Source organism: Mesoterricola sediminis, assembly GCF_030295425.1.
Taxonomy (GTDB): domain Bacteria; phylum Acidobacteriota; class Holophagae; order Holophagales; family Holophagaceae; genus Mesoterricola; species Mesoterricola sediminis.
This window is the reverse complement of the sequence record NZ_AP027081.1, coordinates 3,313,559-3,371,229: the sequence shown is the minus strand read 5'-3', so window position 1 is coordinate 3,371,229 and position 57,671 is coordinate 3,313,559. Positions and strand designations below refer to the sequence as shown.

Below are 57,671 nucleotides of genomic sequence, written 5' to 3'. Positions count from 1 at the left end.
GAAGGGCTCCATGCGCGCGAAGAGCATGCGCATGGCCGGATCCACGGTCAGGGCCAGGATGGCGGCGATGGCCATGGCCAGGTTCTTGGAATAGGCCAGGGGCCGGAAGAGCCGTCCCTCCTGGTCCACGAGGGTGAACACCGGCATGAAGGCGATGGCGATCACCAGCAGGCTGAAGAAGACGCTGGGGCCGACCTCCAGGAGGGCCTCGAGGCGGACCTGGTGGAAGTCCCCCTTGCGGCCGCCGGAGATCCAGTGCTCCAGCTTCTTGTAGGCGTTCTCCACCTCCACGATGGCGCCGTCCACGAGCACGCCGATGGAGATGGCGATGCCGGCCAGGGACATGAGGTTGGCGTTCTGGCCCATGAGGAGCATGGGGATGAACGCCAGGGCCACGCTGAGGGGGATGGTTACGATCGGCACGACCGCCGACGGGATGTGCCAGAGGAAGACCAGGATGACGATGGAGACGATGATCATCTCCTCGATGAGCTTGTCCTTCACGGTGGCGATGGCGCGCTCGATGAGGGTGGACCGGTCGTAGACGGGGACGATCTCAACGCCTTCGGGAAGGGAGCTCTTCAGCTCGGCGAGGCGCTCCTTGACCCGGTCGATGACGGCCAGGGCGTTCTCGTTCTGCCGCATGACCACGATGCCGCCCACGGCGTCGCCCTGGCCGTCCAGGTCGGCCAGGCCCCGGCGCATTTCGGGCCCCAGGGAGACGGTGGCGACGTCCCCCAGGCGCACGGGGGTCCCCCCCTCGGCCTTCAGCACGGCGCCTTCCAGGTCCTTGAGGGTCTTGGCGTAGCCCCGCCCCCGGACCATGTACTCCCGGCCGCTGAATTCGACCAGGCGGCCGCCGCCCTCGTTGTTGGCGGCCCGCACGGCGGCGAGGACCCGGTCGATGGTCACCCGGTAGGTGGCCATCTTGTTGGGGTTGAGGCTCACCTGGAACTGGCGGGCCTGGCCCCCCACCGTGGCGACCTCGGCGACCCCGGGGACGCTCTGGAGGGCGTAGCGGACGAACCAGTCCTGGGTGGAGCGCAGTTCGTCGTTGGCGTGGCGCCCGGACTTGTCCACGAGGGCGTACTGGTAGACCCAGCCCACGGAGGTGGCGTCGGGGCCCAGCTCCGTGCGCACGCCCTGGGGCAGGCTCGCGGTGATCTTGCTCAGGTACTCGAGCACGCGGCTGCGGGCCCAGTAGATGTCCGTGCCGTCCTCGAAGATGACGTAGACGTAGCTGAAGCCGAAGTCGCTGAGGCCGCGGACGGCCTTGACCCGGGGGGCGCCCAGGAGGCTGGTGACGATGGGATAGGTGACCTGGTCCTCCACCTGGTCCGGGCTGCGGTCCCACTTGGAGTAGACGATGACCTGGGTGTCGCTCAGGTCCGGCAGGGCGTCCAGGGGGATGGTCCGCATGGACCACACGGCCAGGAGGAGGGTGACGAGGCCCGCCGCCAGGACGAGGAAGCGGTTCTCGGCGGAGAACCGGATGATGCGCTTGATCATGGCCTCCCCCTCACTTTCCCTTGCCGTCGCCCATGTGGGCGAGGGCGGCCTTCAGGCGCGATTCAGAGTCCACGAGGAAGTTGGCCCGGGTCACCACGGTCTCCCCCTTCATCAGGCCGGACAGGATTTCCACGGTGTCGCCCATGGCGGCGCCGGTCTTGACCTCCTTGGGCTCGAACCGGCCCTGGCCCAGGGCCACGAAGACGATGCGGCGGGTGCCGGAGTCCAGGACGGCGTCCGTGGGCACCACGAGCCCGGCGCGGCCCTTGCCCTGGATCACCATCTCCCCGAACATCTCCGGCTTGAGGAGCCCGCCGGGGTTGGGAACCTCCACGCGCACGCGCGTCGTGCGGGTCTTGGGGTCCACCTGGGGGTCCACGAAGGCCACCCGCCCGCGGAAGGTGCGGTCCGGCACGGCGGCCAGGGTGAGTTCGACGGGCATGCCCACCTTGACCCGGGGCAGCTCGGGCTCGTAGACGTCGGCGAGGGCCCAGACCGAGCCCAGGTCGGTGATCTCGAAGGGCGTGTCGGCCGGGGTGAGGCGGTTGCCCTCCACGGCGGTCTTTGCGGTGACGACGCCCGATATGGGGGAGCGGAGGGTGAGGGTCTTGCGCACCTCGCCGGTGCGCTCGAGCTCGGCCAGTTCCGCGGCCGGGACGTCCCAGAGGGTCAGGCGGCGGTGGGCCGCCTCGAGGAGGTCGTTGCCGCTGCCCTGGAGGCTGCCGCCCGCGAGGGCCTTCCGGGTGCGGAGGGCGAGGAGGTACTCCTGCTGGGCGCTGACGAAGTCGGGGCTGTAGAAGGCGAGGAGGGGCTGGCCCTTGGACACGTGCATGCCCACGAAGTCCACGTGGAGCTTCTCCACGTAGCCCTCGACCTTGACGTGGATGTGGCGGATCCGGGTCTCGTCCGCGGAGATGCGGGCCGTGGTCCGGAGTTCGCCGCCCACCGGGCCCTCCTTGACCTCGGCGGTGGTGAGACCGATCAGCTGCTGGCGGGCCGGATCGATGGTGACCGTGGCCATGCCGTCGACGGCGGAGGCGCCGCCGCCCCCGTCCATGGGCACGAGGGCCATGCCGCAGATGGGGCAGTCGCCGGCGTGGTCCTGGATGATCTGGGGGTGCATGGGGCACTGGTAGCTGGTCTTCTTCGGGGCCTCCTGGGGGGCCTCGGCGTGGTGGGCCGGGCGGAGCAGGAGCGTGCCGCCCACGCCGGCGCCGAGGGCCAGCAGCATGAGGAGGGGGGTGCGGAAACGGGAGGGGCTGGACATGGGAGCGCCTTACATGGAGGTCATGGAGGAGGAATCGGAGCCGGCGTCCGCCTTGGACCCGGCGGGCCTGGCGGCCGTTGCCGCGCCCGAGGGGGTGGACCCGCCGCCCATGCCGGACCCGGCGAGGGCCGTGGCGCCCACGGGCGGCGTGGCGGCCAGCGTGAATTCGCGATGGGCGATGGCGACGGCCTGGGCCTGGGCCTGGGCCTGCAGGAGGCCGCTCTGGTCGGCGACCCAGCCGTTGAGGGCCTCGAGCACGGAGAGGAACGGCGCCCGGCCCACCTCGTACTGGGCCAGGGTGGCCCGGAAGCTGGCCTCGCTCTGCACCAGGAGGCCGCCCCGGTAGAGCTTCAGGATGCCCAGGGCCGAGGTCATCTGGGTCGCGCGCTCCTGGACGCGCTGGGTGACCATCGTGCGCACACTGGCCTCCTCCGCGCCCGAGGCCCGCCGGCGAGCCTCCTGCTCCACGACGGCCCGGGCCTGCTTGCGGCCGCTCCACAGGGGCAGGGAGATGGAGATCCCGGCGTTCCACATGGGATCCAGGCCGCCCCGGGGCATGATGCCGGCGGTGACGCCGAAGTCCGGCCGGCGGTCCAGCCTGGCCAGGGCCACGGCCTTGTCCGACTGGAGGGCGCCCAGGTGGGCGGTTTTCACTTCGGGGGTGTGGTCCAGGGCCTCGGGCAGGGCGGCGGCGGGGTCGATGGGGCCGGGATCCGGAAGGGCGGACATGGGGGCGCCGTCCTCCACCGGGGCTTCGGCCGGCTTGGCCCGCAGCCGGTTGAGTCCCGCCAGGGCAGTGCGCTCCTCCGTCTGGAGGCGCAGGCGGGTCTGGTCCAGCCGGGTGCGTTCCAGCTGGGCCCGGAGCAGATCGGCCTGGGCGCCCTGGCCCACCTCGTAGCGGATCCGGGCCGTGGCTTCCGCCTGCTGGAGCAGGAGGGCCTGGTCCTCCAGGAGCCGCAGCTGGCTCCGGGAGAGGAGGAGGGCCAGGTAGGCCCGGCGCACGTCCGCCTCCAGGGTCAGGCGGGTGCGCTGGGTCGCCTCATCGGCAGCCTGGGCGCCGATTCGGGCGATGTCCGTGCGCAGGCCGCGCTTGCCCGGCCAGGGCAGGGGCTGGGTGATCATCACCTGCCAATAGCTCCCTTCCATCTGACCGATCTGGATCTTCTTGAAGCCGTCGTTCTGGATGCCCAGGGAGAGGGAGGGGTCGGGCAGGGCGCCGGCCTGGGGGATCCGCTCCTTTTCGGCCTGGGCCGTGGCGCGCGCGCGCTGGAGATCGGGATTGGCCTCCAGGGCTTCCTGGATCAGGGCCTGGATGCGGGGGTCGTCGGGAAGGGGGGCCTGGGCCCATCCCCCGGTGGGGAGGAGACCGAGGGCCAGGAGGAGCGCGATGCGCATGGGAACTCCAAAAGCTGGCGCGGGGCGGCGCGTGTCGAGTCAGGTCGGCAGGCGGAGCGCGGGCTCAGATCCGGAAGCACCTCAGGCGGGCTTGGCGGTCCTGGGGGGGGCCGGGAGGGGGACCCGTGGCCGGCGTGGCGGGCCGCGCCAGGTTCCGGCCGCGGGCGGCACGGACGGGCGCGGGCCAGGGAAGAGGCTCAGCCTTCCGTTCGGCAAGCCGCCGCTTGGCGGCCGTCTGCACCCGGACGAGGGCCGGGGCGGGGGCATGGAGGGCCGTGACGGGCGTCGGCCCTGGGCAACGGGGGGGGCAGGTGGGCATGCCACAGGGCGAAGGCTCGCCGGCCTCCGTGCCGCAGCAGCAGGTCTGGACGGGCTGGGTTCCGCCCGCACCCATCCCTGGCCCCCCGAAGATGAGGACCAGGAGGGCGAGGCACTGGAGGATTCGCCGGACCATCGAACCCCCAGCATAGGGTCATCCCGGCGCCGGTCCCAAGCGAAATCCTGGAAGCCCCGGCCCTACTGGGCCCGGAGGGCACCCACGAGCACGGGGAGGGGGACGGGGTCCTGGGCTACGTCTGGCAGGTGGCCAGCTTGGCTTAGGGTGAGGGCGATGGGGCCCGGCTGGGCCCCCGGGGTAAGCCGGAGAACCAAACTGACAACCGGCGTCGAGGTGTAGGGGACGGGCGCCGTGGGCGCCTCCTGGCTCAGCACCACCCGCAGGGCCTCGCCCAGGGGGCTGAAGCGCTGGACCGTGGCGCCCCGGTAGGGACAGGCCGGGGCCGGGCCGGCCCCCTCCCAGCTGGCGAGGCCCCCCGGGGCCGAGGCGATGAAGGTGACCCCCATGCCGGTGGCGCCCGGAGGCGGGACGAGGTCGAGGATCAGCCGGCCGGCGGTGCTGCCCGGGTTCCGGACGAGCCGCCACTGGGTGAGGTCGGCGGGGTCCTGGTAGACCAGGGCGGTGGCCGGGGCCGGGGCGGGGGGCTGGCCGCCTCCCGAGGTCCCGCCGGAGGCGCCGGGGGCCTGGCCGCCGCCGCAGGCGGCGAGGGCCGCGAGGAGGAGGGGGAGCGCGAGGGGCTTCATGGTCACCACCCGAGGAGGGAGAGGAGCTCTTGGAGGTCGGAATCGGCGACGAGGCCATCGCCGTCCAGATCCAGGGCGGCGTTGCGCGTGCCCATCCGGCCGGCCATGGCCAGCACGTCCAGACCGGACAGGGAGCCGCCGCCGGCTTCCACCGTGGCGGCGCCGTGGACGTTGACGGTGATGCTGGACGTCTGCCGGGGATCGGCGACGGACGCGGCGGTGACCTGGTAGGTGCCGGGGGCGGCGGCGGTGAAGGTCGCGCGGTTGCCGTCCACCGGCGTGACCGTGCCCCCCGAAGCCGACCAGGTGACGCGGCCGTCCAGGGCGCCGACCACGGAGGCGCTGTAGGTCACGGTGGAGCCGGTGAGCTGGCCGGGCAGGATGGCGCTGGTGGTGATCTCCACGGGACCCACCTGGATGGAGCTCAGCACCGTCCCGCTCCGGCCCAGGGCATCGGTGGCCCGCACGGCGAAGGTGTACGTCCCCGCCACGGCGCAGGTCCCGGTCAGGGTCCCGTCCGCCGCGAGGGTCAGGCCGGGCGGGAGTTCACCGCCGGCCAACCGGAAGGTGGCGGGCACCGTCCCGGCGGGGACCGCGTAGGCCATGGCGCAGGGGCCGCCCAGCTTGATCACCTCGTCCACGGCCTGGGGCGTCACGCCCAGCCCCGCCGCGGCGTCCAGGAAGGCTCCGGCGTCCAGGCTGCCGAGGCCCGTCGCCGCGTCGTACCCGGGCACCGCGGCGAACCCGGCCACCCCGGGCACCGCATTGTCCCCCACGGTGATGTCGTGGAAGACGGCCGGGCCGTTCCCCGCGGCCTGCTGCAGGGCCAGGCCGTACAGCTGCCGGTTGAGGTTCCCGAGGCGCTGTCCGGACCGCTGGACGAGCCGGGCCAGGATCCCGGCGAAGGCGGGGGTGGAGGCCGAGGTGCCCCCCACCAGGTAGAGCGAGCCCCCGGAGCGCACCAGGTAGCCGTCGTGGAGGGCCGCCGTGAAGGAGACGTCCGGGATGGCGCGCCCACTGTCCAGGGGGAAGCCGAGCCCCGCCTGCCACGCGGGCAGGGGCCAGATGAGGGACGTGCCGCCGCCCGTGGCCCAGAGGCCCGCGCCGCCCGCGGCCCCGCTCTCGTTCCAGGCCGCTTCGGGGATGTACCCGAGGGCCGAGGTTCCGTCGGGGTCGTTCGTGGGGCGCCACCACGTGCCCTGCTTGTCCAGGAACTGGGTGCCGCCCACGGCCACGTTGTGGGCGGTGGAGGCGAGCCCGTTGACCCCCGTCCTGCTGCCGCTGGGGTTCGACGCGGGATCGCACCCGGCCACGCCGGCATCCCCGGACGCCACGCACACGGTGATGCCCTGGGCGGCGGCCTGGGCCCAGAGGGTCGCGTAGAAGGAGGCGCCGGAGTACTGCATGGCATCCTCGCAGGCGCCGAAGCTCACGCTGATGACGTCCGACACGTTCTCGTCGACGGCGCGGAGGGCGGAGAGGTCGATGCCGTCGGTGGAGGGGGTGGAGGCGGTGCAGATGAACCGGATGGCGGCGCCGGGGGCCGTCGCGCCGGCCCACTGCATGTCCAGGTTGGCCTCCAGGTCCTCGCCCCAGGAGATGCTGCCCGGATCGGGCCCGTTCAGGACAAGGCTCGTCCCGCCCGGAGGCAGGCCATAGAAGCCCCTGAAGGCGTTCACGTCCTTGAGGCCCGGATTGGTGCGGCCGAGGATCCCGATCGTCGCGCCGGCGCCGTCCCAGGCGGCGGCCCCCGGGGAGCGCAGCCCGTAGATGGTGGCGAAATCGCCCGGCGCCAGGTAGTGGGCGTCGCCGGGCTGCGTGTTGGCGGGGACCGGCCGCGCCCCGATGTTCGCCGCGTTGCGTCCGAAGCCGTTGAGGGAGACCACGCCCCGGACCAGGTCCCGCAGCTCGGGGGGGAAGCTGGGGGCGAGGACGTTGGCCAGGACCTCCCTGCCGTCCGAGGAGAAGCGCTGCATGGGGGCGCCGAAGGCCCGCTGCACATCCGTGACGTCCCCCGAGAACACGATGGCGTGGCCGCCCCGGGAGACGCCCTCCACCAGGAAACCCTGGGCCTGGAGCCAGGCCACGACCCGGGCGCGCTGCGCAAGGGGCGGCGCGAAGGCCTCCGCGAACTGCTCGGGCGTGAGCCAGGCGTGGTACCGGGGGGAGGCGGGGTCCTGCAGGTCCGCCAGGAGGCGGTCCAGGCGCGCCTGCGCCTCGGGGGCGATGGCCAGGGCCAGGATCATGGTGCCCATGGACTGCCCGGGGTCGGCGGCCCCCAGGGGGGACAGGGTCCGCACGGCGGGATGGACCGTGTCGGGGAGGGTGAACCGGGCGTCCCCTCCTGCAACCAAGCATGAGGCCAGACATGAAGAGAGGAGAAGGGTTTGAAAACGCAATGCTCTACTCCTGGCTGTGTCAGCTAGAAGGTAGGCCGAACAACCCGTTTGACAATGAGAATTTTATAGAAGCAAGTATTCGGACTGTATCTATCTCTTTTGTTTTTAAACAAGACTTGTTTGGTCTCTCATGGAAACGATAAATTGTTAGCATGAACGCAGGCCCCAAGGCGCGTGCACCGGGAGGCTCGGCCCGGAGGTGCGATGCCCAGACGTTTTCTGCCCCGTCACCGCCAGGAGGGGTGGCTCAACGTCCTTGAACGACCGGACCGGGAAACCCCAGGATCATGGGCTCTGCACATGCTTTGCGACATCGCGTGGAGGTGGATCGAATCACCGGAACCACCTTGTCCCGTTCCTTCGTGCTGGCGAGGGTGAGTAAAAAACCCGTACACCGAGTGCGCCGAGACTCCGCGTGACTCGGTGTCTCTGCGCACTCGGCGTACGGGTCCTTTACCCGACGTTGCCGGAACCTTTCGTGTGGGCGAAAGGGTTCCGCTTATCACCCACAAGACGCCGCAGGTCCAGTCAGGGTGGCCCTGCAAGGGGCGGGCAGGGCCTCATGAACCACGGAACAACGGGGTCAGCGCTTCCCTTGCGGCTGCGGGAACAGGCCTTCGTAACGGTCCCGCTCGGCCATCACCGTCTCGCGCCCGTCCCCGTGCAGGAGGATCCGCGGCATCCTCGGGTAGGCGTTGGCGTTGCTCGCGATGAAGTGGGACGTGTAGGCGCCGGTGTCCCGCGCCACGAGGAGGTCGCCCCGGACGGGCCTGCGGTGGAAGGCCACGAGGGTGCGGCTCAGGAGGTCCCCGGAAAAGCAGAGGTTGCCCGCGATGAAGGCCTCGAACGGTTCGGGATCCGCGGCGCCGCCGGCCACGGACCAGCGGTTGGGGAGGCCCTCCAGGAGGGCGTCCCCGTGGCCCAGGACGCCCATCTCGGCCGTCACGAAGGCGTGGCCCCCCGCGGTCCGGCGCACGTGGGCCACGCGGCAGAGGGTGGCGCCCGCGTCCTCGACGATGCTGCGGCCCGGTTCGACCAGGAGGCGGGGCCCGCCGAGGGCGGCCAGGGCCTGGCGCGCGCCCAGGGTGCGTCCCCAGGCCCGCACCTCGCCCTGGAGCACGGCCCGCAGCATGGCCTCCTTGGGCCAGGGGGAATGGTAGGCCTCCCCGCGCCAGGCGCCGGGGTCCAGGCGCCCGTCGGGCCCGGGCTGCAGGCCCCCCGTCCCGTCGTTCCAGCAGAACCCGTCCCGGGCGGCGAGGCGCCGGCGGTAGGCCTCCCACCCGGCCGCGTCCAGGTAGTTCACCGGGAAGCCCCCGCCCAGGTTCAGGATCCGGCAGGCCCCGGCCCGCGCCCGGAGATCGGCGCCCAGGTCGATCATGCGGCCGAGGACGGCCAGGTAGGGCTCGGGGGAGGTGATCTGGGAGCCGATGTGGGTGTGGAAGCCCAGGACCCGGAGGGCGGGCCAGGTATCCAGGGCGGCGAGCACCCCGGGGATCTCCCCCAGGGGGATGCCGAACTTGGACCAGGGTCCGGCGGTGAAAATGTCCTCGCCGGTGACGGGGCCCAGCTCAAAGCCGGAGAGGCGGAGCAGCACGCGTGCCGTCCGCCCCTCCGTCGTCGCGGCGGCCTGCAGGAGGGCCAGTTCCTCCACGGAGTCCGCCACGACGAGCATGTCGCGGGCCACCGCCTCGCGGATGAGGGCGTCCTCCTTGCAGTTGCCGTTCAGGTCCAGGGCGCGGGGATCCATCCCCGCCTCCAGGGCGGCCCGCGCCTCGAAGGGCGAGGCCACGTCGGCGCCGGCGCCCTCCTCCCGGACCGCGGCGAGGAGGGCGGGGTGGCACGAGGCCTTCACGGCGTACCGGACGGCGCCGTCGGGGTACAGCTCCCGGAAGACCCCGGAGAAGGCCCGCAGGTTCTCCCGCACCCGGGGCAGCCAGGTCAGGTGGAGCGGGAGGCCGTGGGCTCCCGCCCAGGCCTCCGCGCTCCTGCCGAAGACGTCCGTCACTCGAAGGTCCCCTTGACGAGGACCTTGCGGGCCTTCATCAGCACCCTGCCCCGGGCGACCACGGTGTGGACCGTGAGGTCCTTGGGGTCCAGCAGCACCAGGTCGGCGTCCATGCCCGGCGCCAGGCCCCCCTTGCCGGCGAGGCGGTAGATGCGCGCCGGGTTGGCGGTGATGACCCGCAGGGCCGTGGCCAGGGGGATCCCCTCCTGGAGGACGGCGTCGCGGACCTCGGCATAGAGGCTCGTGACCCGGCCGATGCCGAGCCCCTGCATGCGCCCCGCCGCGTCGAAGTCGGGCAGGCTGCCCTGGCCGTCCGAGGTGAAGGTGACGTGCCCGGGATCCACGCCGGCGTCCAGCATGCGCTTGAGGCCCCGGGAGGGCTTGACCTCCCCGGTCTCCTGGTAGGCGGGGACCGTGGACGTGGTGAAGTCCACCAGGCCGCCCCCCAGGGCGTAGGCGACGCCCTCCTCGAAGAGGTCCGGGTTGCGGTTGATGTGGGTGGGCAGGAACTGGCGCGCGGGGATCTCGGTCTCGGCCAGGGCCCGCCGGAGGTATTCGAGGCCGCGCCGGCCGTCCCCGAGGTGGATGTTGAGGACGCCGGCCTTGCCGGCCAGGATGCCGCCGCGGCGCGTCTCCCCGGCCAGGCGCAGGAAGGCCTCGAACGTGGGCTGGCTGCTGCGGTGGTCGGACAGGGCGATCTCGCCCACGCCCACCACCTTGTCGATGTAGAGCAGGTCCTCCTCGACGCTGCCCGTGAGGGTCCGCGCCGGGATGGCGTAGTGGCCGGTGACGATGAAGGTGCTGATGCCCTCCGCCTCCAGGCCCTGGGCCTTGGCCAGGAGGCCGCCCATGGTCCGGGTGTGCCCGTCGGTGCCCAGGCAGCCCACCACCGTGGTGACGCCGCCTTTGACGGCGTCGCTGAGGACCAGTTCCGGGGTGCGGGTGGCGGGGCCGCCCTCGCCCCCGCCGCCCATGATGTGGACGTGCCCGTCGATGAAGCCGGGCACCGCGAGGAGGTTCCGGGCGTCGATCACCTCGCAGTAGCGGCGGGGGATCCGGATGTCCGGGTGCATGCGGAGGATCTTCCCGCCGCCGGCCAGGATGTCGCAGCGGCCCTGGGCGTCGGGGGAATGGATGTCGGCGTTCTTGATGAGGAGCATGGGGGATCTCCGGTGCCTTCAGGGCAGGCGCCAAACGGGCGTTGTGCCGTCCGGACCGACCAGGGCCCGGTAGGCAGGGTACCCGTAGATGCCATAGAGCAGGCAGGGTTCCAGGAGCCCCACCGCGTTGCGGGCGAGGGGCTGGTCCAGGGGAACGATCAGGGAACCGGCAGGGAAGGGGTGGTCCTGGGCCGCGGCGCGCTGCACGATCTGGCGGTTGCCGTAGCGGCCGTAGAGCTCGTCCGGATCGGGTTCGAAGCGCAGGAGGCGGCAGGCCTCGGCCTTCCGGGAGGCGGCGGCGGCCAGCACTTCGTAGCGGATCCCGTGGCGGTCCAGAAGGGTCCGGAAGGCCGGGGCCGCCGCGGCGTCCACGGCGTAGGCCCGGGGGGTGGCCACGCTTTGCTTGACCACCAGGTCGGTCATCAGGCCCGGCGCGGGCACATCGAGGGGCCGGCCCGTGGCCCGGTCGAGCACGCGCACCGTGGGCACCTGGCCGTCCACGTTCGCCCAGAAGAAGTTGGTGGCGAGGAAGGGGGGGAGGGGGGCCTTCCGGGCGCGGTCGCAGAGGGCCTCCACCCGCCGCCGGGAGGCGGCGTCGCCCAGGAGGTGGCGGTAGAGGCGGGTGACGGCGTCGGCCCGCCGCGGCAGGTCGTCGGCGGCCCCCGCCTGGCGGCGCACCCCGGCCTCGATGATGAAGGAGAGGGCGCCCATGCAGCCCAGGCTGTTGCGGCCGTCGTCCACCTCCGTCGTGGACGGGCGGATCTCGTCCAGGGGCGGGAGTCCCCCCACGGTGTAGCGGGCGAAGGGGATGCCGGCCCGGTCCATGAGGACCTGCGCGGAGGCGACCCGGGCGAGGCCCTCCCGCCGGAGCTCCGCGGGGATCCAGGGCACGTTGAGGGCGTCGAGGGTGACCAGGGGCCAGCAGTCCCAGCCCCGGGCCTCCCAGTCCTTGCCGTCCCGGGTGAACTCGTGGGTGTCCACCGCCAGGTGGGGCCGCACGCGCAGGGCGACCCGGTGCAGGGCCTGGGTCTCGGGCTGGTCGAGGGTGATGTGGTCGCGGTTGAGGTCCGCGCCGGCGCCGTTGGTCCTGCGGTAGGCCTCGCCCCCGTCGGGGTTGACCATGGGCATGAGGTAGAGGTCCACGTCGGCCGGGAGCAGTTCGGGGCGCGCGGCGATCGCCTGGATCAGGCAGAGCTGGGCGTCCTTCCCCGCGAGCTCGTTGCCGTGCTGCTGGGCGTAGAGCAGGGCCCGGAACCGGGCCTTGGCGCCGCCCCGGTTGAGGCGGACCAGGTAGACCTTCCGCCCTTCATGGGTCCGGGCCTCCTCGGTGACGGTGATCAGGCCGGGCCGGGCCGCGGCCTTCAGGAGGGCCTCCATCTCCGCGTACGGGATCGTGCCCTTGAGCTGGAGGGGGTCCGCGGGGACGGCGGCGGATCCGGGCAGGGCCCCGAGCACGGCCACGAGGAGGGCGGGAAGGAGCCGCCGCCTCAATTGAGGACCCGGCGAGTCGCCAGGTCGATCCTGCGCCCGGCCTTGAGGAAGTGGATCTTCAGCCCGGTGAAGCCGCCGTCCTTGAGCTTCATGCCCGCGGGGTCGAAGACGAGGACGCCGCTGGCGCCCAGCACCGTCGCCTTGCCGTCCTTGACCACGAGGGCCGTGGTCTCGTCGATGCCGATGCTGAAGTGGTCGGGGTAGGTCATGGCCAGGCTGAGGAGGCGGTTCTGGCGGTTCCGCTTGATGAAGTGCTGGTCGATGATGATGCCGGGAGGCAGGAAGCCCATGCCGGGCCGGGTCACGTAGCAGTCGGGTCCCAGCTCCCTCAGGGATTCCTTGCCCCAGATGTCCTCGCCGGTGAGCATGATGCGGCTCATGATGGCCGCCCCGGCGCTGGTGCCGCCGACCACGGCCCCGCCCTCGTACTTGCCGAGGATCAGCTTCTGGAGCGGGGTGCCCACGATCTTGTCCCCCACGCGGGACTGGTCGCCGCCGGAGAACCAGAACCCCGTGCAGCGGGCCGCGGCGTCCAGCATGGCCTTGGCGCTGGCGTCCTCGCGCTTGCGCACGTCCAGGGGCACCAGCTCGATGCCGGCCGGATCCAGGATCTCCTTCCATTCCTTGAGCTCGCCCTCGGGATCCTCGGTGGCCGTCGGGACGATCCCGATCACCCCGCCCCGGCCCCCGGCGCCCTGGAGGAAGGCGTGCATGATGTCGGGGGTCGAACCGTGGCCGCCCACGATGACGAGGGTGCCCTTGGGCGGGGCTGCGGCGAGAAGGCAGGAGAAGGCCAGGGCGGCCAGGAACCGTTTCATTTCGGACCTCATGGAAGTGCCGATGGAGGCCGGGCCCCTGGGGGCCCGGCCCTTCCCATCCATCGTGACAGGCTAGAAATTGACGCGCAGGCCGAGCTGGAGGCGGCGGCCCGGATCCACCGACTCCGGATACATGTAGTAGCTGTAGACGGAGCTCGTGGCGTTGTTGTTCGTGTTGATGCGGGTCGTGTAGGCCGTGGCCGCCTGGCGGTTCAGGACATTCAGGCACTCCACGAAGATGTCCGTGGCGACCTTGGCGCCGAACCGGAAGGTCTGGGTGAGCCGGAGATCCAGCAGGCTGCGGCTGGGGTAGGTGCGGCTGCCCAGGGGCTCGACGTTGATCACGTACCGGGTGCCGTCGAAGGCGGCGGTGCGGTAGGTCTGGTTCCAGTGGGTGCCGCTCAGGTAGGTGTAGACGGCGCTGATGCGGGTGCCGGTGGGGAACTGGTAGAGGGCGTGGGCCTTGAACTCGTCGTCGTTGTTGCCGGGCAGGTTGCCGTAGGCGTTGATCATGGTGTTCTTGTTGTAGAACACCTTGTCGTAGCTGTCGGCCCGCTGGATGTTGCCCTCCAGCTTGGAGTGGGTGTAGCTGAAGCCCAGGCTCCAGTTGTTCTCGAGGCGGCGGTCGACCTTCAGGGTGGTGGCCGTGTACTTGCGCTTGCCCTCGCTGCCGGCGTTGGTGACCCAGTACTGGTGCTCGTCGCCATAGAGGCGGGTGCGGTAGTAGTCGATGTTGCCGCCGGTGATCGGGTTCACGTAGGTGGACCAGTAGCCGCTCGGGTCGGGGGCGCGGTCGACGCGCACCAGGCTGTCCTTGAAGTCGCGGCTGACCCAGGAGAGGCCGGCGCTCCAGGTGGCGCCGAACTTGTGGTCGAGGGCGAAGGTCAGCTCGTCGGTGTAGGGCTGCTTGGCGCCGGGATCGACGAGGGTCAGGTCGTTGATGGTGCGGTAGAGGTCGTTCTGGTTGCCCGTGACCGGGTCCACGTAGCCGGGGACGGTGCTGGGCCAGGTGGAGCGGTCGAAGAGGTTGATGTACGGGTAGCCCGGGTCGGCCCAGTCGTAGTACTGCTTGATGGGGATGGCGTCCTGGATTGCCCGGTCGATGAAGTAGGTGGAGTAGCCGGCGTAGTAGCGGCCCCAGTGGCCCTTCAGCATCGTCTTGAGGTCCTCGGTGAGGCCGATGGCGAAGCCGAAGCGGGGGGCCACCGTGTTCTGGTTCCAGAGGTTGCTGGCGCCGTAGAACCGCCCCTTGAACTGCTCGAAGCGCACGCCCGGGTTGAGGGTGATGCGGTCGTTGATCTTCCAGGTGTCCTGGACGAAGGCCGCGAGGCGGTCGGCCCGCTGCCGCACGTTCCAGCCGCCGCCGACGATCATGTAGCTCGTGTAGACGCCCACGTCGTCGAACTCGGCGTTGAGGTTGATGTTGCCCGGGAAGCGCTCCAGCTCCTCGTCCGACACCTGCTCCCGCTCGATGCCGAACCGGAAGGCGTGGCTGTCGCCGGCGGAGAAGAGGCCGGTCTTGAACCAGTCGAAGGTGGCGCTCAGCGTGGTCCGGCCGCGGAAGTTGTAGTCCTCGTAGGTGGAGTTGAAGAAGAACTCGCGCGGGGCCTTGGTGGCGTCGTACTCGTAGAGATCCTGGAGATCCACGGAGTAGGCGTTCCCGCCCATGCCCGGCTGGTCATACCGGCCGCCATAGGAGAAGGCCTTGAGGGTCAGGACCTTGTCCTGGCCGAAGGTCTGGGTCCAGGTGAGGCTGTACGAGTGGTTGGGCGCGACCTCCTTCTGGGTGGCCTCGGGCATGGTCGTGTAGTCCACGTACCGGCGGTCCCGGCCCACGTAGTCGTACTCGGCCAGGAACTCGAGGGTCGCGTTCTGGCTGGCGGCCCAGGTGACCTTGGCGAGGGCCATCACCTTCTGGTTCCGCTGCGCCGTCGGGGCGCCGGTGGGGGTGTTGTCCTCCTCGGTGCGCTCGGCGGAGGCGAAGAACCAGAGCTTGTCCTTCACGATGGGGCCGCCCACGTTGAAGGCCACGTCCCAGTTCTTGGAGGGGGGGATGATCTTGTCGGCGGCCGAGACCATCGGGTGGTCCTGCTTCCCCTTGGCCTGCCACTTGGAATCGGCATAGTAGGCGTTGAAGCTGCCTTCGAAGGTGTTGCCGCCCCGCTTCACCAGGCCGTTCACGAAGCCGCCCATGAAGCCGCCGAACTCGGCGTTGGCGCCGAGGCCCGCCACCTGGACCTCGGAGAACCAGTCGACGTTGGGGAAGATCCACTGGGTGCCGCCGGAGGGATCGCCGATGTTGATGCCGTCCATCATGTAGGCGTTCTCGCCCCGGTAGCCGCCCCAGGCCCGGGAATCGTTCACGCCCGGCGTCAGATTCATGATGCCGACGACGCTGCGCTCGACGGGCAGGGTGGAGAGGGCCTGGGTGTCGAAGTTCTGGGTGATGGAGACGGCGGTGTCCTCGACCGTGGTCATGGCGCCGACCACCTCGACGGTGGCGCTGGCCGAGGCGGGGAACTTCCAGTTGACCGTGGACGTGAGGCCCAGTTCGAGGACCTCGGTGCCGTTCAGGGCGGGATGGCCCTTGGCCGAGACGGCGATCTTGTAGATGCCCGGCGGCAGGGCCGCGAATCGGTAGGCGCCGTTGGCGGACGTGGTCGCGGTCTTCTCGCCGCCGATCATGGCGGCGGAGGAGATGCGGACGACGGCCCCGGCGACGGGGTGGCCGGCGCTGTCGCGGATGGTGCCCGCCAGCGCGGCGGTGGAACTGGTCTGGGCCACGAGGGCCGTGGGCACGGCCACGAGCCCGAGCGCGAGTACGGTGAGGGACCCACGGGTTCTCTGCACAGAGCCTCCTTGGCTATGGATGGGTGACTGGAAGGATAGAAGGGACCTTCGGGAATGCAAGAAAAAAAGTTACATTCTCGTTTCGGAGAGAAAACTATTTTTCAAGAACCCCGGTCCGGGCGAATGCGTCCGAGTCGCAGACGGAACCCCTGCGGATGGTCGACTTGGGCGTGTCGGCCACCCCAAGGCAATGGACCATGGACCTGCCCGAGCCGGTCCGCTCCGTCCTCAATCGTGGGCGCCCGTGCCGCGCACCTCCGGGGCCGCCGCCCGGTAGTCCATGAACCACGCCGAGAGGGCCTGGATCCCCCGCTGGATCTCCTCCGGGCGGGTGCCGTCCCGGAAGGGCAGGATCCGGCCGTCGTGCTTGAGGAGGTGGCCGCCCGCGACCACGGTGTCGATCTCGGAGCCGTCCGCGGCCCAGATCAGGTTCTCCACCACGTTGTCGAGGCGCGTGGGGACGAGGTTCGGGCGCGCCAGGTCCACGAGGACGAAGTCGGCGCGGAGGCCCGGCTCGAGGGAGCCCTGGTCCAGCCGCAGGATGGAGGCGGGGACCGAGGTGATCATCTCCAGGCACTGCTGCGCGGGCAGGAGGCTCGCGTCCTGGTGGAGGGCCTTCTGGTACTGGGAGGCCAGGCGCGCGGCGGCGAGGATGTTCTGGTTGTCGGCCGAACCGGAGCCGTCGGTGGACACGGCGACGCGCACCCCGGCGCGGAGCAGGTCGATGACCGGGGGCATGCCCGAGCCGAGGATGGTGTTGGCCAGGGGATTGTGCACCACGGCGGCGCCGGAAGCGGCGATCAGCTCCACGTCGCGCGGGCCGCAGTTCACCTGGTGGGCCAGCACGGTGCCGGCGTCGAGGATGCCGATCTCCCGGAAGTACTCGACGGGGGTCAGGCCCGGCTCGACGGCCTCCCGGAACCAGCGGGTCGTCCGCGGCTCCTCGGAGCTGTGGATGTGGAAGAGCGTGTCGTGCGCGCGGGCCCAGGCCTTCTGGGGGACGAGGGCCTCCCGGCTGTTGGAGAAGCACTGGTCGGGACCGGGCACGAAGCGGGTGCGCTCGCACCGGGCCTGGAGGGCCAGGCCCTTCTCCAGGCGCGCGAGGGCGTCGCCGGGCCCGTCCAGGAGTTCCGGCGCGTAGAAGCGGTCCTGGCCGCCGATGGCCACGATCATCGTGGTCCCGGCCACCTCGTTGGCCTCCGCGATGTCTTCCAGGTGGTGCTTGTTCCAGTTGCAGTGGTGGACCATGGAGGCGGTGATGCCGTAGTGGATGTCGCAGATCCGCGCCATGCGGTAGGTGAGGGCCTGGGGGGTGCGCCCGAGGCGTGCCGCCAGTTCGCCCCGGCGGGCGTTGAGGAAGCCGGTGAAGGGGTTGACGGCGTGGTCCAGCCAGGCGGTGAGCGGCTCGTCCCGGGCGATGCCGATGAGGGGCTGCTCGTGGTCGTGGCCGTGGGCCTTCACGAAGGCGGGCAGGAGCACCATGTCCTGGAGGGGAAGGGGGTCGTCCGAGGGCACCTCCCGCCGCGTGTGGAGGACCTCGAGCCGGTCGCCCCAGGCCTCGCGGAGGCGCCGGCCCACCTCGGGATCATAGGGGCCGGCCTCGCGGATCCGGCCGTCCACGGCGAGCAGGTACCCGTCCTGGATGCGGCGGCCCCGGTCCGGGGCGGCCAGGGGCAGCAGGAAGCGGCAGCGGCAGGCCAGGGCGCGGGTCTCGGGCATGGGAACTCCGGGGTGGAAAATGGCCAACTGGGATGATCGCTGGACTTGCGCTCAGGCGGAAGGGGGAGTTCCAGGGGAGTGAAAAAAATTTGACATCATGGTCGCTTTTTTGTTTATCCTCATTCCCATATCCAGTCCATGGTTTCTTTCTCCGCCTGTTCCGCTCGCCGATCTGAGGTCCTGGTCGGTTAACGGTCTGATCGCAACATTCACCCGTTACACTTTTCAACAGCGATCCGTCCCGCTGCTTGGGGTTCCTCTGGCCTCCGGCGGCTTCATGAATGAAACAGACAAGGCCCGAACGGACTCAGCCATGACCACGCCGGCCCCAGCCACACCACGCCTCGCCATCCGGGGAGTCCGCAAGGTCTACCCCTCGGTGGTCGCCAACGACGGCGTCGACCTGACCATCCTGCCGGGCGAGATCCGGGCCGTCCTGGGCGAGAACGGCGCCGGGAAATCCACGCTCATGAAGATCATCTACGGGGTCACCCGGCCGGACGAAGGCGAGCTCCTCTGGGAGGGCCGCCCGGTCACCGTCCGCGATCCCGCCCACGCCCGGTCCCTGGGCATCGGCATGGTCTTCCAGCACTTCAGCCTCTTCGAGACGCTGACGGTGGCCCAGAACGTCGCCCTCGCCATTCCCGGCAAGCTGGACCTGAAGGGCCTCTCCCGGCGCATCGAGGAGATCTCGGAGCGGTACGGCCTCCCGGTGGATCCCCGGCGCCTGGTGCACGCGCTGAGCGTCGGCGAGCGCCAGCGGGTGGAGATCATCCGCTGCCTCCTCCAGAATCCCCGCCTCCTCATCCTGGACGAGCCCACCTCCGTGCTGACGCCCCAGGCGGTCCGGCGCCTCTTCGAGACCCTGCGGCAGCTGGCCTCGGAGGGGGTCAGCATCCTCTACATCAGCCACAAGCTGGACGAGATCCAGGAGCTCTGCCACACGGCGACGGTGCTCCGGAACGGCCGGGTCACGGGCCACTGCGTGCCCTCCCAGGAGACCCCCAAGTCCATGGCCCGCCTGATGATCGGGGAGGACATCCCCACCTTCAGCCACGGCGAGCCCGAGGAGGGCCGGGACGTCCGCCTCCGCATCGACGGCCTCTCCCTGAAGTCGGAGGACCCCTTCGGGGTGGACCTGAAGGACGTGAACCTGGAGGTCCGCGCGGGCGAGATCGTGGGCATCGCAGGCGTCTCCGGCAACGGCCAGCAGGAACTCCTCAAGGCCATCTCGGGCGAGGAGCCCGTGGCGGACCGGCGCTGGATCCAGGTCTGCGGGGTGCCCGCGGGGCGCATGAACGCGGCCCGCCGGCGCGCCCTGGGCCTCTGCTTCGTCCCGGAGGAGCGCCTGGGCCGGGGCGCGGTTCCCCGCCTGAGCCTGACCGAGAACATCCTCCTGACGGCCTACCGCCGCAGCATGCTCCGCTTCGGGATGATCCGGCGGAAGGCGGCCAGGGCCTTCGCCGAGGACTGCATCCGCCTGTTCGACGTGAAGTGCGGCGGACCGGCCTCGGAGGCCAAGTCCCTCTCGGGCGGCAACCTCCAGAAGTTCATCGTGGGCCGGGAGATCCTCCAGGAGCCCAAGGTGCTCGTCCTCGCCCAGCCCACCTGGGGCGTGGACGTGGGCGCCGCCTCCTTCATCCGGAAGCAGCTGCTGGCGCTCCGGGAATCGGGAACGGCGGTGCTGGTCATCTCCGAGGAGCTCGACGAGCTGTTCGAGATCTGCGACCGGCTCGTGGTGATCGCCAAGGGGCGGCTCTCCCCGGCGAAGGCGACCTCCGAGACCGGGGTGGAGGAGGTGGGCATGTGGATGAGCGGGCTGTGGCCCGGGGCCGAGACGGCCGGCGGCGAGGGTTCCCATGTGGCTTAAGTTCGAACAGCGTCCCGAACCCTCCCGCGCCATGCGCTACCTGTCCCCGCTGCTGGCGGTGGCCCTGATGGTGGCGTCGGGCATGATCCTCTTCCACCTCCTGGGCAAGAGCCCCACGGAGGGGTTCAAGGTCTTCTTCCTCAACCCCATCCAGGACAAGTATGGCATCGCCGAGCTCTTCCTGAAGGCCACGCCCCTCATGCTCTGCGCGGTGGGCCTGGCGGTGGGCTTCCGCGGGAACATCTGGAACATCGGCGCCGAGGGGCAGCTGCTCATGGGCGCCGTGGCCGGGGGCGGGCTGGCCCTGCATTTCCACGGGAGCGCGAGCCCCCTCCTGCTCCCGTCCATGATCGCGGCGGGCGCCCTGGGCGGCATGGTCTGGGCGGCCATTCCCGCCTTCCTGAAGACCCGCTTCAACGCCAACGAGATCCTCACCAGCCTGATGCTCGTCTACATCGCCGAACTGCTGGTGTCCTGGCTCGTCCACGGCCCCTGGATGGACCCCGACGGTTTCAACTTCCCCCAGACCCGGCTGTTCCACGAGAAGGCGATCCTGCCCATCATCCTCCAGGGGACCCGCCTGAACGCGGCCCTCTTCATCGCCATCGGGGCCCTGGTGGCCGGGTGGATCTTCATGAACCGCAGCTTCGCGGGGTACCAGATGAAGGTGGCCGGGCAGGCGGAGAACGCCGGCCGCTACGCGGGCTTTTCCGCAAGGCGGACGGTGTGGATCGGCATGCTGGCCGGCGGCGCCATGGCCGGCATCGCCGGGGTGAGCGAGGTGGCCGGTCCGGTCGGGCAGATCACGGAGCACATCTCGCCGGGGTACGGATTCGCCGCCATGATCGTCGCCTTCGTGGGACGCCTGGAGCCGGCCGGCATCTTCCTCTCCGGGCTCCTCATGGCCCTGCTCTACATGGGCGGGGAGCAGGCCCAGCAGTACCTGGCCCTCCCCTACTCGATCTCCAAGGTGTTCCAGGGGCTCCTGCTGTTCTTCCTGCTCTGCTCCGACGTGTTCATCACCCACCGCCTCCGCTGGAAGAAATAGGGGCACGCCATGCAACCGAGCCTCCTCTCCTCCATCCTCTTCGCCACCGTGGTGGCGGGAACCCCCCTGGTCATCACGGCCCTGGGCGAGCTCGTCACCGAGAAGTCCGGGGTCCTCAACCTGGGCGCCGAAGGCATCATGAGCATGGGCGCCGTGGCCGCCTTCGCGGTCACCCTGCACACCGGCAGCCCCCTCCTCGGGGTCCTGGCGGGCCTGGGCGCCGGCATGGCCATGTCCCTGATCTTCGCCGTGGCCTCCCTCACCTTCATGGCCAACCAGGTGGCCTCGGGCCTGGCCCTCTCCATCTTCGGGGTGGGCCTGTCGGCCTTCATCGGCAAGCCGTACGAGTCCCAGGCCCTGCCCAGCCGCGCCACCTGGGACATCCCGCTCCTGCACCGGATTCCCGTGCTCGGCCACGCGTTCTTCGAGCACCAGGCCCTCGTCTACTTCTCCTGGATCCTGCTGGCCGCCGTGGCCTGGTTCCTGTACCGGAGCCGGACGGGCCTCGTGCTCCGGGCCGTGGGCGAGGCGCCGGCCGCGGCCCACGCGGTGGGCTACAAGGTGGTGCGCATCCGCTACATGGCGGTGCTCTTCGGCGGCGCCATGGCCGGGATCGGGGGCGCGTTCCTCTCCGTCTTCTACACCCCCCTCTGGGTGGAGGGCATGGTGGCCGGCCGCGGCTGGATCTCCCTCGCCCTCGTCGTGTTCGCCACCTGGCGCCCGGCCCGGGTCCTGGTGGGGGCCTACCTCTTCGGCGGCGCCATGATCACCCAGATGTTCGTCCAGGGCTCGGGCATGCACCTCAGCGTGCCCTCCCAGTTCCTCTCCGCCCTCCCCTACGCGGCGACGATCATCGTCCTCGTGCTCATCAGCCACAACCGCGCCACCATCCGCCTCAACTCGCCGGCCTCCCTCGGCCAGCCCTTCAGTCCGGAAGCTTGACCCGACCCGCCGCGCCCCGCGGCCCCAACCCCCCTTTCCTGGAGGTCACCATGAAAGCCCGGAACACCGTCCTCACTGTCCTCGCCGCCTCCGCCGCCCTGGCGGCCGCGCCCCCCGCCCAGGTGGGGTTCGTGTACGTGTCCCCCGTCGGGGACGCGGGCTGGACCTACCAGCACGACCTCGGCCGGAAGGAGATGGAGCGGGCCCTCGGCGGCCAGGTCACCACCAAGTTCATCGAGAACGTGCCGGAAGGGGCCGACGCGGAGCGCGTCATCCGCCAGCTGGTCACCGGCGGCGCCAAGATCGTCTTCACCACGTCCTTCGGCTACATGAACCCCACCGAGAAGGTCTCCCGGGCCTTCCCCGACCGGTTCTTCTTCCACGCCACGGGCTACAAGACCGGCAAGAACTTCGGCATCTACAACGCCCGGTTCTACGAGGGACGCTACCTGTGCGGCGTCATCGCCGGCAAGATGACCAAGTCCAACGTCGCCGGCTACGTCGCGGCCTTCCCCATCCCCGAGGTCATGCAGGGCATCAACGCCTTCACCCAGGGCATGCGCAGCGTCAACCCCAAGGCCGAGGTCCGCGTGATCTGGGTCAACTCCTGGTTCGATCCCGGCAAGGAGCGCGAGGCCGCCCTCACCCTCATCAGCCAGGGCGCCGACATGGTGACCCACCACACCGATTCAACCGCCGTCGTCCAGGCCGCGGAAGAGAAGCACAAGGAGAACAAGAACGTCTACGCCTTCTCCTACCACTCCGACATGGCCAAGTACGGCCCCACCGCCCAGCTCACCGGCACCACCCACCACTGGGGCGAGTTCTACACCCGCACCGTCAAGGAAGTCCTCGCGGGCACCTGGAAGGGCACCAACGTCTGGGGCGGCTTCAAGGAGGGGATGATCAAGCTCGCGCCCCTGAACAAGGCCGTGCCCGAGGACGTCAAGAAGCTGGTGCTCGCCAAGGAGAAGGAGATCGCCTCCGGCAAGCTGCATCCGTTCGCTGGTCCTGTCGTCAGCCAGGACGGCAAGGAGCGGGTGGCCAAGGGCAAGCACATGACGGACGCCGAGCTGGGCGCCATGGATTACTACGTCCAGGGCGTGGCTTCCACCCTGCCGAAGAAGTAATAATCGTTTCTTGAACCTGGCGGGCCCGAGGGGGTTGGCCCCCTCGGCCCGCCGCTACATACTGGAACCCGTGATTACGAAGACTTTGACAACGACAAACCGAAGGGGGCCGGCGTGATCGGCGCTTCCACCATCCGCAAGGAGGGCCGGGCCAAGGTGCTTGGAACGGCCAAGTATACGGACGATCTCGACCTGCCCGGCGCGCTCCACGGCGTGACGGTCCGGACCCGGTGCGCGCGGGGCGTGCTCCGCGGCTTCACCTTCCTGGACGGCGTGCCCTGGGACGAGATCACGGTGGCCACCGCGGCCGACATCCCCGGCCGGAACATCGTGGCGTCCATCCACGACGATCAGCCCTTCCTGGTGGAGGTGGGCGGCACGATCTCCCATCCCGAGCAGGCCGTGGTCCTCCTGGCCCACCCGGACCGCCAGGTGGCCGAGAAGGCCCGGGGCCTCGTCCGCCTCGAGGTGGATGAATTGCCCGCGGTCCTGGACATCCCCGCCAGCCTCGCCTGCGACCCCGTGATCCACGGGGAGCGCAATGTCCTCAAGGAGATCCTCATCACCAAGGGGGATGCGGACGCCGCCATGGCGCGCGCGGCCCGGGTCTTCGAGGGCGAGTACCGCACCGGCGCCCAGGAGCAGCTCTACCTGGAGCCCAACGCCATGATCGGCACGGTGGAGGAGGGCCCTGCGGGACGCGAGGTGACGGTCTCCGGCTCCCTGCAGTGCCCCTACTACGTCCACGACGCCCTCATCCAGCTCTTCGGCCTGCCCGCGGAGCGGGTCCGGGTCGTCGCCCTGGAGATGGGCGGCGGCTTCGGCGGCAAGGAGGACTTCCCCTCCGTGATCGCGGGCCACGCGGCCCTGCTGGCCCTGAAGGCCGGGCGCCCCGTCAAGATCGCCTACGACCGCGAGGAGGACATGGCCGCCACCACGAAGCGGCACCCCTCCCGCACCCGCGTGCGCACCGGCTTCGACGCCGAGGGGCGGCTCGTGGCCATGGACATCGACTTCGTGCTGGACGGCGGCGCCTTCACCACCCTCTCGCCCGTGGTGCTGAGCCGCGGGGCGATCCACGCCTGCGGGCCCTACCGGTGCGGCGACGTCCGGGTCCTGGCCCGGGCCGTCGCGACGAACACGCCGCCCTGCGGCGCCTTCCGCGGCTTCGGCGCCCCCCAGAGCCTCTTCGCCATCGAGCGGCACATGGACCACTGCGCCCGCGAGATGGGCCTGGATCCCGTGGACCTCCGCCGGCTCAACTTCCTGCGCAAGGGCGACACCATGGCCACCGGCCAGGTCATCAAGGACGACCTGGACCTGGCGGGCCTGATGGACCGCGCCATGGAGGAGATCGCCTTCAGGGACCTCCAGAAGGCCTACCGGGTGCGCAACGCCTGGGACGACCCCATCAAGCGGGGCGTCGGGCTCTCCGTCTTCATGCACGGGTGCGGCTTCACCGGCAGCGGCGAGGCCCACATGGCCTCCGTCGCCGGCGTCGAGGGCCGGGAGGACGGCACCGTCGCCGTGCTCGCGGCCTCCACCGAAATGGGCCAGGGCAAGAACACCGTGTTCTGCCAGATCGTCGCCGAGACCCTCGGGCTGCCGGTGGACCTGGTGGAGATGGCCGAGGTGGACACCCGCTTCGTGCCCAACAGCGGCCCCACCGTGGCCTCCCGCAGCACGATGGTGGTCGGGAAGATCCTCGAGGACGCCGCCCGGGGCCTCCGCCTGGCCCTCCTCCAGGGCGGGTTCCTGGCCGAGCCCTACACCCCCGCCCAGTTCAGGGCGGCGGTCGCCGCCGCCCGCGCGAAGCTGGGTTCCCTCAAGGCCTACGGCCAGTTCAAGGCGAATCCCGAGGCCGCCTGGGACGACAAGACCTACCGCGGCGACGCCTACCCCAACTACTCCTGGGCCTGCTACGCGGCCGCCGTGGCCGTGGACCTCACCACCTTCGAGGTGAAGGTGGAGGACTTCGCCGCCGTCCAGGAGGTGGGGCGGGTGGTCAATCCCACCCTCGCCACCGGCCAGATCCAGGGCGGCGTCGCCCAGGGCATCGGCTGGGCCCTGTGGGAGGACGTGACCTTCCGGGAGGGCCGGATGGTCAACAACCAGCTCACCAACTACATCATCCCCACCGCCGCCGACCTGCCCCACATCCGCGTGGCCTTCCTGGAGGCGGGCAACCCCTTCGGGCCCGGCGGCGCCAAGGGCATCGGGGAACTCCCCATGGACGGCCCCGCCCCGGCGATCGCCAACGCCCTGCGGGAGGCCCTGGGGGACCTGCGGCTCGACGAGGTGCCCATGACGCCCGAACGGATTCTTCAGCGCCTGGAGGAGGCCCGCCATGCCTGAGACCTTCCGACTCGATTTCACCGTCAACGGCCAGGCCCGCAGCCTGGACACGCACCCCATGGCCCGCCTCCTGGACGTGCTCCGGGAGGGCCTCGGCCTCACCGGCACCAAGGAGGGCTGCGGGGAAGGGGAGTGCGGCGCCTGTTCCGTCCTGCTGGACGGCCGCGTCGTGAACAGCTGCCTCATCCCGGCCGTCCAGGCCCAGGGCGCCGAGGTGGTCACGGTGGAGGGCCTCGCCGCCGGCGGCGGGCTCTCGCCCATGCAGGACGCCTTCCTGGCCCACAACGCGGCCCAGTGCGGCTTCTGCACCCCCGGCATGCTCATCGCCGCCGAGGACCTCGTCCGGCGCTGCCCGGCCCCCGACAAGGAGCAGGTGCGGGAGGGACTGGCCGGCAACCTCTGCCGCTGCACCGGCTATTCCAAGATCGTGGACGCGGTCCAGGCCGTCGCCCGGAAGGAGGGCCAGCCGTGAGATCCTTCCTCCCCGACTTCCAGGTGCGGGTGCCCGCCACCCTGCCCGAGGCCCTGGACCTCCTGGCCGCCGAACCCGGCGCCTGGACCCCCCTCGCCGGCGGCACCGACCTCATGGTGCTCTTCAACGCCGGGCGCCTCCAGGCCCGCCGGTTCCTGGACCTGAGCCGCCTCTTCGAACTCCGGGGCGTCCAGGACGAGCCCGGCCGCCTGACCCTGGGCGCCCTCACGACCTTCAGCGAACTGCGGGAGCAGCGGGTCGTCCACCAGTGCTTCCCCAACCTGGTCAAGAGCGCCCGCGCGACGGGCGCCCTGGCCATCCAGAACCGGGGCACCCTGGGCGGCAACATCGTCAACGCCAGCCCCGCCGCCGACACGCCGCCGGCCCTCCTGGCCTACGGGGCCGAGGTGGAACTCACCTCCCCGGCGGGCGCGCGGTGGATCCCCTACGCGGACTTCCACCAGGGCTACAAGCGCATGGACCTGGGACCGGCCGAGCTGCTCACCCGCATCCGCCTCCCCAAGCCCGAGGGCATGGGCTACCACTTCTACCGGAAGGTCGGCACCCGCCAGGCCCAGGCCATCTCCAAGGTCTGCCTGGCCGCCTACGCCCGCCTGGAAGGCCGGGTCCTGGCCGATCTCCGGATCGGGCTGGGCGCCGTCGCCCCGGTGCCCGCCCGGGCTACCGGGACCGAGGCCCTCCTGCGCGGCCGCGCCCTGGACGCCCTCCCCTTCGAGGCCGCCCGGGACGCCCTCCAGGCCGACATCGCCCCCATCGACGATATCCGCGCCAGCGCCCACTTCCGGCGCGTCGTGGCCGGCAACGTCCTCGTCCAGATGCTGAAGGAGCTCGCCGCCGTCCGCGCCTGATTCAGACGGCCGCCCTCCCGAACCCCCAGGCGTCATCCGACATCTCATCCCGGAAGGAGTCCAGGATGAAGCTGCGGATCGTCGCCCTGCTGCTGGCATTTTTCGCGATGGGGTTCGGGGACCTCCGCGGCAGTTTCCTCGGCATCAGCCGGGACGTGTTCCAGATCAGCGCCGCCCAGGGGGCCCTCATCCCCTTCTGCGGCGCCCTGGGCTTCGCCCTGTGCGCCCTCCCCATCGGCCTGCTCGCCACCCGCATCGGCAAGAAGCGGGTCCTCCAGGCGGGCCTGCTCGTCACGGCCGCGGCCCACCTGCTGCCCACCTTCGTCCTCTCCCGGTACGTGCACCTCCTGGCCGCCATCTTCGCCATCGGCGCGGGGATGACCTTCCTGCTCGTCGCGGGGAACCCCCTCCTGCGGGACGTGACCGAGCCCGCCCGCTATTCGCGCAACCTCACCTTCGCCCAGTTCTTCAAGAGCCTGGGTTCCATCGCGGGACCCTACGCCCTGGCCCTCCTCGTGTGGATGGGCTTCTCCTGGCGGGCGGTGTTCCCCGTGTTCGCCGTACTCTCCCTCCTCATCTGGGCGATGGTGACCTGGGTGGACCTGCCCGAATCGGCGCCGGAGCGGCCGGCGAGGCTCCGGGACACCCTGTCCCTCCTGGGCGTGCCCTCGCTCCTGGCCGCCTTCCTGGGCATCTTCCTGTTCTCAGGCTCCGAGATGGGCATGAACAATTTCCTCGCCAGCCACCTGTGGCTGACCTTCGGCCTGGATATCCGCAAGGAGGCCATCACGTACGGCCAGGGGCTCTTCTGGGTGAGCCAGGGGGTCGGCCGCCTCCTGGGCACCCTGGCCCTCACCTGGATGTCCACCCGCACCTTCCTCCTCGCCTGCGCCCTCACGGGCCTCGCCGCCCTTGCGGGGCTCATGCTGGGCACGAAGACCGTGGTGATCGCCTGCGTCGTCCTCTGCGGCATCACCTTCTCCAACATCTGGCCCTGCCTCTTCAGCATCCTCCTGGAGCGCCGCCCCGACCGGGCCTCCGAGGTCTCGGGCCTGGCGGTGATGGCCAACGTGGGCGGGGCCCTGCTGCCCCTGCTCATGGGCCGCCTCACGGACCTGCTGGCCGTGCGGTGGGCCTTCCTCGTCCCCTTCGCGGCCTTCGTGTACGTGACCGGGTTCACCCTGACCCTGCGGAGGCGCGCCTGATGGCGACCCACGGGTTGCCAATTCCCGGCATTGGAGGACAATCAAGGCGTCGGGCAGCCCCTTGGCATGGACCACCCCTGCGCCCGCGCCTGGAGGACGGATATGGCACCCCACTGGTTGACCTCGAACCGATGCGTCCGGGCCGGGGCCGCGCTCCTCACGCTGCTGCTGGCCGCCCAGGGCCCCGCCGTCTTCGCCGCCGACCGGGACAAGGACAAGAAGGAAGAGAAGCGCGAAGCGCCCGCTCCCCGTCAGGAGGCGCCGCGCCGGGAGGCCCCGCGCCAGGAAGCCCCGCGCCGGGAGGCCCCCCGCCAGGAAGCCCCGCGCCAGGAGGCGCCCCGCCGGGAGGCCCCGCGTCAGGAAGCCCCGCGTCCGGAAGCCCCCCGCCAGGAAGCCCCACGGCGGGACGCGCCCCCCACGCCCCGGCCCGAAGGCCGCCGCGAGGAGCCCCCCAAGCCCGGCACCTTCGTCCGCCAGGAGCACCAGGCCGACCCGGCCCGGCCGGAGACCCGCAAGGAGGAGACCTTCCGGCCCGTCCAGCCCGCCCGGCCCGAGTCGCCGGCCGCTGGAAGGCCCGCACCCCGGCCGGACACGCCGGCCCCCTCCACCTCGCCCCTGCGCCCCGCGCCCGGGGGGCGAACCGAGACGCCCAACCCGGCGCCTCCCCAGGTCCGTCCGACGCCCCAGCCGCAGACCGATCGGCCCGCCCCCGGTCAGCCCGGTCGTCCTGAGTTCCGCCCAGCCCCCGACTCCCGTCGGGACGGCTCCCGGCCCGGCCCCGGCCGCGGCGGGGACCGGGTCGTCGTCCACACACCCCGGGGCGGCGAGATCCACCGCACGCCCACCGGCGCCATCCGCGAGGTGCGCACCCCCGGCGGCGCCCTCATCTACCATTCCCCCAACGGGGTCCGGCGGGTGGAGGTCGCGCGCCCCGGCGGCGCCGTCGTCATCGCCAACGCCACGGGCCGGAGCGGCTACATCCAGCGCCCCTGGCACTACCACGGGCAGACCCTGATCCAGCGCACCTACGTGTTCAACGGGGTCGCGCGGCCCCGCGTGTACCGCCCCTGGAGCTACGGGGGCCGCGTCTATCCCATCTACGTGCCCGTGCGCCACTACCGGCCCGCCTTCTACACCTGGTGCTACACCCCCTGGTCCCGCCCCGTCACCTACCGCTGGGGCTGGTACGGCCGGCCCTGGTACACCTACTACGGCGGCTACTGGACCCCGTATCCGACCTACGTCAGCCCCGCCTTCTGGCTCACGGACTTCCTGATCGCCACCACCCTGGAGGCCGCCTACCTGTCCCAGAACGCCACCGTCAGCGCGCCCCCCGTGGTGTACGACACCTCGACGGCCATGAGCCCCGAGGTGAAGGAAGCCATCGCCGAGGAGGTCCGCCGCCAGATGGACCAGGCCCGCGCGGCCCAGGCGGATGACCTGGGCTCGGAGCCGCCGGCCCTCTTCTCCAAGGGCGGCCCCCGGGTCTTCCTGGTGAACGCGGACGTCATGACCTACGACGGCTCCCGGGAATGCCCCCTGTCCGAAGGGGACGTGGTCCAGCTCGTGGCCCCCCCCGCCCCCGGCTCCGAGTGGGCCGAGGTGAGCATCCTGTCCAGCCGGGGCCGCTGCCCCCGCGGGTGCGTCGTCTCCATCCGGACCCTGGACCTGCAGGAGATGCAGAACCACATGCAGGCCATCGTGGACCAGGGGCTGGAAAAGCTGCAGTCCGAGCGGGGCGGGGGCCTCGCCCCCCTGCCTCCCCAGGCCTTCGGCAGCACCGCCGCGCCCTTCTCCGACGACCTCCGCCCGGATTCGGACGCCGTGGACGAGCTCAACCGCGCCGTCAAGGACGCCAACAGCTCCGAGCAGGAGATCATCCAGGAATCCGCCAGCGCCCCGCGCTCGAACACCATCACCCTCGGCATGACCCCCGCCGAGGTGGAGGCCGTGCTCGGCAAGCCCCAGACCCGCGTGGAGCTCGGAACCAAGCTGATCTACACCTACCCGGACAAGGACCTGAAGGTGACCTTCCTCAAGGGGCGGGTCAGCGACGTGCAGTAGGCGGTCGCCCCACGGGCGGACCTCCGCGGTGAATCCAGTCGAAGGCGGCCGGCAGGGCCAGGATCGTGCCTTTCACATGGTCCACGCCGGAGCCTTCGGCGGCCACGGCCTTGAAGGACAGGAGCCGGTCGGGGTCCCGGCCCTCGGCGCGGATCGCCTCGCTGAAGCGATCGAGGGCCCGCTGGGCGATGGCGGGGGGGACCTCCTGGTCATCCAGGCTCTGGCCGAAGAAGAGGGGCCGGGTCGGCGCCCAGCCCCCGGACACGTCGTTCTCCTCCAGGACGGCCCGGAAGGGGCTGGTGGCGTAGCCCGGCTCCTCCAGGTTGCGGGCCACCCAGGCGGGGGATAGGAGCGTGCGCAGGACCACCTGGCAGGGGGCTGCCCCCATGCGCTGGGCGATGCGCATGTCGGCCGCGTCGCCGCCCCGGGTGCCGTCCATCCACTGGAGGATGTTGCCGTCCGTGCGGGATTCCAGGAGACGCGGGGCGAGCACCTCCAGGGGATCCATCACCGGGCCGTAGACCTCGTGCCAGGCGATCACCAGGTAGGGCAGGAAGAACGGATGGCTGAAGGGGCGGGAGGGTTCGAGCACCATCCGGCGCACCGCCCCCGGCAGGTCCACGGGGGCCGCCAGGCACGCCGTGCCCGCGAGCAGGAAATCCGCTTCTCCGCCGAATTCCGCCTTCCGGGCCTCCAGTTCCTTGGCGGCGGCGAGGCTCGCGAAGCCCCCCTCGGAGTAGCCGATCAGGAAGACGCGCCCGTCCCACGCGTAGCCGTGGGTGCGGGCATAGGGGTCGGTCGCGAGGGCGTCCCGCGCGGCCCCGATGGCGTCCACCACCGCGTGCCCCAGGGACCGGGCGTGCAGGTAGGGGTGGGTGGCCACGGCGTCGCCGCCCATGCCCGGCTGGTCGGGCATGACGACGGCGAACCCGTAGTAGGCGGCGGCCGCGGCCCCGAAGATCCATTCGTGGCCCTGGAACGTGGAGGGCACCTGGTCCTTGGCCAGCGTGGTCGCATGGTTGTAGATCACCAGGGGCAGGGCGGCCCCGCGGCCCACTCGCCAGGCGGGAGGCAGGAAGTAGCGGCCGCTCTGGTGGCAGGGCTCCGTGGCCTGGCCACCCGCGCCATCGGGCAGGGGATGGCCCTCCCGGTCGTACAGGGGGCGGCGGGAGCGGTACGAGAGGGGGGCCGTGCGCACCACCCATTCCGGCAGGCGCGGGCCCGTGAAGCGCTCGAGGGCGTCCACGCAGCTGATGAACGTGTCCCACCAGAGGGGGTCGCCGCTTCCGGTGGGGAGGAGGGTGGGGGGATCCTGGGCGCGCAGGGGGGCGAGGGCCAGGGCGGCGAACAGGACGGCCGGGGCCAGGCAGCGGCGGATGACATTCACGAGGGCACCTTGTCAGGGAAGGGCGGGGGGAGGGGAGGGGGATGCGGGCACCGGGCCCGGGGGTTGGAGGGAAGGTTCCGGCCCGGCCCGGGGCCTGTCGAGGGCCGAATGCGCCCCTAAATGCAATTTTTCCTTCATAAAGAATCCGCGCCGGCGCGGGGCCGGCCGCATTTTCCCTTCCCGCCGGGGCCGGGACCCTTTAGGCTTGCTGCACCTTCCGGAGGCCTCCATGCGCGCCGCCCGTTTCCTGCTCGCCCTCGCCGCCTTGCCGGTCTTGGCCGGCGATCTCCCCTACGCCGACGGGCCGACCCGCTTGGCGGGCTACTTCGCCGCCCCGCGCGCGGCCAAGGGCAAGGTGCCCGGCGTGATCGTCCTCCCCCAGTGGATGGGGCTCACGGCCCACGAGCGGTCGGTGGCCGATCGCCTCGCGGGCCTCGGCTACGCCGCCCTCGCCGCGGATGTCTACGGCGTCGGCATGGCCCCCAAGGATGTGAAGGAGGCCGGGGTCCTGGCGGGTCGCTACAAGGGGGACCGGGCGCTCTACCAGGCCCGCATCCGGGCCGCCCTGGCGGCCCTGCGGGCCCAGCCCCACGTGGATCCGGACCGGATCGCGGTCATCGGATTCTGCTTCGGCGGCACGGGCGCCCTGGAGGCGGCCCGGGGCGGCCTGCCGGTCAAGGCCGTGGTCTCCTTCCACGGCGGCCTGGACAATCCGCCGGATCGGGCCGCGGCCCCCATCGCCGCCAAGATCCTCGTCTGCCACGGCGCCGACGATCCCTTCGTGCCCGCCCGGGATGTGGCCGCCTTCCAGGACGAGATGCGCCAGGCGAAGGCGGACTACGTCTTCATCGCCTACGCGGGGGCCGTCCACGCCTTCACCCAGAAGGAGGCCGGGGACGACCCGGCCAAGGGCGCGGCCTACCAGGAAACCGCCGCCCGCCGGAGCTGGGGCCACATGCGGGCCTTCCTGGCGGAGGCCTTCGGGCACTGACCGGCCGGGGTGGGGCCCGGACCATTCGGTATTCATTTTATTGACTAATAATGGGTTAGCGGGCCGATTTTTGCCTGGAGTCCCCTTGCCCGGGGGCGGGATCCAACTAGATTGGCGTCACCCGGCGCCGCCGGTCCCGAAGGTCCCCGATGCTCCTGTCCGCCGCCGTCCTGCTCCTCGCCCTGGCCGTCCTGGGCTTCGTGCCCCCCCTCCGCCGGGCCCTCCTCACGGGGCCCGCCCTGGCGGTCTTCCGGAAGCGCATCCCGGCCCTCTCCCCCACGGAGCGGGAGGCCCTCGAAGCGGGCACCGTGGCCTGGGACGGGGAGCTCTTCCGGGGCGACCCGGACTGGACCGCCCTCGCCGCGAGCCCGTCCCCGGCCCTCACGGACCGGGAGCAGGCCTTCCTGGACGGTCCCGTGGAGGAGCTGTGCGCCATGCTGGACGACTGGCGGATCGTCCGTGAGCTCCGGGACCTGCCGCCCCCGGTGTGGGCCTTCCTCAAGGCGAACGGCTTCTTCGGCATGATCATCCCCCGGGAGTACGGGGGCCTCGGGTTCTCCGCCCTGGCGCACTCCCAGGTGATCCTCAAGCTGGCCAGCCGCAGCAGCGCGGCCGTCACCACCGTGATGGTGCCCAACTCCCTGGGGCCCGCCGAGCTGCTGATCCACTACGGGACCGAGGCCCAGAAGGCGCGCCACCTGCCCCGGCTCGCCCGGGGCGAGGACATCCCCTGCTTCGCCCTCACCTCCCCGGAGGCGGGCAGCGACGCCGCGTCCATCCCGGACCGGGGCGTCGTGTGCCGGGGCCGCTTCGGGGGCCGGGACATCGTCGGCCTCCGCCTCACCTGGGAAAAGCGCTACATCACCCTGGGCCCCGTCGCCACCCTCCTGGGTCTGGCCTTCCGGCTGGAGGACCCGGACCGGCTCCTGCCCGAGGGCTCCGAGGGCATCACCCTGGCCCTGATCCCCACCTCCACCCCCGGCATCACCATCGGCACCCGCCACGACCCCATGGGCATCCCCTTCCAGGTGGGGCCCAACCGGGGGAAGGACGTGTTCATTCCCCTGGACTGGATCATCGGCGGGGCCGCCCAGGCCGGGAAGGGGTGGCGCATGCTGATGGAATGCCTGGCCGCGGGGCGGTCCCTGTCCCTGCCGGCCATGGCCACCGGCGCGGTCAAGACCGTCGCCCTCGTCGCCGGGGCCTACGCGCGCATCCGGCGCCAGTTCAAGCTGCCCATCGGCCGCTTCGAGGGCATCGAGGAACCCCTGGCCCGGATCGCGGCCAACGCCTACGCCATGGATGCCGCCCGGACCCTCACCTGCGGGATCGTGGACCAGGGGGGCCGCCCCAGCGTCATTTCCGCCATCGTCAAGTACCAGTGCACCGAGCGCATGCGCCGCTCCGTGAACGACGGCATGGACATCCTCGCCGGGGCCGGCATCTGCCTGGGGCCCCGGAACCCCCTGGGCCACGCCCACCAGACGCTCCCCATCGGCATCACGGTGGAGGGCGCGAACATCCTCACCCGGAGCCTGATCATCTTCGGCCAGGGCGTCATCCGGTGCCACCCCCACGTCCTGGACGAGCTGAGGTCCCTGGATCGGCTGGAGGTCTTCGAGCGGCACCTGGGCGCCCATGTCGCCTTCACGCTGGGCAACCTGGGGCGCGCCGCCCTGCGGGGGCGGCTGGCGCGGACGCCGGGTGGGCCCGCGCGGCCCCTGTACCGGCGCGCCTCCGCCTATGCGGCCGCCTTCGCCCTCGCCGCCGACCTCGCGCTGCTGGCCCTGGGCGGCGCCCTCAAGCGCCGGGAGAAGCTCTCGGGCCGCATGGCCGACATCCTGGGCCACCTCTACCTGGTCTCCGCCTGCCTCAAGCAGTTCGAGGACCGGGGAAGGCCCGCGGCGGAACTGCCCCTCCTGCGCTGGGTCTGCGAGGACAGCTTCCTCCGCATCGAGGAGGCCTTCCAGGGCCTGGTCCGCAACTTCCCGAACCGGCCCGTGGCCTGGATCCTGCGGCTCCTCGTGCCCCGGGGGGCCCAGGGCCCCAGCGACGAACTCGGGCACCAAGTGGCGGGCCTCCTCCTCGAGCCCTCCTCCGTGCGCGACCGGCTCACCGCCGGAGCCTTCGTGCCCATGGATCCCCGGGAGCCCATCGGCCGCCTGGAGGACGCCCTCCGCAAGGTGATCGCCGCGGAGCCCCTGGAGCGCCGCGTGGCCCTCTCCGGCCCGGAGCGGGAGATCCTGAGGCAGGCCGAGGAGGCCCGCCGGGAGGCCACCCGGGTGGATGACTTCCCGCCGGTGATCCAGCCCGAGGGGCGTTCCCAGGCTTGAATGCGCTAGGGAATTCGGATCGCGGAGGTGAAGTGCTGGCGGCCATCCAGGCTGCGGTAGACGACGAACTGCCAGCGGGACAGGCCATCCTCCCCCCGGACGGGACAGACGAACTTGATGTTCAGGCCCGCGACCACCTGGGTGTAGGCCTCGCAGACCTCGTCCAGGTCCAGGCCCTGCAGGTGGGCCTGGACGAAGGTCCGGGCCTCCTGCACCAGGTCGAGGTCGGCGGAGGCGGGGCTGTAGGCGCCCACCATCGGGTGGCCGGAACGGGCGCCGGGTTCGGGCGTTCCGGCGAAGGCGGACGGGGACAGAACCAGACCGAGGGTCAGGGCAAGCAGAGCTGGGCGCATGGCGGTTTCCTTGGGAACGTACGGGCAGAGGCTTCCCAGGCTGGGCGCGCCTCCGCATCGGATGGAACTCACCCCCCCAAGCTAGGGACGCTCCATGCGCGGGTCAACCCCGGCAAAAAACAGCTACTTGAATGTGCAAGTATTTACCGTAAATCCTTTGGAACCGTCGAAAGACCGAACAGCGAGGGCCAGCGCAGGTCGGGCGGGAGGATGGTGATCGCTTCCGATGAAAAGGGGATGGCATCCCGGAGGCGCTGCTCCAGAAGCGTGTCATCCGCCATGCTGGCCAGCGGGCCGACTTGATGGCCCACCAGGTCGAACGTAAGGCGCTTGTCCGTTGGGTATTCGGAATAAGCCGCATATTCAACGTACGAACCGAAGCCATCGCGGAGTATGAAATTCCTGCGAAAAAATCCGCCGCTCCGCTGGAAGTCCAGGATGTAGCGGCCGCCCGGGCCCAGGTCGACCCGGTCGGGGACCTTCTCCAGGGTGCGCAAGCGGGCGCCCGTGAGCTTGTCCAGGACGGTGAGCGTGCCGCAGCCCTCCCGGGTGCCCAGCACCAGGGAGAGGCTCCACGGGCTGCCGGAGCGGTTGACCAGTTCCAGCCGGTCCTGGGCGGCGAGGGCCAGGCCCTGGACCACGGTCATCACCACCGGGGCGGCACGCAGGAGCAGGCTGAAGGGGGTGGATCGGCCGGACGGGTGCGACACGGGGCGGGGAAAGGCCGGGATTAACCGGCCTGGCGGGTCAGGAGGCCGAAGAACACCAGGGGGGCCTCGGAGTCATTGATGAGGCCGTGGCTTTGGCCGGCCTTGAGCACGAAGAGGTCGCCGGGGCCCACCGGGAAGCTGCGGCCGTCGAGGACGCCGGTCCCGTGGCCCTCCAGGATCAGGTAGAGTTCGTCGGTGTTCGGGTGGGGATGCTCCCCGATGCTGGACCCGGGGGCGAGCGCCGTGCAACCGGCGCTCACCACCCCGTCCATTTCCCCCAGCTTGAGGTAGTCGGCGCACCGGGCCGGGCCGTCGCCGCCGCGGATGCCCATCCGGTCCTGCCAATCCAGCTCTGCGCGCCTGCGGATCATGATTCCTCCTGGGGGGAGTATAGCCGCCGCCGTCAGGCCGGATCGTGGACCTCCAGGTTGATCTCCGTCGTGGGCCGGGTCTCCCAGACCAGTTCGGGCGTCAGGATGATCATGAGCTCCGTCCGGTTCCGGGAGCTGCTGTGGGTGCCGAAAAGGCGCCCGAGCAAGGGAATCCGGCTGAGCCAGGGCATGCCCGAGATGTCCTTGGAGGTGGATTCCTGGATGAGGCCTCCGAGGACGAGCACATCGCCGCTGACAGCCCGGACGGTGGTCTGGATCTCCTCCGTGAGGATCTCCGGGTAGAGGCCGCCATTGGCGGGCAGGAGGGCCCCCTTCTGGGTCACCTGGGGGTAGAGGGTGAGGACCATGTCCCGGTCCAGGCCCACCTGCACGCCCACCTGGAGGTAGACGCCGAGCTTGGCTTCCCCCACGTCATACATGGCCTGCCCGGTCGAATCCTTCCCCGTGAATTTCGGGTAGAGGAAGCGGGAGCCGCTGAGCACGAAGCTCCGCTCGCCGTCCAGCAGGGTGATGGTGGGATTGGAGAGCACCTTGGCCTTGCCCTTCGATTCAAGGGCGCTGAGGGTGGCGCTGACGGCCAGGGGCGCGTGGGTGAACTTGCCGAGCTTGATGCCGGGGACCTGGTTGTTGTCGGCGGCGGAGCCCACTTCGTTGGAGGTATAGGCGAGGCTGTCCATCCACTTGATGCCCAGCTGGCGGGCATCCTCTTCGCCCATGCGGAGGATCTTCACGGCGATGCGCACCTGGTCCCGGGGCCGGTCGAACTTCTGGGCCAGGGTGAGGGCCCGGCGCACCATGGCGGCCGGGCCGGAGAACACCACATCGTGGGTCTTCATGGAGGCATCGGTGGCCCCCAGGACCTTCAGCTGCTCATCCCCGGCCCCCGTGCCCCCTGAACCGTCCATGGCGGGCGTCAGGTAGGTGGGGCCGAAGGTGACCTTCACGTCGGGCAGGACCTTGGAGATGGCGTCCGCCATGCTGGAGGCGGACACCCGCCGGCACCGGTAGGCGGCGTCCAGGGTCGTCTCCCCCTCCTGGGGGAAGCGCAGGTTGAGGTCCACGGACAGCCCGATCTGGTACACCCCGTCGATGACGCGGTAGTCCAGGTCGCAGGCCAGGAGGATCTGGCGGAGGGCCTTCTCGAAGGCCTGGTTCTTGAAATCCAGGGAGATCAGCTGGCTGGGGGTCCAGGGGAGGAAGGACATCTGGACGCCGGCTTCCCGACCGAATCGCCAGAGCACCTCCTTGGCGTCCTGGTACGAGATCCGGAGGCTGTATCGCTTGTCCTCCCCGGCAGCCGAGGTCCCATCCTGGCTTTCCGCCGACGGGTCTCCAGAGGCCGCCCCTGGGGCTCGTCCGACCTGGGAGGCGCTGGTTTGGGTCAGGGCTCCAGGAGGGGGATGGGTCGGCCCTTCCGGGTGAACCGCCGGGGCGGGGGCAGGGTGAAGGCCCTTCAACCGGCCTGAGAAGGTGGACCTGCCCGGGGCGGCCCCCTGGCCCATCAGGGCCAGGGTGGCCAGCACGGGGATGGCTGCGCGGATCTGCATGGGCTACCTTGTGCTCTTGGTGAACAGCGTGGGGTCTGGATTCGGACTCCGCGGGATCTCCTGGCAGAAGAAGGCGAGGATCTGCGGAGCCATGGCGGTGATCTTCATGCCGCTGGCTTCCTTCGTGGCGACGCTCACCGTTTTGTCCTTGATGGAACGCCGCTGCAGGGTCTTGAAAGCGCCAGGGTCGAGGCGCTGGCTGCTTTCCGCGGCCGAGATCTCCAGGTTCTTCGCGAGGAGCAGGCCTGTGATGACCATCGGCATGATGCCCGGTTTCGCATCCTCCAGCCTCCCGGAGGACACCAGGTCGATGCCCATGTCGGGAGGCAGGCGCCAGGCGCGGCTCTTGAACAGACCGGGATTGAACCAGGCTCGGGTGATGGACACCCGCTTGGTCTGGAGCTTCAAGTTGATCTGTACTTGGCCTCCCGGGTTCCCGCTCCCCGGTTTCAACGAAAGGGCTGGATCCGGATTCCAGGCCTCCTTGCTGTTCAGCGACCACGTCTGCCAGCCGGCGCTATCCAGCCATTGGGTGGGGTCGGGGCTGAAGACCACAGGGTAGTAATTGCCGTCGCCTTCCGATTTGGAGACCGCAGAGGTCGCAAAGTCCGAGCACATCTCTTCGACGACGGCCTGCAGATCCTCTTCGTGGAATTTCTCCAGGGTCGCCAGGATCGCCTCGATGGCATCCTTGTTCCCCTGGTTCTTCCAGGCGTTCAGGGCGGCCGCAGCCTCCGCGTCGGCTTTGGCCGCCGCAGCCTTGAGGTTGGCTGTTTCCGCGGGTGTCCCGCCGCCCTGGGTCGCGGCCGCATCCGCGAATTGGGCCGCATCCCGCTTGTCGAAATACGCGGCTTGGTAGGTCAGATACTGGTTGAACTGCGGGGATCGCGTCCCAGGCCGATTGCGCGGATACAGACGTTCCCTGGCTTTCCTGGCGGCGTTCCGGTCCCGCTCGTTCTTGAGGATCGTCACATCCATCCGGTCCAGGAGGCTCCCGTAGACGGTGCTCAGGTTTCTTCCCGTCTCGACATAGTCCAGGTAGGGACCGGGAACCTCGTCGACGAGCATGGAGTAGGCCTCCAGGACATCCTGGGCATTGTCCGGGTCGGAGACCTCCGGGTCGATCCCGAATCCGGGACGCACGATGACCAGGTGTTCACCGGCGGCCGTCAGGCCGGGATTGACGAGGATCTGGGTGAGCTTGGCATGGATCCGCGCCGCCAGGTCCTCGTCGGGTCCCGCCTGAAGGATGATGGTCGCCGGCAGCATCAGGGCGACCCCGAGTGACCTCCGCATACTCACCGGGTCCGGCCGGCGAGTTTCCGGGTGACATTCGGCTTCGCGGGGTCAAGGGCCGCGGGGAGGTCCTTGGGCGGAACGACGCAGATCGCGCCGATGACCTGGACGCCATCCAGGTCGATGCCGGACTTGTTGAAGATCTTGGACAGATCCATGGTCTTGTTGTCCTTGCTGTAGCTGCCGTGGATCCGGAAGGGCCCGATGCCCACGCTCACGCTGGCCTTGAGGCTGTGCTCGACGTTCTTGATGTCCTCGTCGGTGACCTGGGCTCCGATATGGATGTCCTTGGCGAGGATGAGGCTGACCGCATAGGTCTGGAGGGGCATCTGGTCAATTCTGGGGTCGTTCAGGGATCCCACGGCCAGCATGCCATTGAACACATTGCTGGGGAGCTTCCAGTTGGGGTTGAGGAAGAGCAGGTCGTTGGCCCAGTCCCGCTCGATGTCCACCCGCTTGAGCTTGAAGGTGATGGAACTGTTCGAGTCCATGAGGTGCTTGCTCAGGGACATGTCGTGCTTCGCCACCTCGGCATTGATCTTGAACCAGCCGACCCGGCCCTTGAGACCAGCCGCGATGGCCTGGTCTGCCAGCTTGGAGTTCTTGACCGTCTTGCTCTTGTTGTAGGTCACAGTCATCCAGCCGTCGTCGGCGGTCCAGCTGCCAATGCCCGGGAAGAAGGTCACTTTGGGATAACCATTGGGATTCATGGCAACGGCCGTGTTGAACTTGCCGGAGAGGCTCGACCACCAGGCATCGCCGGTCTTGGTCTGGAGCTGCTGGATCTGGTGGACGGCCCCCTCGTAGGCGAACTTGTTGCCACTGCCAATCCAGTCCTGGAGGGCCCCCTGGATCCGCTCTCTGCTGTGGGTGTCCTCGGCCTCGTAATAGGCATCGCGATACTTGTGATAGATAGCGTACTTCTCGCTGCCATCGCCCCATTCGGCCTGGAGATCGCTCAGCCTCTTCTGGTCCTTCGGCGAAAGCTGGTTGGGCGTCACCGACTGGGCATTGTTGACGATCGCGTCGTAGATGGACGAGAACGTGAAATTGCCGTTCTTGACCATCACGGGCTTGGCCTTGTAGATGGCGTCCGCAAGGTCGAAGGCGGCCCGCTGGGAGTCGTCGGAGGTGGGATCCCAGCCGTCCCCGCCCACGGGCAGGCCAGGCAGGGCGAATTCGAAGAGGAAATTGTTTCCAGTCATGCCATTGAGCACCGCCTTGCTGATCACGGCATGGAGCTGGCCCATCTGGTCGTCGATGGAGGGGACGTCCGCGGCCAGAGGCGTGAGGGAGGAGGCGCCAGCCAGCAGGAGGAGACAGAGAGGGAGATGAAGGGGGTTTTTCACGAGGGAGCCTCGAAGGGGGGTTGGGGATGGACCGGACGGAGCGCCGGGGTGCTTTCTTGTTCAGAAACTTAGGGGCCTCCCTGGGCATGTCAATGAAATATTATTAAATGTGAATTGCAAAAGCCCTGAAAACGGGATCAAAAGGGGGGTTGCCTGTCTTCAAACATGATTTAATTATATATCTGACGCGCAGAGAGGATCCTCATGACTGACCTGTTCCGGGCCCTCGCCCCTTGGCTGCTTCTGGTGCTCCTGGCATGCGGGGGTTCCCGGAATTCGGGGGCCGTGCATGTCCGGGTCCTGGGCCCTTCCCTCCCCTTGCCGCCCCTCGGGAGCACCCTGGAACTGGAGGCCGTGGTGCGGAAGGGGGATGATCTGGCCAATCCGCCTGCGGGTTCGTACCAATGGATCTTCAACGGAAGCCCGATTCCCGGGGCCAACCAGCGGACCCTGACCTTGGCCTCCCTCACCCGGGAAATGGCCGGCGGGTACGCCGTTCACGTGAAGGTGGACGGCCAGGACACCACGACGGAACCCTATTATGTGGAGCCGGTGGATGTCGTGCTCGTGGTGACGACCCCGGCTGACCATGGACCGGGCAGTCTCCGCGAGCGTCTTAGCCAAGTGAGGGGCGACCAACTGCATGGCATCCTTCTGGACCTGCCCACGGGCCAGGACCACATCCAGCTGGCATCCACCCTGATCGCCCCGGTGGGGCGGGCCGTGCTCCTCGCGCCTTCCTGGACCTCCGTGGTCGTGGACGGAGCGGATGCGTGCCGCCCCTTCTTCGTGCCCAAGGGCGCCTCTCTCGCACTGACGAACTTCACCGTGACCGGAGGACTGGCCAAGGGAGGTGATGGCCTCGGCGGGGGTGGAGCCGCGGGCGGAATGGGCGGAGCGATGTTCATCAACGGAGGGGCTGTCGCCTTGAGGGACATGCTGTTCGTGAAAAACCGTGCGCTTGGAGGCGCGAGCAGCCCCGGTACCGACGGAGAGAATGGCGGTGGCGGCGGATTTGGCGGCGACAGCGCATCCCAGGGCGGCACCGGGGCCCCGGGGGGGCTCCTGGGAGGAACCGGCGGCTTCGGGACGCTGGACGGGCTGGACACGAGCGACGGGGATGGCGGGGATGGGGATGGCGACGGGGCCGGAGGGGGCGCGGCCCGCGGCGGCCTGCTGTCCACGCCGCTGGCCCAGTGGGCCGCCAATCTGGAAGGGGGCTCGGGAGGCGACTTCGGAGGGGGCGGCGGCTTCAGTGTGGGGCCCCTGGGCGGGGGTGGCGATGGCTCCTTCGGCAGCGGAGGCGGTGGGAGTGGCGGCGTCTCCGCCCACTTCGCCATGGCCTTCGCCTTCCCGGGCGCGGCGGCGGGCGAGGGCGGTACCTTCGGCGGCGACGGCGGACTCGGGGACGGGATCCAAGGTGGCCGCGGCGGAGGGGGCGGTGGCATGGGCGGCGCCATCTTCCTCCGCCACGGAAGCCTGAAGGCGGACGGCTGCAACTTCTCCCTCAACCGGGCCGAAGGGGGCGATGGGGCCGAACGAGGGCTGGGCAAGGGCGGGGCGGTCTTCATCTACGATGACGAAAACGGCGCGTCCGAAGCGGCCGCCTACATGGCCATGCTCGGCAAGCAGCGCTACGCCGGCAATGTGGCCACCGATCTTGTGGAGGATCCGTCCTTCGATAACGCGAATTTCTACGTCGCGCAGACGCTGCTGGCCAAGCGGGTGGACCCCGCCTTCCGGGACCTGTACCGGCGGTACCGGCTCGCGCTCCGGATGGGGATCCCCCCGCGGGGAACGCCCTGAGGGGTCAGGCCTGGGGCGCCACCTTCTCCCCGGCCCAGACGACGATGCCGAGCAGGATGGCCACGACGGTCGCCAGGGCCATGCCCTTGAGTTCGACGTGGCCCAGGGTGACCTTGGCGCCGCTGACGCCGATGACGAAGGTGACGGCGCTGAGGATCAGGTTGGAGGGCCGGGTGTAGTCCACCTTCTTCTCCATGATCATGCGGATGCCGGCCGCGGCGATGACGCCGAAGAGGAGGAGGCAGACGCCGCCCATGACGGGCACGGGGATGGAGCGGATGGCCGCGCCGATCTTGCCGACGAAGGAGATGACGATCGCGATGGTGGCCGCGCCGCCGATGACCCAGACGCTGAACACGCGGGTGATGGCCATGACGCCGATGTTCTCGCCGTACGTGGTGTTGGGCGTGGCGCCCGCGAGGCCGGAGAGGATGTTGGAGAGGCCGTCGCCCAGCAGGGACCGGTGGAGGCCGGGGTCCTTCATGAGGTCGCGGCCCACGATGTTGCCGGTGACCACCAGGTGCCCGATGTGCTCGGCGAGCACCACGAGGAAGGCCGGGAAGATCATCATGACGGCCTGGGCGTTGAAGACCGGGGCGGAGAAGGAGGGCAGGGCGAACCAGGCGGCGTCATGGATGGGCTTGAGGTCCACCAGGCCGAGGAAGGCGCTCAGCCCGTACCCGAACACCACGCCCACGAGGACCGGGATGATGGAGAGGAACCCGCGCGCGAAGAGGGAGACGAGGATCACGACGCCGAGTGTGGAGACGGAGACGATCAGCTCCTGGGCGTGGTGGGGGCCCACCGGTCCGGTGGTGACTAGGCCGGCCATCTGGGCCGCCACGGGGGCCAGTTCCAGGCCGATGACGGCGACCACCGCGCCCATGGCCGCCGGCGGGAAGACCACATCCAGCCAGCGGGTGCCGATCTGCCTCACCAGCAGGGAGACCAGGATGAAGAAGAGGCCGAAGCAGATGAACCCGCCCTGGGCCGCGCGGTAGCCCATGGGGCCGGGGAAGGCCGCCATGACCGCGAATACGGGGGCGATGAAGGCGAAGCTGGAGCCCAGGTAGGCCGGGATGCGGCCCCGGGAGACGATGAGGTAGACCAGGGTCCCGATGCCGTTCAGGAGGAGGGAGACGGAGGGATCGACCTTGAAGAGGAAGGGCACCAGGACGGTGGCCCCGAACATGGCGAACAGGTGCTGGAGGCTGAGGGGGATCGTCTCTAGGGCGGGGAGCCGCTCCTCGACCTGGATGATGCGCGGACCGCTGCCGTTCGCCATGGCGACTCCTGGGAAGGTATGGAGGTTTGAGAAGATCTTAGCGGCCTTCCCCGCGGAATGCGCCCGGCCCTCAGAAAAGGCGGCCCACCAGGGCGGCCACGGCCGTCTCCACCCGGAGGATCCGGGAGCCCAGGTTGACCGGCGTCAGCCCGGCCCGGCCCAGCAGCTCCACCTCCTGGGGCAGGAAGCCGCCCTCGGGGCCGATGGCCAGGGTCACCGGCCCCGTGAGGTCCCGGGGGCAGGGGACCGGAACGCCGGGGTGGGCGACCAGGGCCGTGGTCCCCGCCGCGAGGGACGGCAGGACCTCCTCGGCGAAGGGGCGCAGGAGGCGGTGCAGCTCGAGGGAGGGCAGCACGGTGTCCCGGGCCTGCTCCAGGCCGAGGACCCGCTGCAGGAGGAGGTTCTCCTCCGCCATCCGGGGGCTCTTCCAGTAGCTCTTCTCGACCTTCCAGGCGTTCACCAGGTGGATCCGGGCGACGCCGAGGCTGGCGGCGGCGGCCAGGACCCGGTTGAGGACCTTGGGGCGGGGCAGGGCGAGGACGAGGGTGAGGGGGAGCTTGGGGGGCGGCGCCTGGTCCAGGGTCACCTCCAGCTCCAGGGCGTCGTCCAGGGCGAGGACCCGGCCCCGGCCCAGGTTCCCCCCGAGGCGGCCCACCACCAGGTCGTCCCCGACGGCCGCCCGGTGGACCTCCTGCACATGGCGCAGGCGCCGGCCCTCCAGGCGGACCCGGGTCGGGGAGACGAAGTCCTTATCCTCCAGCAGAAGCAGGTTCATGCCCGTTCCTCCCCGTGCATGGCCGCCTCCAGGCCGTTCTGATAGGATGGAACGTTACCTTGAACTGGAGTATCCGTGAAAATCCTCATCCTCGGCGTCAACGGCTTCATCGGCTCCCACCTGGTGGGCCGCATTCTTCGCGACACCAACTGGGAAGTCTATGGCATGGACCTCGGGAACCACAAGGTCACCGAGTTCCTGGGGAACCCCCGCTTCCACTTCCGCGAGGGCGACATCAGCATCAGCAAGGAGTGGATCGAGTACCACGTGAAGAACTGCGACGTGGTCCTGCCCCTGGTGGCCATCGCCACCCCCAAGGTCTACGTCACCGATCCCCTGCGCGTGTTCGAGCTGGACTTCGAGGAGAACCTCCGCATCGTCCGCCAGTGCGTGAAGTACAAGAAGCGGGTCGTGTTCCCCAGCACCTCCGAGGTCTACGGCATGTGCCCCGACGCGGAGTTCGACGAGGAGACCTCCTCCCTGGTCACCGGGCCCATCCCCATGAACCGCTGGATCTACAGCACCTCCAAGCAGCTCATGGACCGGGTCATCTGGGGCTACGGCTTCCGGGACAACCTCCAGTTCACCCTCTTCCGCCCCTTCAACTGGATGGGCCCCAAGCTCGACAGCCTCAACACCGCCAAGGAGGGCTCCAGCCGCCTGGTGACCCAGTTCGCCTGGAACCTCTTCAACGGCGAGCCCCTCAAGCTGGTTGACGGCGGCACCCAGCGCCGCTGCTTCTGCGACGTCGAGGACGCCATGGACGGCCTGATGGCCATCCTGCGCAACGAGGGGGGCAAGGCCGACGGCCGCATCTTCAACATCGGCAACCCCAAGGAGGACCACAGCGTCCAGGCCATCGCCGAGATGATGCTCGAGATCTGGAAGGACCATCCCTTCCGCCTGGAGCGGGGCATCCCCCTCTCCCCCATCGTCCAGGAGACCAGCGGCGCCTTCTACGGCAAGGGCTACCAGGACGTCCTGGTGCGCACGCCCAGCATCCGCCGCATGCAGGAGACCTTCGGCTACGAGCCCAAGATCGGCATCCGCGAGGCCCTCCGGAAGGCCCTCGACTTCTTCGTGGAAGAGCACAAGGCCATGGAGAAGGTGGTGGAGACCGAAGCTTGACGAAGCGCGACCGCGCCGTCCTGCTCTGGACCTGGCTCTTCCTGGGCCTGGTCCCCCTCTTCATGCGGGGCCTGTGGGAGCCCGACGAAGGGCGGTACGCCGAGATCCCCCGGGAAATGCTGGCGGCAGCCGACTGGCTGACGCCGCGCCTCAACCACGTCCTCTACTTCGAGAAGCCCCCCTTCCAGTACTGGCTGTCGGCCATCTCCCTCAAACTCTTCGGGCTGCATCCCTTTGCCGCCCGTCTGCCCTTGGCCCTGGCCACCCTCATCACGCTGGGGTGCGCCTGGAAGCTGGCCACCCGGCTTGGGGCCCGCCAGGGCTTCTGGGCGGCCTTCATGGCGGGGACGGCCCTGCTGGCCTACGTGTGCGGGCAGATCCTCACCCTGGACGCCCTCTTCTCCGCCTTCCAGGTGCTGGCCCTCGTGGCCGGCATCGAGGCGGTGGCGGCCCGCTACGAGGGGCGCCGGGCCTGGACCTGGACCCTGCTCGCCTTCGGGGCCCTGGCCCTGGCCATGCTCACCAAGGGGCTGGCGGCGCCGGTGCTGGTGGGGGTCGGGCTCCTGGCCACCCTCCCCTTCGCCTGGTCCTCCCCGCAGCTGCGGAAGGCGGTGCTCCGCACCCTGTTCGATCCCCTGGGCTGGCTGGTCTTCGCGGCGGTGGCCGCCCCCTGGTTCATCCTCGTGGACCGGGCCAACCCCGGCCACGCGTGGTTCTTCTTCGTCCATGAGCACTTCGCCCGGTACACGTCCCATGTGCACAACCGGCAGGGCTCCAAGAACCCGTTCCTGGACAAGTTCTACTTCACCGCCTTCCTCGCGGTGGGCGTCCTGCCCTGGCTCAGCGCCAGCGTGACGGGGATCCGCCGGGCCTTCGGCTTCCTGCGGGCCCGGGGCCCCGTGTCCGAGCGCGCCCCCCTCCACCGGTGGACGGTGGCGGCGGCCCTCCTGGGCGTGGCGGTGCCGCTGGTCTTCTACAGCCTCTCCGGCTCCAAGCTGCCCCCCTACATCCTGCCGTCCGTGCCGCCCCTGCTCGCCCTGGCCTGCGCCTTCGAGAAGGACGAGGAAGCCTGGGCCTCCCTGGCCCGCTCGGGCCGGGAACTGCTGTTCCTGGGCGTCCTCTTCGCGGTGGGCGTGCCCTTCGTCCTCAAGAGCCGGGAGCCCCTCCCGTGGGTCCTCGCCCTCGGCGCGGCCTACATCGGCCTCGGCCTCTGGGCCCTGCGGCCCCGGGGCCTCACGGGTCCGCGCTTCATGGCGGCCCTGGGGGCCCTGCTGCTCCTGCTGACGTTCACGGCCGAGAAGGTCGCCGGGCGCTCCAAGGACGTGGGGGCCCTGGCGAAGCTGGCGCCCAAGGGCGTCCAGTGGATCAGCTGCGGCGGCTACCATCAGGCCCTCCCCTTCGTCACAGGCGAACGGGTGGTCGTGGTGGCGGGCACCGGGGAACTGGAGTACGGCCGGGACCACCTGAGCCCGGCGGAGCGGGACCGCTGGTTCCAGGAGGAACCCAAGGACCTGCTCCCCACCGCCCTCCGCCTCCGCCGGGAGGATCCCTCCCGCCCGGTGTGGGCCCTGGTGGACATCAAGTGGGCCTGGCGCCACCTGTCCGCCGAGGACCGGTCCGCCTTCGACGTGGTGGCCGGCAACGAGGGCTGCCTGCTGGTGAAGCTGCGGTAGCATGTCCGGCATGACGGACCCCATCTACCTGGACAACAACGCCACCACGCGCCTCGCCCCCGAGGCGCTGGCGGAGATGCTCCCCTGGCTCGGGGACCAGTTCGGCAACGCCGGCAGCGCCCACGCCCTGGGCCGCCTCGCCGAGGGCGCCGTGGTCGTGGCCCGGGAGCGCGCCTCGGCCCTCCTGGGTTGCGCCCCGGCGGAGCTGGTCTTCAACGGGGGGGGCACCGAAGGCATCAACCACGCCTTCCGGGGGGTCTTCGAGGCCTTCCCGGCGAAGCGCCACTTCGTCACCACGGCCGTGGAGCACAGCGCCGTCCTGGCCGTGGCCGACGACCTCCGCCGCCGGGGCGCCGAGGTGACCGTGCTGGGCGTGGACGGCGAAGGCCGCCTGGACCTGGCCGGGCTGGAGGCAGCGCTCCGCCCGGACACGGCCCTGGTCTCCCTGATGGCCGCCAACAACGAGACCGGCGTCATCTTCCCCCTGGAGGAGGCCGCGCGCCTCGTGAAGGGCAGGGGGGTCCTCCTGCATGTGGACGCGACCCAGGCCCTGGGCAAGGTCCCCTTCGACGCCGGGCGCCTGGGTGCGGACCTGGCCAGCTTCAGCGCCCACAAGTTCCACGGCCCGAAGGGCGTGGGCGGGCTCTTCATCCGCCGGGGCCTGCGCCTCCGTCCCTTCATGACGGGCGGGGGCCAGGAGCGGGGCCGCCGGGGCGGCACCCTCAACGTGCCCGGCATCGTGGGCCTGGGGAAGGCCGCCGAACTCGCCCTGGCCCACCTCCCCGCCATGGCCGAGGTCGCGGCCCGCCGGGACCGCCTGGAGGCCGCCGTCCTGGGCGGCATCCCCGGCACCCGCGTGAACGGCGCCGGCGCCCCCAGGGTTCCCAACACCTCCATGGTCAGCTTCCGGGACGTGGAGGGCGAAGCGGTGCTGCTGCGCCTCGACCAGGCCGGGATCTGCGTCTCCACGGGCAGCGCGTGCACCACGGGCCAGCGCGAGCCCAGCCACGTCCTGCGCGCCATGGGCGTGCCGCCCGCGGAGGCGATGGGCTCCGTCCGGTTCTCCCTCAGCCGGTACACCACCGACGCCGAGATCGCGCGCGTCCTCGAGACGCTCCCCGCCATCCTGGACGAACTGCGCGCCCAGGGCCCCCTGGGCCGGCGCTGACCCGTGCCGGGTCCGCCAAGTCTCCTGGATGATCCGGACCCCATGGGAGCGGCACTTGCCGGGGGGCGACAGCCGGGAAGGCGCTGCCTTCCCGACGCCATGGGGACCTATGCCCCCGATGGACGTGCAGCGGCCGCCCCCCTCGGATGATCCAGGCTGCTTTGCGGAGGCTGGACTAGCCCAGGCGCTTCCGGATCTCGCGCTCGGCGAAGGTGACGTGCTCCAGCATGGCCCGGCTGGCGGTGTCCGGATCGTGGGCCTTGATCGCCTCGTAGACCTGGGTGTGCTGGTTGATGATCTTCTGGGCGTTCATCTCGCTGTCGCCCAGCAGCTGCTGGGAGCCGGCGGAGACGGCCTTGCTCCATTCCTCGTGGACCGTGCGCAGGAGCTTGATGAGGAGGCTGTTGTGGGTGGCCTCGGCGACGGCGTAATGGTAGGCCGCGTCGTAGGTCTCGCCGCCCTCGGAATCGCCCTGGCGGATGCGGTCCTTCATCTTCTCCAGGAGCATGCCGATCTGGTCGATCTCGTCGTCCGTGGCCCGTTCCGCGGCCAGGGCGGAGGTGGCCGTTTCGAAGATGCGCCGCACCTCGAACATGTCCAGGAGGGAGTTGCGCTCCATGGCCAGGAAGACCGCCAGGGGCCGGATCACCTCGTTGGCGGCGGTATCCCGGATGAACGTGCCTTCGCCGTGGCGGATCTCGATGAATCCCAGCATTTCCAAGGACCGGATGGCCTCTCGCACGGAGACGCGGCTCACCTGGAGCCGGTCCGCCAGCTCCCGTTCGGACAGGAGCTTGTCGCCCGGCTTCAGCTCCCCGCCGGAGATGAGCTGCTGGATCTGCTCGGCGATCTCCTCGAACAGGCGCTTGGATTTTACAGGGGTGAGATGAATGCCCACGAATGCTTCCTCGGGCTCATGCTAGCAGGGGGTTGAACAGCCAGGACCCATTCATGAATTTTAAGTCATTTGTTTTGAATGTTTAAAAAATTTATCAAATTTTTTCAAAGATCTGGTGGTTAGACCACTAGACCTGGGGTAGCCTTTTCCGATCCCGTAGATCTTTAATTCCATCACCCACCCGTTTCACCCTTCTTGGAGGCTCCATGATCTGGACCCAGGTGTACTCGCCCGTCGCGGGGAACCTCTTCCTGTCGGCCCTCGTGGCCGCCCTGCCCGTGTTCGTGCTCTTGGGCCTCCTGGCCTTCTGGCACGTCAAGGCCCACATCTCGGCCCTCCTGGGCCTGGTCACCGCCCTCCTGGTGTCCATCCTGGTCTACCGGATGCCGGCCCAGCTCGCGGGCATGGCGGCGGTCAACGGCGCCCTCTACGGCCTCCTGCCCATCGGCTGGATCGTGCTGAACGCCATTTTCATCTATGACATCTCCGTGAAGTCCGGGGATTTCGAAGTGGTCAAGCACTCCATCGCGGGCCTCGCGGCGGACCGGCGCATCCAGGCCCTCCTGATCGCCTACAGCTTCGGCGCCTTCATCGAGGGCGCGGCCGGCTTCGGCACCCCCGTGGCCATCTCGGCCGCCATGCTGATCGGCCTGGGCTTCAAGCCCCTGGAGGCCGCCGGCCTGGCCCTCATCGGCAACACCGCCCCGGTGGCCTACGGCGCCCTGGGTTCCCCCCTGATCGCCCTGGCGGGCGTCACCGGCCTCCCCCTGGAGATGCTGAGCGCCGCCGCCGGCCGCATCCTGCCCCTGTTCAGCCTCATGGTGCCCTTCTGGATCATCTGGACCATGGCCGGGCGCAAGGCCATGCTCGAGGTCTGGCCGGCCTGCCTCACCGCCGGCGGCTCCTTCGCCATCTGCCAGTTCCTGGTCTCCAACTACCACGGCCCCTGGCTGGTGGACATCGCGGGCGCCATCATCTCCATGGTCGCCACCATCGTCCTGCTCAAGTTCTGGCAGCCCAAGAACATCTGGCGCTACGACCACGAGAAGCACACCGAGGCCGAAAAGGCTCCCGATCACTCCGCCGGCCGCATCGCCAAGGCCTGGATGCCCTGGGTCTTCCTGAGCATCTTCGTCTTCGCCTGGGGCACCCCGCAGGTCAAGACCTTCCTCAACGGCGGCACCAAGGACAAGCCCAACTTCCTGATGGGCATCTCCAAGAAGGACTTCGAGATCCCCAAGCTCCACAAGGCCATCGTGAAGGCGCCCCCCGTCGTCGCCAAGCCTTCGGCCGAGCCCGCCGTCTTCACCTTCAACTGGCTTTCCGCCACGGGCACCAGCCTGCTGCTGGCGGGCATCGTGGGCGGCCTCTTCCTCGGCTTCGGCCCGCTTGAACTTCTCAAGATCTTCGGCAAGACCATCAAGCGCGTGAAGATCTCCCTCCTCACCATCGCCGCCATGCTGGCCCTGGGCTTCACCACCAAGTCCGCCGGTCTGGACGCCACCATGGGCCTGGCCTTCGCGGCCACCGGCGCCCTGTTCCCCTTCTTCAGCGCGATGCTGGGCTGGTTGGGCGTCGCCCTCACCGGGTCCGACACCTCCTCCAACGTGCTCTTCGGCGGCCTGCAGAAGATCACGGCCCAGCAGCTGGGCCTGAACCCGATCATCACCGCCGCGGCCAACACCACCGGCGGCGTCATGGGCAAGATGATCGACGCCCAGAGCCTCGTGGTGGCCTCCGTGGCCACGGGCCAGGAAGGCGAGGAAGGCACCATCCTCCGCTACGTGTTCCTGCACTCCATCGTGCTGGCCGCGCTCGTGGGCATCGTCGTCTTCTTCTACGCCAAGGTCCTGCCGGCCCACTGGATGCCCCAGCTGCCCGCCGCCGCCCCGGCCCCCGTCGCGGCCCCGGCCGCCGCGGTCCCGGCGCCCGTCCTCACCCCCGCCAAGTAGGCGGAACGGAACGATGTCCTGGAAGGTGGAATTCCCGGCAGCCCCCAGGGGCCTCCGGTTCCCCCTTTGCCTTGGCGGGATGGCCGGGCCGCGCCCGGCCATCCCGTTTGCTTGACCGTGATCCCGCCGGCCCCTCCGGGGCGGGCGGGGTCCTTGCCGGGCCGGAGCGCCCGAGGATAACGAAGCCATGAGCACCCTCCCCCTCAGGGACACCCTTGCTGCCATCGTGGGCCAGGACCGCGTCCTGGACCGCCCCATCGAGCTGATCGCCTTCGCGTCGGACGCCAGCTTCTACCGGCTCATCCCCAAGGCCGTCGTCTTCGCCGGGAGCGTCGACGAGGTCAAGGGGCTCTTCCGGACCAGCCACGACCTGGGCCTGCCCCTCACGTTCCGGGCGGCGGGGACGAGCCTCTCGGGCCAGGCGGTGACGGACGGGATCCTCGTGGAGGTGGCCCGCCACTGGCGCGACATCCAGGTGCTGGACGGCGGCGCCCGCGTGCGGGTCCAGCCCGGGGTGATCGGCGCCCACGTGAACCACGCCCTGCGCCTGCACCGCGCCAAGATGGGGCCGGACCCGGCGAGCATCAACACCTGCACCGTGGGCGGGATCCTGTCCAACAACTCCTCGGGCATGTGCTGCGGCGTCGCCCAGAACGCCTACCATACGCTGGAGTCCCTCACCTTCGTCCTGCCCTCGGGCACGGTCATCGACACCGCCCGCCCCGACGCGGACGAGGCCTTCCGCGCCGCGGAGCCCGCCCTCTGGCAGGGGCTCCTGGACATGAAGCGGGACCTGGAGGCGAACGCGCCCCTGGCCACCCGCATCCGGGCCAAGTACCTGCAGAAGAACACCACGGGTTACGGCCTCAACGCCTTCCTCGACTTCAGCCGGCCCGTCGACATCTTCCGCAACCTGCTGATCGGCTCCGAGGGCACCCTGGCCTTCATCGCCGAGGCGGTCCTGCGCACGGTGCCGGACCTGCCCGTGAAGGTCACGGGATTCCTCGTCTTCCCGACCATCCACGCCGCCTGCGCCGCCATCGTGCCGCTGCGGGAGGCCGGGGCGGCCGCGCTGGAGCTCCTGGACCGGGCCAGCCTGCGCTCCGTGGAGAACCAGCCCGGGACGCCGCCTTCCTTCAAGGGCCTTCCCGACGGCGCCGCGGCCCTCCTGGTCGAGTTCCAGGGCGCCCAGGAAGCGGCCCGGGCCGAACTGGAGGCCGCGGCCCTCGCGGCCTGCGCAGGCCTCACCCTGCTCGAGCCGGCCCGCTTCACCCACGACGCCGCGGAGCAGGCGGCCTTCTGGAAGATCCGCTCCGGCACGTTCCCCTCCGTCGGCGCGGTGCGCAAGCGCGGCACCACGGTCCTCATCGAGGACGTGGCCTTCCCCATCGAGAAGCTGGCCGACGCCGCGGTGGACCTCATCGCCCTCTTCGAGAAGCACGGCTACCGGGAGGCCATCCTCTTCGGCCACGCCAAGGACGGGAACCTCCACTTCGTCATCACGCAGTCCTTCAACGACCAGGCCGAGGTGGACCGGTACGCCCGGTTCATCGACGACGTGGTGGACCTGGTGGTCCACAAGTACGACGGGGCCCTGAAGGCCGAGCACGGCACGGGCCGCAACATGGCGCCCTTCGTGGAGGCCGAGTGGGGCCCGGAGGCCCGCGCGGTCATGGCGCGGCTCAAGGCCCTCTCCGACCCCAGGGGCCTCCTGAACCCCGGCGTGATCATCAACTCCGACCCCAGGGGCCACATCGCCGACCTCAAGCCCATGCCCGGCGTGGAGGAGGAGGTCGACAAGTGCATCGAGTGCGGGTACTGCGAGCCCAAGTGCCCCAGCCGCGAGCTCACGCTCTCGCCCCGCCAGCGCATCGTCGTGCGCCGCGAGATGGCCCGCCTCCAGACCACCGGCGAGAACCCGGAGCGCCTCGCGGCCCTGGACGAGGCCTTCCCCTACATGGCCCTCAAGACCTGCGCCGTGGACGGCCTCTGCGCCACCGCCTGCCCCGTCAGCATCGACACGGGCCAGCTCACCAAGCGGTTCCGCCGGGCCAGCCACTCCCCCCGGGCCCAGAAGCTCGCCCTCGCCGCGGCGCGGAACTTCGCCACCCTGGAGCCCCTGGTCCGGGTGGGCCTGTGGAGCGGCCACGTGGTGCAGAGCCTCTTCGGGCAGAAGGCCATGCCCTTCATCACCCGCACCCTGAAGCTGGCGGGCTGGTCCCACCAGTGGAGCCCCGAGATGCCCCGCCCGGCCAAGGCCCCCCTGCCGGTCACCCGCCCCGAGGGCGCCGACGCCATCTACTTCCCGGCCTGCATCTCCCGCATGATGGGCCATCTGCCCGGCGAAGCCACGGAGCTGAGCCTGGTGGAGGCGGTGCTGGAGGTCTCCCGCCGGGCGGGTGTCCAGCTCCACATCCCCACCGACGTGGCCGGGACCTGCTGCGGCGTGCCCTTCTCCTCCAAGGGCTTCGACCAGGCCCACCGCTTCAGCGTCAATCAGGCCATCGAGAAGTTCTGGACCTGGAGCCAGGAAGGCCGGCTGGCCGTGGTGGTGGACACCTCGCCCTGCACCTACGGCCTGACCACGTGCCGGCCCTACCTCACCTCCGAGAACCAGGCCCGGTTCGACAAGCTCCGGATCCTGGACGGGGTGGCCTTCGCCCACGACGTGCTCCTGCCGCGGCTGAAGATCACCGGCAAGGTGCCGTCCGTGGCCCTGCACCCGGTGTGCTCGGTCACCAAGATGAACCTGGTGGGCAAGCTCGAGGCCGTCGCCAAGGCCTGCGCGGAGCAGGTGCTGATCCCCCGGGACGCGGGCTGCTGCGGCTTCGCGGGCGACCGCGGCTTCATGCACCCGGAGCTGACCGCCTCGGCGACCCGGCGCGAGGCCGCGGAGGTGAAGGCCGCCGCCCCGGCCGAGCACTATTCCAGCAGCCGCACCTGCGAGGTGGGGATGACCCGCTCCACCGGCAGGATCTACCGGAGCTTCGTCTACCTCATGGAGGCGGTCACCCGCGGAGGGAACCATGCCTGAAGCCGCTTTCGAGACCTTCAAGGCGCGCGCGGAGGCCGTCAGCGCCGAGGTGCGCAGCTTCGGCGGCGACGCCGAGGCCATGGACTTCATCCTGGGCTTCCTCGGCGAGGCCGGAGGGCCCGCGGTCTGGGCCCCCGGGCCCTTCCTCGAGGCCAACGGGCGCCCCCCGCTCCCCGCCTCCACCTTCGAGGTGACGCAGGCCTCCGCCGCCGCGGCGGCCGTGGGCGTCAGCGAGTTCGACTGGGCCCTGGCCGACACGGGGACCCTGGTGCAGGACGCCAGCGCCCCCGAGCAGCGCCTCGTCTCGACCCTCCCCCCCGTCCACGTCGCCATCGTGCGCGGCGCGAACCTGCTGCCCGGGCTGGGGGCCCTCCTGGACCGGGTGAAGCCCGAGAAGGCCTCGTACCTGGCCTTCGTGACGGGCCCCAGCCGCACCGCGGACATCGAGCGCGTGCTCACCATCGGCGTCCACGGCCCCGGGCGCCTCGTCATCGTCTACCTGGAAGGAGGCCGCGCATGACCGTCGACTTCAAGGACTCCATCCACGAGGCCCTGGCCAACCCCAACCTGCGCGGCGCGCTGGGGCGGTTCTCGGAGGCCTACCGGATCAGCCGCGAGAAGGCCTACGCGGGCCTGGACTTCGAGGCGATCCGGGAACGGGTGAAGACGGTGAAGGCCCAGGCGGCAGGCAAGCTCGATGAGCTGGCGGCCCGCTTCCAGGCCGCCGCGGAGGCCCAGGGGGCCACGGTGGTCCGCCTCTCCTCCCCCGCCGAGGTCAAGGCCTACATCCTGGCCCTGGCCAAGGAGCGGGGCGTTCGGTCCATCGTGAAGTCCAAGTCCATGGCGTCCGAGGAGATCCATCTCAACCGCCACCTGGAGGCGGAGGGGATCCAGGTCTTCGAGACGGACCTCGGGGAATGGATCATCCAGCTCGCCCACCAGACGCCCAGCCACATGGTCATGCCCGCCATCCACCTGACCAAGGAGGAGGTCGCGGAGATCTTCAACGAGGAGGTCGAGCCCGGGCAGACCCCGGACATCCCGCGCCTCGTCAAGTTCGCCCGCGAGAAGCTGCGGGGCCGGTTCCTGGAGGCCGACATGGGCATCTCCGGGGCCAACATCGCCGTGGCCGAGACGGGCAGCCTGGTCATCGTCACCAACGAGGGCAACGCCCGCCTCGTCTCGACCCTGCCCCGCATCCACGTGGCCCTCGTCGGCATCGAGAAGCTCGTGGAGAACTTCCGGGACGTGGAGCCCATCCTGACGGCGCTGCCCCGCAACGCCACGGCCCAGCTCCTCACCAGCTACGTCTCCATCATCACCGGCCGGACCCCGGCCCCCGACGGCCAGGAGAAGGAGCTGCACATCGTCCTCATGGACAACAAGCGCTCCGAGATGGCCGCCGATCCCAAGTTCAAGGAGGCGCTGCAGTGCATCCGCTGCGCCTCCTGCCTCAACGTCTGCCCCGTCTACCGCCTCGTGGGCGGCCACGTCTTCGGGAAGGTCTACACCGGCGGCATCGGCACCATCCTCACCGCCTGGTTCGACGAGCTGAAGAAGTCCGACGAGATCCAGGGGCTCTGCATCCAGTGCGGCGCCTGCAACGACGTGTGCCCGGGCAAGGTCCCCATCTCCGACCTGATCCTCGAGATCCGCCGCCGCCTGGTGAAGGAGCAGGGGCAGGGCGTGGCCGCCAAGGCCATCTTCAAGGTGGTCAACAACCGGCGCGTCTTCCACAGCATGCTCCGGGCCGCCTCCCTGGCCCAGAAGCCCTTCGCCAAGGGGGGCTTCATCCGCCACCTGCCCTTCTTCCTGGGGGAGATGACGAAATTCCGGAGCCTCCCGGCCATCGCCGAGAAGCCCCTCCGCGACACGATCCGGCGGATCGCCCAGCCCGAATCCGCCGAGAAGGCCGCCTTCTACGCGGGCTGCCTCATCGACTTCGCCTACCCCGAGATGGGAGAGGCGGTGGTCAAGGTCCTGAACAAGGCGGGGATCCAGGTCCTCTTCCCCGAGGGCCAGACCTGCTGCGGCGCCCCCGCGCGCTACAGCGGCGCCTACGAGACCGCCGCCGGCAACGCCCGGGACAACATCCAGGCCCTGCTGGAAGCCGATCCCACCTGGGTGGTCTCCGCCTGCCCCACCTGCACCGTGGCCCTCAAGGAGGACTTCGCCTCCACCTTCACCAGCCTGGGCCTGGAGGCGGACCTGGAGGGCGCCCACCGCCTCGCCGCCAAGGTGATCGATTTCTCCACCCTCGTGAAGCAGCTCGTGGACGCGGGCCGGCTCACCTTCAAGGAGGGCGAGCAGCTGGAGAAGGTGACGTACCACGACTCCTGCCACCTCAAGCGGACCCTCCGGGCCAACCAGCCGCCCCGGGACCTGCTCGGCCAGGCCGGCTTCCAGCTGGAGGGGATGTTCGAGCAGGACATCTGCTGCGGGATGGGGGGGAGCTATTCCCTCAAGATGCCCGAGATCTCCGCCCCCATGCTGGAGCGGAAGCTGGACAACATCGAGCGGACCGGCGCCTCCTCGGTGGCCATGGACTGCCCGGGCTGCGTCATGCAGATCCGGGGAGGCCTGGACAAGCGGGGCGGCCAGGTGAAGGTCGAGCACACGGCCAACAAGCTCCTGGACAGGCTCCTTTGAGCGCCTGAACCAGGCACCGCACGGGCCCGGAGGGCGCCCCTCCGGGCCCGGCTATTCATCCTTCCTGTGGATTCCGGACCCGGCCTGGAAATGGACCTCGGCGATGGCGTGGTTGCCGTTGCCGCGGTATTCCAGGTGATCGAAGCTGTCCATCTTCGCCATGAAGATGCCCCGGCCGTGGTTGTCGAAGAGGCGCGCGGCGTCGGGGACGAGGAAGGCCCGCCAGTCGAAGCCTTCGCCCATGTCCTTCACCTCGAACCGGATCCGGTCCTCCAGGCGCTCCACGGACACCTCCACCCACTTGTCGCGGTGCTCGGGCAGGGCCTGGCGGCGGGCCACCTCGGCCTTCCAGACATTCCGCTCCAATAGGTCCCCCTTCTCCTTGTACGAGATGCCCAGGTTGCCGTGCTCCAGGGCGTTGATGAGGAGTTCGGAAAGGCCGGTGACGATGCGGGCGGGGTCGGGGCAGGCCCGGGCCAGCAGGTGGGTGAGCTCGTGGCACTCCGGCAGGGTGCGGTAGCGGAAGGTGCCCCGGGTGAGCATGGCCAGGGGGGAGGTGGCCCGGGCGACCTCGGCGTGGAGCACCCGGTAGGTGGCCACGTCGTGGGCCGCGGCCCGGACGATGCGCAGGAGCACCCGCTGGGTGAAGGGCTTGGTGAGGTAGTAGTAGGCGCCGCCCTCCAGGCCCCGCTTCATGTCCTCGGGCCGGTCGGAGACGGTCTGGAGGACCACGGGGATCTGGCGCAGGCGCGGGCTGGCCTTCACTTTCCGGAGGACTTGCCAGCCGTCCATGCGGGGCATGGCCAGGTCCAGCAGGAGGACGTCGAAGGACTCGGGGTTCTTCCGCAGGTGGGCCAGGGCCTCCGCCCCGTCCCCGGCGGCCACGGTCTCCATGCCCGCACGGGTCAGCGCCCTCACGAGGAAGGTGAGTGTGGCTGGATCGTCGTCTGCGGCAAGGACCCGGATCGTGCTCATGGAGATACCCGGGTCCGATAATAGCCGTTATTTATGGAACAAGGGGGCGGAACACTTCTTGCAGTTGGTCTGGTGGGGGGGATTCCGCTCCCCGCAGTGGGAGCAGATCTTGTCCTGCTTCCGCTTCCGCTTGTAGAGCCGCAGGTAGAGGACGCCCAGGAGGAGGCAGAGCAGGATGCCCTTCTCGTAGCCGGTCAGGACGAAGCCCGTGGGGCTCCGGGCATCCCTGTGACTGGGCTGCTGGCTGATCTCCATGGACGGCTGGGCCATGTCAGTTCTCCACCTTCAGGATGGCGAGGAAGGCTTCCTGGGGGATGTCCAC

At 70.1% G+C, this 57,671-nt stretch carries 44 protein-coding genes (2 of these 44 running past the window's edge); 19 read left to right on the top strand and 25 right to left on the bottom strand.

The features are described from left to right. From R2J75_RS14745 to R2J75_RS14690, 12 genes are all read right to left on the bottom strand, one after another. Positions 1–1,509 carry the 5' portion of an efflux RND transporter permease subunit gene (locus R2J75_RS14745; protein ID WP_243329931.1) on the bottom strand. 1,788 nt of this gene lie to the left of the window's left edge, so only the first 1,509 of its 3,297 coding nucleotides appear in the window; the start codon lies at positions 1,507–1,509; its stop codon lies beyond the left edge, outside the window. 10 nt (positions 1,510–1,519) lie between these two features. Further along, the gene (locus tag R2J75_RS14740) at positions 1,520–2,776 is read right to left on the bottom strand and encodes an efflux RND transporter periplasmic adaptor subunit (protein ID WP_243329933.1); all 1,257 of its coding nucleotides are present in this window, start codon (positions 2,774–2,776) and stop codon (positions 1,520–1,522) included. Between the two features lie 9 nt (positions 2,777–2,785). Next, positions 2,786–4,171, bottom strand: coding sequence for a TolC family protein (locus R2J75_RS14735; protein WP_243329935.1), 1,386 nt, complete (start codon positions 4,169–4,171; stop codon positions 2,786–2,788). Positions 4,172–4,235: 64 nt separating this feature from the next. After that, complete coding sequence (locus tag R2J75_RS14730; RefSeq protein ID WP_316410473.1) at positions 4,236–4,625, bottom strand: hypothetical protein; 390 nt, start codon at positions 4,623–4,625, stop codon at positions 4,236–4,238. A gap of 62 nt (positions 4,626–4,687) precedes the next feature. After that, complete coding sequence (locus R2J75_RS14725) at positions 4,688–5,251, bottom strand: hypothetical protein (protein ID WP_243329937.1); 564 nt, start codon at positions 5,249–5,251, stop codon at positions 4,688–4,690. Positions 5,252–5,253: 2 nt separating this feature from the next. Then, positions 5,254–7,605: a protease pro-enzyme activation domain-containing protein gene (locus tag R2J75_RS14720; RefSeq protein WP_316410472.1), complete on the bottom strand. Its 2,352-nt coding sequence runs from the start codon at positions 7,603–7,605 to the stop codon at positions 5,254–5,256. A gap of 628 nt (positions 7,606–8,233) precedes the next feature. Then, complete coding sequence (locus R2J75_RS14715) at positions 8,234–9,655, bottom strand: diaminopimelate decarboxylase family protein (protein WP_243329942.1); 1,422 nt, start codon at positions 9,653–9,655, stop codon at positions 8,234–8,236. After that, on the bottom strand, positions 9,652–10,815 hold the full coding sequence (gene iadA, locus R2J75_RS14710) for a beta-aspartyl-peptidase (protein WP_243329944.1): 1,164 nt from the start codon (positions 10,813–10,815) through the stop codon (positions 9,652–9,654). Before iadA ends, R2J75_RS14715 begins: the two co-directional genes overlap by 4 nt. A gap of 18 nt (positions 10,816–10,833) precedes the next feature. Next, the gene (locus R2J75_RS14705) at positions 10,834–12,306 is read right to left on the bottom strand and encodes a M14 family zinc carboxypeptidase (RefSeq protein WP_316410471.1); all 1,473 of its coding nucleotides are present in this window, start codon (positions 12,304–12,306) and stop codon (positions 10,834–10,836) included. Continuing rightward, positions 12,303–13,124: a cyanophycinase gene (locus R2J75_RS14700; RefSeq protein ID WP_243329948.1), complete on the bottom strand. Its 822-nt coding sequence runs from the start codon at positions 13,122–13,124 to the stop codon at positions 12,303–12,305. The genes R2J75_RS14705 and R2J75_RS14700 overlap by 4 nt, the downstream gene beginning before the upstream one ends. 72 nt (positions 13,125–13,196) lie before the next feature. Further along, complete coding sequence (locus tag R2J75_RS14695) at positions 13,197–15,974, bottom strand: TonB-dependent receptor (RefSeq protein WP_243345902.1); 2,778 nt, start codon at positions 15,972–15,974, stop codon at positions 13,197–13,199. Positions 15,975–16,202: 228 nt separating this feature from the next. Next, positions 16,203–17,693, bottom strand: coding sequence for an amidohydrolase family protein (locus R2J75_RS14690; RefSeq protein ID WP_243329952.1), 1,491 nt, complete (start codon positions 17,691–17,693; stop codon positions 16,203–16,205). Between the two features lie 313 nt (positions 17,694–18,006). On the opposite strand from R2J75_RS14690, the gene R2J75_RS14685 reads away from it, so the two are divergent. The 9 genes from R2J75_RS14685 (at position 18,007) to R2J75_RS14645 (ending at position 29,648) form a co-directional block, all read left to right on the top strand. Further along, the gene (locus R2J75_RS14685; RefSeq protein ID WP_243345904.1) at positions 18,007–19,563 is read left to right on the top strand and encodes an ABC transporter ATP-binding protein; all 1,557 of its coding nucleotides are present in this window, start codon (positions 18,007–18,009) and stop codon (positions 19,561–19,563) included. Continuing rightward, positions 19,553–20,611, top strand: coding sequence for an ABC transporter permease (locus R2J75_RS14680; RefSeq protein WP_243329956.1), 1,059 nt, complete (start codon positions 19,553–19,555; stop codon positions 20,609–20,611). Before R2J75_RS14685 ends, R2J75_RS14680 begins: the two co-directional genes overlap by 11 nt. Positions 20,612–20,620: 9 nt before the next feature. Next, the gene (locus tag R2J75_RS14675) at positions 20,621–21,553 is read left to right on the top strand and encodes an ABC transporter permease (protein WP_243329958.1); all 933 of its coding nucleotides are present in this window, start codon (positions 20,621–20,623) and stop codon (positions 21,551–21,553) included. 50 nt (positions 21,554–21,603) lie between these two features. Further along, positions 21,604–22,683, top strand: a complete 1,080-nt coding sequence (locus tag R2J75_RS14670) for a BMP family ABC transporter substrate-binding protein (RefSeq protein WP_243329959.1) — start codon at positions 21,604–21,606, stop codon at positions 22,681–22,683. A 114-nt stretch (positions 22,684–22,797) separates the two neighbouring features. Then, positions 22,798–25,038: a xanthine dehydrogenase family protein molybdopterin-binding subunit gene (locus R2J75_RS14665; protein ID WP_316410469.1), complete on the top strand. Its 2,241-nt coding sequence runs from the start codon at positions 22,798–22,800 to the stop codon at positions 25,036–25,038. Further along, positions 25,031–25,510 carry a (2Fe-2S)-binding protein gene (locus tag R2J75_RS14660; RefSeq protein ID WP_243345907.1) on the top strand — a complete coding sequence of 160 codons (480 nt, stop codon included), beginning with the start codon at positions 25,031–25,033 and terminating at the stop codon, positions 25,508–25,510. Before R2J75_RS14665 ends, R2J75_RS14660 begins: the two co-directional genes overlap by 8 nt. Then, positions 25,507–26,379: an FAD binding domain-containing protein gene (locus R2J75_RS14655; RefSeq protein WP_243345908.1), complete on the top strand. Its 873-nt coding sequence runs from the start codon at positions 25,507–25,509 to the stop codon at positions 26,377–26,379. The genes R2J75_RS14660 and R2J75_RS14655 overlap by 4 nt, the downstream gene beginning before the upstream one ends. Positions 26,380–26,444: 65 nt before the next feature. Then, positions 26,445–27,584 (top strand): MFS transporter, encoded by a 1,140-nt coding sequence (locus tag R2J75_RS14650; protein ID WP_316410468.1) that lies wholly within the window; start codon positions 26,445–26,447, stop codon positions 27,582–27,584. A gap of 102 nt (positions 27,585–27,686) precedes the next feature. Continuing rightward, positions 27,687–29,648, top strand: a complete 1,962-nt coding sequence (locus R2J75_RS14645; RefSeq protein WP_316410467.1) for a hypothetical protein — start codon at positions 27,687–27,689, stop codon at positions 29,646–29,648. Here R2J75_RS14645 and R2J75_RS14640 read toward each other — a convergent pair. Further along, positions 29,632–31,035 carry a lipase family protein gene (locus tag R2J75_RS14640; RefSeq protein WP_243329973.1) on the bottom strand — a complete coding sequence of 468 codons (1,404 nt, stop codon included), beginning with the start codon at positions 31,033–31,035 and terminating at the stop codon, positions 29,632–29,634. The two genes, R2J75_RS14645 and R2J75_RS14640, sit on opposite strands and share 17 nt — an antisense overlap. 229 nt (positions 31,036–31,264) lie before the next feature. On the opposite strand from R2J75_RS14640, the gene R2J75_RS14635 reads away from it, so the two are divergent. Together R2J75_RS14635 and R2J75_RS14630 are read left to right on the top strand one after the other, a co-directional pair. Further along, on the top strand, positions 31,265–32,026 hold the full coding sequence (locus R2J75_RS14635) for a dienelactone hydrolase family protein (RefSeq protein ID WP_243329974.1): 762 nt from the start codon (positions 31,265–31,267) through the stop codon (positions 32,024–32,026). 149 nt (positions 32,027–32,175) lie between these two features. Continuing rightward, positions 32,176–34,359, top strand: a complete 2,184-nt coding sequence (locus R2J75_RS14630; RefSeq protein ID WP_243329976.1) for an acyl-CoA dehydrogenase — start codon at positions 32,176–32,178, stop codon at positions 34,357–34,359. A gap of 5 nt (positions 34,360–34,364) precedes the next feature. Here the strand turns inward: R2J75_RS14630 and R2J75_RS14625 are convergent, their stop codons facing one another. The 6 genes from R2J75_RS14625 to R2J75_RS14600 all read right to left on the bottom strand — a co-directional run bounded on the left by R2J75_RS14625 (position 34,365) and on the right by R2J75_RS14600 (position 40,006). Then, positions 34,365–34,712, bottom strand: a complete 348-nt coding sequence (locus R2J75_RS14625; protein WP_243329978.1) for a hypothetical protein — start codon at positions 34,710–34,712, stop codon at positions 34,365–34,367. Between the two features lie 143 nt (positions 34,713–34,855). Next, complete coding sequence (locus R2J75_RS14620) at positions 34,856–35,359, bottom strand: hypothetical protein (RefSeq protein ID WP_316410466.1); 504 nt, start codon at positions 35,357–35,359, stop codon at positions 34,856–34,858. 83 nt (positions 35,360–35,442) lie between these two features. Further along, positions 35,443–35,793, bottom strand: coding sequence for a cupin domain-containing protein (locus R2J75_RS14615; RefSeq protein ID WP_316410465.1), 351 nt, complete (start codon positions 35,791–35,793; stop codon positions 35,443–35,445). A 32-nt stretch (positions 35,794–35,825) separates the two neighbouring features. Next, entirely contained in the window at positions 35,826–37,361 is a 1,536-nt protein-coding gene (locus R2J75_RS14610) for a hypothetical protein (RefSeq protein ID WP_316410464.1), read from the bottom strand. 3 nt (positions 37,362–37,364) lie between these two features. Further along, positions 37,365–38,630, bottom strand: a complete 1,266-nt coding sequence (locus R2J75_RS14605) for a hypothetical protein (RefSeq protein ID WP_316410463.1) — start codon at positions 38,628–38,630, stop codon at positions 37,365–37,367. A 29-nt stretch (positions 38,631–38,659) separates the two neighbouring features. Next, positions 38,660–40,006 carry a hypothetical protein gene (locus R2J75_RS14600; RefSeq protein ID WP_316410461.1) on the bottom strand — a complete coding sequence of 449 codons (1,347 nt, stop codon included), beginning with the start codon at positions 40,004–40,006 and terminating at the stop codon, positions 38,660–38,662. Positions 40,007–40,210: 204 nt separating this feature from the next. Between R2J75_RS14600 and R2J75_RS14595 the strand changes: the two genes are divergently transcribed. After that, entirely contained in the window at positions 40,211–41,812 is a 1,602-nt protein-coding gene (locus R2J75_RS14595) for an immunoglobulin domain-containing family protein (RefSeq protein ID WP_316410459.1), read from the top strand. 4 nt (positions 41,813–41,816) lie between these two features. On the opposite strand, the gene uraA is transcribed toward R2J75_RS14595, so the two are convergent. Next, complete coding sequence (uraA, locus tag R2J75_RS14590; RefSeq protein WP_243329989.1) at positions 41,817–43,097, bottom strand: uracil permease; 1,281 nt, start codon at positions 43,095–43,097, stop codon at positions 41,817–41,819. A gap of 70 nt (positions 43,098–43,167) precedes the next feature. Continuing rightward, the gene (locus R2J75_RS14585; protein ID WP_316410458.1) at positions 43,168–43,872 is read right to left on the bottom strand and encodes a 16S rRNA (uracil(1498)-N(3))-methyltransferase; all 705 of its coding nucleotides are present in this window, start codon (positions 43,870–43,872) and stop codon (positions 43,168–43,170) included. A gap of 75 nt (positions 43,873–43,947) precedes the next feature. Between R2J75_RS14585 and R2J75_RS14580 the strand changes: the two genes are divergently transcribed. Genes R2J75_RS14580 through R2J75_RS14570 form a run of 3 tightly spaced genes read left to right on the top strand, consistent with a single transcriptional unit; the run spans position 43,948 to position 47,841 of the window. Beyond that, complete coding sequence (locus R2J75_RS14580; protein ID WP_243329993.1) at positions 43,948–45,000, top strand: bifunctional UDP-4-keto-pentose/UDP-xylose synthase; 1,053 nt, start codon at positions 43,948–43,950, stop codon at positions 44,998–45,000. After that, on the top strand, positions 44,997–46,673 hold the full coding sequence (locus R2J75_RS14575; RefSeq protein ID WP_243329995.1) for a glycosyltransferase family 39 protein: 1,677 nt from the start codon (positions 44,997–44,999) through the stop codon (positions 46,671–46,673). Before R2J75_RS14580 ends, R2J75_RS14575 begins: the two co-directional genes overlap by 4 nt. 10 nt (positions 46,674–46,683) lie before the next feature. Further along, a complete protein-coding gene (locus R2J75_RS14570) occupies positions 46,684–47,841 on the top strand; it encodes a cysteine desulfurase family protein (protein WP_394365922.1) in 1,158 nt (385 codons plus the stop codon). 175 nt (positions 47,842–48,016) lie between these two features. Here R2J75_RS14570 and R2J75_RS14565 read toward each other — a convergent pair whose 3' ends face one another. Continuing rightward, complete coding sequence (locus tag R2J75_RS14565) at positions 48,017–48,739, bottom strand: FadR/GntR family transcriptional regulator (protein ID WP_243330000.1); 723 nt, start codon at positions 48,737–48,739, stop codon at positions 48,017–48,019. Between the two features lie 206 nt (positions 48,740–48,945). Here R2J75_RS14565 and R2J75_RS14560 point away from each other — a divergent pair, with 206 nt between their 5' ends. The 4 genes from R2J75_RS14560 to ldhH all read left to right on the top strand — a co-directional run bounded on the left by R2J75_RS14560 (position 48,946) and on the right by ldhH (position 56,374). Then, positions 48,946–50,691 (top strand): L-lactate permease, encoded by a 1,746-nt coding sequence (locus R2J75_RS14560; RefSeq protein WP_243330002.1) that lies wholly within the window; start codon positions 48,946–48,948, stop codon positions 50,689–50,691. Positions 50,692–50,878: 187 nt separating this feature from the next. After that, the gene (locus R2J75_RS14555) at positions 50,879–53,725 is read left to right on the top strand and encodes an FAD-binding and (Fe-S)-binding domain-containing protein (RefSeq protein WP_243346778.1); all 2,847 of its coding nucleotides are present in this window, start codon (positions 50,879–50,881) and stop codon (positions 53,723–53,725) included. Then, positions 53,718–54,245 carry a LutC/YkgG family protein gene (locus R2J75_RS14550; protein WP_243330005.1) on the top strand — a complete coding sequence of 176 codons (528 nt, stop codon included), beginning with the start codon at positions 53,718–53,720 and terminating at the stop codon, positions 54,243–54,245. Before R2J75_RS14555 ends, R2J75_RS14550 begins: the two co-directional genes overlap by 8 nt. Next, complete coding sequence (ldhH, locus tag R2J75_RS14545; RefSeq protein WP_316410456.1) at positions 54,242–56,374, top strand: L-lactate dehydrogenase (quinone) large subunit LdhH; 2,133 nt, start codon at positions 54,242–54,244, stop codon at positions 56,372–56,374. The genes R2J75_RS14550 and ldhH overlap by 4 nt, the downstream gene beginning before the upstream one ends. Positions 56,375–56,425: 51 nt before the next feature. Here ldhH and R2J75_RS14540 read toward each other — a convergent pair whose 3' ends face one another. The 3 genes in view from R2J75_RS14540 to lepA are tightly spaced (at most 27 nt apart) and all read right to left on the bottom strand, a layout consistent with a single transcriptional unit that may run on beyond the window. Next, the gene (locus R2J75_RS14540; protein WP_243346780.1) at positions 56,426–57,349 is read right to left on the bottom strand and encodes an ATP-binding response regulator; all 924 of its coding nucleotides are present in this window, start codon (positions 57,347–57,349) and stop codon (positions 56,426–56,428) included. A 27-nt stretch (positions 57,350–57,376) separates the two neighbouring features. After that, positions 57,377–57,619 (bottom strand): hypothetical protein, encoded by a 243-nt coding sequence (locus R2J75_RS14535; RefSeq protein WP_243330011.1) that lies wholly within the window; start codon positions 57,617–57,619, stop codon positions 57,377–57,379. 1 nt (position 57,620) lies between these two features. Beyond that, positions 57,621–57,671, bottom strand: the end of a protein-coding gene (gene lepA / locus R2J75_RS14530; protein WP_243330020.1) for a translation elongation factor 4. Its footprint extends 1,767 nt past the window's final position; only the last 51 of its 1,818 coding nucleotides appear in the window; its start codon lies beyond the right edge, outside the window; it ends in the stop codon at positions 57,621–57,623.

Bases quoted from the DNA above. Each gene is read 5' to 3' on its own strand.
- R2J75_RS14605 (WP_316410463.1), bottom strand. From the start codon at position 38,630: ATGCTGCCGGCGACCATCATCCTTCAGGCGGGACCCGACGAGGACCTG.
- R2J75_RS14660 (WP_243345907.1), top strand. From the start codon at position 25,031: ATGCCTGAGACCTTCCGACTCGATTTCACCGTCAACGGCCAGGCCCGC.
- R2J75_RS14570 (WP_394365922.1), top strand. From the start codon at position 46,684: ATGACGGACCCCATCTACCTGGACAACAACGCCACCACGCGCCTCGCC.
- R2J75_RS14555 (WP_243346778.1), top strand. From the start codon at position 50,879: ATGAGCACCCTCCCCCTCAGGGACACCCTTGCTGCCATCGTGGGCCAG.
- R2J75_RS14595 (WP_316410459.1), top strand. From the start codon at position 40,211: ATGACTGACCTGTTCCGGGCCCTCGCCCCTTGGCTGCTTCTGGTGCTC.
- ldhH (WP_316410456.1), top strand. From the start codon at position 54,242: ATGACCGTCGACTTCAAGGACTCCATCCACGAGGCCCTGGCCAACCCC.
- R2J75_RS14735 (WP_243329935.1), bottom strand. From the start codon at position 4,171: ATGCGCATCGCGCTCCTCCTGGCCCTCGGTCTCCTCCCCACCGGGGGA.
- R2J75_RS14670 (WP_243329959.1), top strand. From the start codon at position 21,604: ATGAAAGCCCGGAACACCGTCCTCACTGTCCTCGCCGCCTCCGCCGCC.
- R2J75_RS14610 (WP_316410464.1), bottom strand. From the start codon at position 37,361: ATGCAGATCCGCGCAGCCATCCCCGTGCTGGCCACCCTGGCCCTGATG.
- R2J75_RS14685 (WP_243345904.1), top strand. From the start codon at position 18,007: ATGACCACGCCGGCCCCAGCCACACCACGCCTCGCCATCCGGGGAGTC.
- R2J75_RS14625 (WP_243329978.1), bottom strand. From the start codon at position 34,712: ATGCGCCCAGCTCTGCTTGCCCTGACCCTCGGTCTGGTTCTGTCCCCG.
- R2J75_RS14550 (WP_243330005.1), top strand. From the start codon at position 53,718: ATGCCTGAAGCCGCTTTCGAGACCTTCAAGGCGCGCGCGGAGGCCGTC.
- R2J75_RS14645 (WP_316410467.1), top strand. From the start codon at position 27,687: ATGGCACCCCACTGGTTGACCTCGAACCGATGCGTCCGGGCCGGGGCC.
- R2J75_RS14725 (WP_243329937.1), bottom strand. From the start codon at position 5,251: ATGAAGCCCCTCGCGCTCCCCCTCCTCCTCGCGGCCCTCGCCGCCTGC.
- R2J75_RS14635 (WP_243329974.1), top strand. From the start codon at position 31,265: ATGCGCGCCGCCCGTTTCCTGCTCGCCCTCGCCGCCTTGCCGGTCTTG.
- R2J75_RS14675 (WP_243329958.1), top strand. From the start codon at position 20,621: ATGCAACCGAGCCTCCTCTCCTCCATCCTCTTCGCCACCGTGGTGGCG.
- R2J75_RS14535 (WP_243330011.1), bottom strand. From the start codon at position 57,619: ATGGCCCAGCCGTCCATGGAGATCAGCCAGCAGCCCAGTCACAGGGAT.
- R2J75_RS14540 (WP_243346780.1), bottom strand. From the start codon at position 57,349: ATGAGCACGATCCGGGTCCTTGCCGCAGACGACGATCCAGCCACACTC.
- R2J75_RS14620 (WP_316410466.1), bottom strand. From the start codon at position 35,359: ATGACCGTGGTCCAGGGCCTGGCCCTCGCCGCCCAGGACCGGCTGGAA.
- R2J75_RS14585 (WP_316410458.1), bottom strand. From the start codon at position 43,872: ATGAACCTGCTTCTGCTGGAGGATAAGGACTTCGTCTCCCCGACCCGG.
- R2J75_RS14740 (WP_243329933.1), bottom strand. From the start codon at position 2,776: ATGTCCAGCCCCTCCCGTTTCCGCACCCCCCTCCTCATGCTGCTGGCC.
- R2J75_RS14650 (WP_316410468.1), top strand. From the start codon at position 26,445: ATGAAGCTGCGGATCGTCGCCCTGCTGCTGGCATTTTTCGCGATGGGG.
- R2J75_RS14730 (WP_316410473.1), bottom strand. From the start codon at position 4,625: ATGGTCCGGCGAATCCTCCAGTGCCTCGCCCTCCTGGTCCTCATCTTC.
- R2J75_RS14700 (WP_243329948.1), bottom strand. From the start codon at position 13,124: ATGAAACGGTTCCTGGCCGCCCTGGCCTTCTCCTGCCTTCTCGCCGCA.
- R2J75_RS14560 (WP_243330002.1), top strand. From the start codon at position 48,946: ATGATCTGGACCCAGGTGTACTCGCCCGTCGCGGGGAACCTCTTCCTG.
- R2J75_RS14615 (WP_316410465.1), bottom strand. From the start codon at position 35,793: ATGATCCGCAGGCGCGCAGAGCTGGATTGGCAGGACCGGATGGGCATC.
- R2J75_RS14690 (WP_243329952.1), bottom strand. From the start codon at position 17,693: ATGCCCGAGACCCGCGCCCTGGCCTGCCGCTGCCGCTTCCTGCTGCCC.
- uraA (WP_243329989.1), bottom strand. From the start codon at position 43,097: ATGGCGAACGGCAGCGGTCCGCGCATCATCCAGGTCGAGGAGCGGCTC.
- R2J75_RS14630 (WP_243329976.1), top strand. From the start codon at position 32,176: ATGCTCCTGTCCGCCGCCGTCCTGCTCCTCGCCCTGGCCGTCCTGGGC.
- R2J75_RS14680 (WP_243329956.1), top strand. From the start codon at position 19,553: ATGTGGCTTAAGTTCGAACAGCGTCCCGAACCCTCCCGCGCCATGCGC.
- iadA (WP_243329944.1), bottom strand. From the start codon at position 10,815: ATGCTCCTCATCAAGAACGCCGACATCCATTCCCCCGACGCCCAGGGC.